This is a genomic window from Actibacterium sp. D185-2 (assembly GCF_054954595.1).
This window is the reverse complement of record NZ_JBPWNX010000005.1, coordinates 1-53,302: the sequence shown is the minus strand read 5'-3', so window position 1 is coordinate 53,302 and position 53,302 is coordinate 1. Positions and strand designations below refer to the sequence as shown.

At 62.7% G+C, this 53,302-nt stretch carries 59 protein-coding genes, 2 tRNA genes and 2 pseudogenes (1 of these 63 cut by a window edge); 15 read left to right on the top strand and 48 right to left on the bottom strand.

Annotated features, from left to right (window positions below; all coding sequences use genetic code 11):
* From ACSR1C_RS10655 to ACSR1C_RS10605, 11 genes are all read right to left on the bottom strand, one after another.
* On the bottom strand, positions 1 to 307 hold the 5' end (the start) of the coding sequence (locus ACSR1C_RS10655) for a cell division protein FtsQ/DivIB (RefSeq protein ID WP_460259489.1). The gene continues 581 nt to the left of window position 1, outside the view; the window shows 307 of its 888 coding nt (coding positions 1–307); it begins with the start codon at positions 305 to 307; its stop codon lies off the left edge, out of view.
* On the bottom strand, positions 295 to 1,209 hold the full coding sequence (locus tag ACSR1C_RS10650) for a D-alanine--D-alanine ligase (RefSeq protein WP_460259490.1): 915 nt from the start codon (positions 1,207 to 1,209) through the stop codon (positions 295 to 297). The genes ACSR1C_RS10655 and ACSR1C_RS10650 overlap by 13 nt, the downstream gene beginning before the upstream one ends.
* Positions 1,210 to 1,258: 49 nt before the next feature.
* A complete protein-coding gene (gene murB, locus ACSR1C_RS10645; RefSeq protein ID WP_460259491.1) occupies positions 1,259 to 2,188 on the bottom strand; it encodes a UDP-N-acetylmuramate dehydrogenase in 930 nt (309 codons plus the stop codon).
* The gene (locus ACSR1C_RS10640) at positions 2,185 to 2,475 is read right to left on the bottom strand and encodes a hypothetical protein (RefSeq protein WP_460259492.1); all 291 of its coding nucleotides are present in this window, start codon (positions 2,473 to 2,475) and stop codon (positions 2,185 to 2,187) included. The genes murB and ACSR1C_RS10640 overlap by 4 nt, the downstream gene beginning before the upstream one ends.
* A 17-nt stretch (positions 2,476 to 2,492) precedes the next feature.
* Positions 2,493 to 2,747 (bottom strand): DUF2484 family protein, encoded by a 255-nt coding sequence (locus ACSR1C_RS10635; RefSeq protein ID WP_460259493.1) that lies wholly within the window; start codon positions 2,745 to 2,747, stop codon positions 2,493 to 2,495.
* Positions 2,744 to 3,019: a DUF2484 family protein gene (locus tag ACSR1C_RS10630; protein WP_460259494.1), complete on the bottom strand. Its 276-nt coding sequence runs from the start codon at positions 3,017 to 3,019 to the stop codon at positions 2,744 to 2,746. The genes ACSR1C_RS10635 and ACSR1C_RS10630 overlap by 4 nt, the downstream gene beginning before the upstream one ends.
* Complete coding sequence (locus ACSR1C_RS10625; protein ID WP_460259495.1) at positions 3,016 to 4,203, bottom strand: APC family permease; 1,188 nt, start codon at positions 4,201 to 4,203, stop codon at positions 3,016 to 3,018. The genes ACSR1C_RS10630 and ACSR1C_RS10625 overlap by 4 nt, the downstream gene beginning before the upstream one ends.
* A 9-nt stretch (positions 4,204 to 4,212) precedes the next feature.
* Positions 4,213 to 5,616: a UDP-N-acetylmuramate--L-alanine ligase gene (gene murC / locus ACSR1C_RS10620; RefSeq protein WP_460259496.1), complete on the bottom strand. Its 1,404-nt coding sequence runs from the start codon at positions 5,614 to 5,616 to the stop codon at positions 4,213 to 4,215.
* Complete coding sequence (locus ACSR1C_RS10615; RefSeq protein ID WP_460259497.1) at positions 5,613 to 6,719, bottom strand: UDP-N-acetylglucosamine--N-acetylmuramyl-(pentapeptide) pyrophosphoryl-undecaprenol N-acetylglucosamine transferase; 1,107 nt, start codon at positions 6,717 to 6,719, stop codon at positions 5,613 to 5,615. The genes murC and ACSR1C_RS10615 overlap by 4 nt, the downstream gene beginning before the upstream one ends.
* Positions 6,716 to 7,885 (bottom strand): putative lipid II flippase FtsW, encoded by a 1,170-nt coding sequence (gene ftsW, locus ACSR1C_RS10610; RefSeq protein ID WP_460259498.1) that lies wholly within the window; start codon positions 7,883 to 7,885, stop codon positions 6,716 to 6,718. The genes ACSR1C_RS10615 and ftsW overlap by 4 nt, the downstream gene beginning before the upstream one ends.
* Before the next feature lie 215 nt (positions 7,886 to 8,100).
* A complete protein-coding gene (locus ACSR1C_RS10605; RefSeq protein WP_460259499.1) occupies positions 8,101 to 9,273 on the bottom strand; it encodes a type III PLP-dependent enzyme in 1,173 nt (390 codons plus the stop codon).
* 295 nt (positions 9,274 to 9,568) lie between these two features.
* On the opposite strand from ACSR1C_RS10605, the gene ACSR1C_RS10600 reads away from it, so the two are divergent.
* Positions 9,569 to 10,501 carry an L-lactate dehydrogenase gene (locus ACSR1C_RS10600; protein WP_460259500.1) on the top strand — a complete coding sequence of 311 codons (933 nt, stop codon included), beginning with the start codon at positions 9,569 to 9,571 and terminating at the stop codon, positions 10,499 to 10,501.
* Between the two features lie 141 nt (positions 10,502 to 10,642).
* Here ACSR1C_RS10600 and murD read toward each other — a convergent pair whose 3' ends face one another.
* The 9 genes from murD to ACSR1C_RS10555 form a co-directional block, all read right to left on the bottom strand.
* The gene (gene murD, locus ACSR1C_RS10595; RefSeq protein WP_460259501.1) at positions 10,643 to 12,046 is read right to left on the bottom strand and encodes a UDP-N-acetylmuramoyl-L-alanine--D-glutamate ligase; all 1,404 of its coding nucleotides are present in this window, start codon (positions 12,044 to 12,046) and stop codon (positions 10,643 to 10,645) included.
* A gap of 113 nt (positions 12,047 to 12,159) precedes the next feature.
* Positions 12,160 to 13,245, bottom strand: coding sequence for a phospho-N-acetylmuramoyl-pentapeptide-transferase (gene mraY, locus ACSR1C_RS10590; RefSeq protein WP_460259502.1), 1,086 nt, complete (start codon positions 13,243 to 13,245; stop codon positions 12,160 to 12,162).
* A 4-nt stretch (positions 13,246 to 13,249) separates the two neighbouring features.
* Positions 13,250 to 14,695 (bottom strand): UDP-N-acetylmuramoyl-tripeptide--D-alanyl-D-alanine ligase, encoded by a 1,446-nt coding sequence (locus ACSR1C_RS10585; RefSeq protein ID WP_460259503.1) that lies wholly within the window; start codon positions 14,693 to 14,695, stop codon positions 13,250 to 13,252.
* On the bottom strand, positions 14,692 to 16,182 hold the full coding sequence (locus ACSR1C_RS10580; RefSeq protein WP_460259504.1) for a UDP-N-acetylmuramoyl-L-alanyl-D-glutamate--2,6-diaminopimelate ligase: 1,491 nt from the start codon (positions 16,180 to 16,182) through the stop codon (positions 14,692 to 14,694). Before ACSR1C_RS10580 ends, ACSR1C_RS10585 begins: the two co-directional genes overlap by 4 nt.
* Positions 16,183 to 16,197: 15 nt before the next feature.
* Positions 16,198 to 17,979, bottom strand: a complete 1,782-nt coding sequence (locus ACSR1C_RS10575) for a peptidoglycan D,D-transpeptidase FtsI family protein (RefSeq protein WP_460259505.1) — start codon at positions 17,977 to 17,979, stop codon at positions 16,198 to 16,200.
* Positions 17,976 to 18,323, bottom strand: a complete 348-nt coding sequence (gene ftsL / locus ACSR1C_RS10570) for a cell division protein FtsL (RefSeq protein WP_460259506.1) — start codon at positions 18,321 to 18,323, stop codon at positions 17,976 to 17,978. Before ftsL ends, ACSR1C_RS10575 begins: the two co-directional genes overlap by 4 nt.
* Positions 18,323 to 19,327 (bottom strand): 16S rRNA (cytosine(1402)-N(4))-methyltransferase RsmH, encoded by a 1,005-nt coding sequence (gene rsmH / locus ACSR1C_RS10565; RefSeq protein ID WP_460259507.1) that lies wholly within the window; start codon positions 19,325 to 19,327, stop codon positions 18,323 to 18,325. The genes ftsL and rsmH overlap by 1 nt, the downstream gene beginning before the upstream one ends.
* A 3-nt stretch (positions 19,328 to 19,330) precedes the next feature.
* Positions 19,331 to 19,834 carry a division/cell wall cluster transcriptional repressor MraZ gene (gene mraZ / locus ACSR1C_RS10560; protein ID WP_460259508.1) on the bottom strand — a complete coding sequence of 168 codons (504 nt, stop codon included), beginning with the start codon at positions 19,832 to 19,834 and terminating at the stop codon, positions 19,331 to 19,333.
* Between the two features lie 571 nt (positions 19,835 to 20,405).
* A complete protein-coding gene (locus ACSR1C_RS10555; RefSeq protein WP_460259509.1) occupies positions 20,406 to 21,488 on the bottom strand; it encodes an Mrp/NBP35 family ATP-binding protein in 1,083 nt (360 codons plus the stop codon).
* 239 nt (positions 21,489 to 21,727) lie between these two features.
* On the opposite strand from ACSR1C_RS10555, the gene ACSR1C_RS10550 reads away from it, so the two are divergent.
* The gene (locus ACSR1C_RS10550) at positions 21,728 to 21,943 is read left to right on the top strand and encodes a DUF1127 domain-containing protein (protein WP_460259510.1); all 216 of its coding nucleotides are present in this window, start codon (positions 21,728 to 21,730) and stop codon (positions 21,941 to 21,943) included.
* Between the two features lie 490 nt (positions 21,944 to 22,433).
* On the opposite strand, the gene ACSR1C_RS10545 is transcribed toward ACSR1C_RS10550, so the two are convergent.
* Positions 22,434 to 24,791, bottom strand: coding sequence for an ATP-dependent helicase (locus ACSR1C_RS10545; protein WP_460259511.1), 2,358 nt, complete (start codon positions 24,789 to 24,791; stop codon positions 22,434 to 22,436).
* A 206-nt stretch (positions 24,792 to 24,997) separates the two neighbouring features.
* Between ACSR1C_RS10545 and ACSR1C_RS10540 the strand changes: the two genes are divergently transcribed.
* The 5 genes from ACSR1C_RS10540 to ACSR1C_RS10520 all read left to right on the top strand — a co-directional run bounded on the left by ACSR1C_RS10540 (position 24,998) and on the right by ACSR1C_RS10520 (position 30,318).
* The gene (locus ACSR1C_RS10540) at positions 24,998 to 28,441 is read left to right on the top strand and encodes a pyruvate carboxylase (RefSeq protein WP_460259512.1); all 3,444 of its coding nucleotides are present in this window, start codon (positions 24,998 to 25,000) and stop codon (positions 28,439 to 28,441) included.
* Between the two features lie 82 nt (positions 28,442 to 28,523).
* The gene (locus ACSR1C_RS10535; RefSeq protein WP_460259513.1) at positions 28,524 to 28,910 is read left to right on the top strand and encodes an MAPEG family protein; all 387 of its coding nucleotides are present in this window, start codon (positions 28,524 to 28,526) and stop codon (positions 28,908 to 28,910) included.
* Between the two features lie 10 nt (positions 28,911 to 28,920).
* Complete coding sequence (locus ACSR1C_RS10530) at positions 28,921 to 29,634, top strand: TerC family protein (RefSeq protein ID WP_460259514.1); 714 nt, start codon at positions 28,921 to 28,923, stop codon at positions 29,632 to 29,634.
* Positions 29,635 to 29,708: 74 nt separating this feature from the next.
* Positions 29,709 to 29,783 (top strand) — tRNA-Gly (locus tag ACSR1C_RS10525).
* 145 nt (positions 29,784 to 29,928) lie between these two features.
* Complete coding sequence (locus ACSR1C_RS10520) at positions 29,929 to 30,318, top strand: acyl-CoA thioesterase (protein WP_460259515.1); 390 nt, start codon at positions 29,929 to 29,931, stop codon at positions 30,316 to 30,318.
* A gap of 6 nt (positions 30,319 to 30,324) precedes the next feature.
* Here the strand turns inward: ACSR1C_RS10520 and ACSR1C_RS10515 are convergent, their stop codons facing one another.
* Entirely contained in the window at positions 30,325 to 30,564 is a 240-nt protein-coding gene (locus tag ACSR1C_RS10515) for an Lrp/AsnC ligand binding domain-containing protein (protein ID WP_460259516.1), read from the bottom strand.
* A 138-nt stretch (positions 30,565 to 30,702) separates the two neighbouring features.
* Between ACSR1C_RS10515 and hisB the strand changes: the two genes are divergently transcribed.
* Positions 30,703 to 31,290 (top strand): imidazoleglycerol-phosphate dehydratase HisB, encoded by a 588-nt coding sequence (gene hisB, locus ACSR1C_RS10510; RefSeq protein WP_460259517.1) that lies wholly within the window; start codon positions 30,703 to 30,705, stop codon positions 31,288 to 31,290.
* On the opposite strand, the gene ACSR1C_RS10505 is transcribed toward hisB, so the two are convergent.
* Positions 31,287 to 31,919: a DUF2306 domain-containing protein gene (locus tag ACSR1C_RS10505; RefSeq protein WP_460259518.1), complete on the bottom strand. Its 633-nt coding sequence runs from the start codon at positions 31,917 to 31,919 to the stop codon at positions 31,287 to 31,289. The two genes, hisB and ACSR1C_RS10505, sit on opposite strands and share 4 nt — an antisense overlap.
* A 90-nt stretch (positions 31,920 to 32,009) precedes the next feature.
* Between ACSR1C_RS10505 and ACSR1C_RS10500 the strand changes: the two genes are divergently transcribed.
* Together ACSR1C_RS10500 and hisH are read left to right on the top strand one after the other, a co-directional pair.
* Positions 32,010 to 32,621: a TetR/AcrR family transcriptional regulator gene (locus ACSR1C_RS10500; RefSeq protein WP_460259519.1), complete on the top strand. Its 612-nt coding sequence runs from the start codon at positions 32,010 to 32,012 to the stop codon at positions 32,619 to 32,621.
* A 100-nt stretch (positions 32,622 to 32,721) separates the two neighbouring features.
* A complete protein-coding gene (gene hisH, locus ACSR1C_RS10495) occupies positions 32,722 to 33,360 on the top strand; it encodes an imidazole glycerol phosphate synthase subunit HisH (RefSeq protein WP_460259559.1) in 639 nt (212 codons plus the stop codon).
* A 47-nt stretch (positions 33,361 to 33,407) separates the two neighbouring features.
* On the opposite strand, the gene ACSR1C_RS10490 is transcribed toward hisH, so the two are convergent.
* Positions 33,408 to 33,791 (bottom strand): DUF2147 domain-containing protein, encoded by a 384-nt coding sequence (locus ACSR1C_RS10490; protein ID WP_460259520.1) that lies wholly within the window; start codon positions 33,789 to 33,791, stop codon positions 33,408 to 33,410.
* A gap of 139 nt (positions 33,792 to 33,930) precedes the next feature.
* Here ACSR1C_RS10490 and hisA point away from each other — a divergent pair, with 139 nt between their 5' ends.
* Genes hisA through ACSR1C_RS10475 form a run of 3 tightly spaced genes read left to right on the top strand, consistent with a single transcriptional unit; the run spans position 33,931 to position 35,722 of the window.
* A complete protein-coding gene (gene hisA, locus ACSR1C_RS10485; protein ID WP_460259521.1) occupies positions 33,931 to 34,653 on the top strand; it encodes a 1-(5-phosphoribosyl)-5-[(5-phosphoribosylamino)methylideneamino]imidazole-4-carboxamide isomerase in 723 nt (240 codons plus the stop codon).
* 2 nt (positions 34,654 to 34,655) lie between these two features.
* Entirely contained in the window at positions 34,656 to 35,417 is a 762-nt protein-coding gene (gene hisF, locus ACSR1C_RS10480) for an imidazole glycerol phosphate synthase subunit HisF (protein WP_460259522.1), read from the top strand.
* Positions 35,414 to 35,722 carry a phosphoribosyl-ATP diphosphatase gene (locus ACSR1C_RS10475; RefSeq protein ID WP_460259523.1) on the top strand — a complete coding sequence of 103 codons (309 nt, stop codon included), beginning with the start codon at positions 35,414 to 35,416 and terminating at the stop codon, positions 35,720 to 35,722. Before hisF ends, ACSR1C_RS10475 begins: the two co-directional genes overlap by 4 nt.
* Before the next feature lie 100 nt (positions 35,723 to 35,822).
* Here ACSR1C_RS10475 and ACSR1C_RS10470 read toward each other — a convergent pair whose 3' ends face one another.
* On the bottom strand, positions 35,823 to 36,254 hold the full coding sequence (locus ACSR1C_RS10470; RefSeq protein ID WP_460259524.1) for a CoA-binding protein: 432 nt from the start codon (positions 36,252 to 36,254) through the stop codon (positions 35,823 to 35,825).
* Between the two features lie 170 nt (positions 36,255 to 36,424).
* Positions 36,425 to 37,216: a 23S rRNA (guanosine(2251)-2'-O)-methyltransferase RlmB gene (gene rlmB, locus ACSR1C_RS10465; protein ID WP_460259525.1), complete on the bottom strand. Its 792-nt coding sequence runs from the start codon at positions 37,214 to 37,216 to the stop codon at positions 36,425 to 36,427.
* Between the two features lie 132 nt (positions 37,217 to 37,348).
* Here rlmB and ACSR1C_RS10460 point away from each other — a divergent pair.
* Positions 37,349 to 37,432: transfer RNA gene (locus ACSR1C_RS10460), tRNA-Tyr, on the top strand.
* Positions 37,433 to 37,619: 187 nt separating this feature from the next.
* Here the strand turns inward: ACSR1C_RS10460 and ACSR1C_RS10455 are convergent.
* The 21 genes and pseudogenes from ACSR1C_RS10455 to ACSR1C_RS10355 form a co-directional block, all read right to left on the bottom strand.
* Entirely contained in the window at positions 37,620 to 37,838 is a 219-nt protein-coding gene (locus ACSR1C_RS10455) for a hypothetical protein (protein WP_460259526.1), read from the bottom strand.
* Positions 37,839 to 37,942: 104 nt separating this feature from the next.
* Positions 37,943 to 38,593 (bottom strand): hypothetical protein, encoded by a 651-nt coding sequence (locus ACSR1C_RS10450; protein WP_460259527.1) that lies wholly within the window; start codon positions 38,591 to 38,593, stop codon positions 37,943 to 37,945.
* Entirely contained in the window at positions 38,590 to 38,877 is a 288-nt protein-coding gene (locus ACSR1C_RS10445) for a hypothetical protein (protein WP_460259528.1), read from the bottom strand. Before ACSR1C_RS10445 ends, ACSR1C_RS10450 begins: the two co-directional genes overlap by 4 nt.
* Positions 38,877 to 39,293, bottom strand: a complete 417-nt coding sequence (locus tag ACSR1C_RS10440; protein ID WP_460259529.1) for a hypothetical protein — start codon at positions 39,291 to 39,293, stop codon at positions 38,877 to 38,879. Before ACSR1C_RS10440 ends, ACSR1C_RS10445 begins: the two co-directional genes overlap by 1 nt.
* Before the next feature lie 2 nt (positions 39,294 to 39,295).
* Positions 39,296 to 39,526, bottom strand: coding sequence for a hypothetical protein (locus ACSR1C_RS10435; protein WP_460259530.1), 231 nt, complete (start codon positions 39,524 to 39,526; stop codon positions 39,296 to 39,298).
* A 60-nt stretch (positions 39,527 to 39,586) separates the two neighbouring features.
* Positions 39,587 to 40,420 (bottom strand): hypothetical protein, encoded by an 834-nt coding sequence (locus ACSR1C_RS10430; protein WP_460259531.1) that lies wholly within the window; start codon positions 40,418 to 40,420, stop codon positions 39,587 to 39,589.
* 241 nt (positions 40,421 to 40,661) lie between these two features.
* Positions 40,662 to 41,300 (bottom strand): recombinase family protein, encoded by a 639-nt coding sequence (locus tag ACSR1C_RS10425; RefSeq protein WP_460259532.1) that lies wholly within the window; start codon positions 41,298 to 41,300, stop codon positions 40,662 to 40,664.
* A 461-nt stretch (positions 41,301 to 41,761) separates the two neighbouring features.
* Entirely contained in the window at positions 41,762 to 43,285 is a 1,524-nt protein-coding gene (locus tag ACSR1C_RS10420; protein WP_460259533.1) for a primase-helicase family protein, read from the bottom strand.
* Positions 43,286 to 43,392: 107 nt separating this feature from the next.
* Positions 43,393 to 43,596, bottom strand: coding sequence for a helix-turn-helix domain-containing protein (locus tag ACSR1C_RS10415; protein WP_460259534.1), 204 nt, complete (start codon positions 43,594 to 43,596; stop codon positions 43,393 to 43,395).
* 87 nt (positions 43,597 to 43,683) lie between these two features.
* Positions 43,684 to 44,124, bottom strand: coding sequence for a hypothetical protein (locus ACSR1C_RS10410; protein ID WP_460259535.1), 441 nt, complete (start codon positions 44,122 to 44,124; stop codon positions 43,684 to 43,686).
* Entirely contained in the window at positions 44,121 to 45,413 is a 1,293-nt protein-coding gene (locus tag ACSR1C_RS10405; protein ID WP_460259536.1) for a tyrosine-type recombinase/integrase, read from the bottom strand. Before ACSR1C_RS10405 ends, ACSR1C_RS10410 begins: the two co-directional genes overlap by 4 nt.
* A gap of 285 nt (positions 45,414 to 45,698) precedes the next feature.
* Complete coding sequence (locus tag ACSR1C_RS10400; protein WP_460259537.1) at positions 45,699 to 46,769, bottom strand: tyrosine-type recombinase/integrase; 1,071 nt, start codon at positions 46,767 to 46,769, stop codon at positions 45,699 to 45,701.
* A 3-nt stretch (positions 46,770 to 46,772) separates the two neighbouring features.
* Positions 46,773 to 47,036, bottom strand: coding sequence for a helix-turn-helix transcriptional regulator (locus ACSR1C_RS10395; RefSeq protein WP_460259538.1), 264 nt, complete (start codon positions 47,034 to 47,036; stop codon positions 46,773 to 46,775).
* A 2-nt stretch (positions 47,037 to 47,038) separates the two neighbouring features.
* Complete coding sequence (locus tag ACSR1C_RS10390) at positions 47,039 to 47,362, bottom strand: DUF2190 family protein (RefSeq protein WP_460259539.1); 324 nt, start codon at positions 47,360 to 47,362, stop codon at positions 47,039 to 47,041.
* Position 47,363: 1 nt separating this feature from the next.
* Positions 47,364 to 47,579 (bottom strand): phage head-tail joining protein, encoded by a 216-nt coding sequence (locus tag ACSR1C_RS10385; protein WP_460259540.1) that lies wholly within the window; start codon positions 47,577 to 47,579, stop codon positions 47,364 to 47,366.
* Positions 47,580 to 47,762: 183 nt separating this feature from the next.
* Complete coding sequence (locus tag ACSR1C_RS10380; RefSeq protein WP_460259541.1) at positions 47,763 to 47,957, bottom strand: hypothetical protein; 195 nt, start codon at positions 47,955 to 47,957, stop codon at positions 47,763 to 47,765.
* The gene (locus ACSR1C_RS10375; protein WP_460259560.1) at positions 47,950 to 48,288 is read right to left on the bottom strand and encodes a hypothetical protein; all 339 of its coding nucleotides are present in this window, start codon (positions 48,286 to 48,288) and stop codon (positions 47,950 to 47,952) included. Before ACSR1C_RS10375 ends, ACSR1C_RS10380 begins: the two co-directional genes overlap by 8 nt.
* 112 nt (positions 48,289 to 48,400) lie before the next feature.
* Positions 48,401 to 48,535 (bottom strand): annotated as a pseudogene (locus tag ACSR1C_RS10370) (hypothetical protein); the annotation flags it as partial.
* Positions 48,536 to 48,767: 232 nt separating this feature from the next.
* Positions 48,768 to 50,633 carry a type IV secretory system conjugative DNA transfer family protein gene (locus ACSR1C_RS10365; protein ID WP_460259542.1) on the bottom strand — a complete coding sequence of 622 codons (1,866 nt, stop codon included), beginning with the start codon at positions 50,631 to 50,633 and terminating at the stop codon, positions 48,768 to 48,770.
* Positions 50,633 to 51,178, bottom strand: a complete 546-nt coding sequence (locus ACSR1C_RS10360) for a hypothetical protein (RefSeq protein WP_460259543.1) — start codon at positions 51,176 to 51,178, stop codon at positions 50,633 to 50,635. Before ACSR1C_RS10360 ends, ACSR1C_RS10365 begins: the two co-directional genes overlap by 1 nt.
* A complete protein-coding gene (locus tag ACSR1C_RS10355; RefSeq protein ID WP_460259544.1) occupies positions 51,175 to 52,050 on the bottom strand; it encodes a hypothetical protein in 876 nt (291 codons plus the stop codon). Before ACSR1C_RS10355 ends, ACSR1C_RS10360 begins: the two co-directional genes overlap by 4 nt.
* 231 nt (positions 52,051 to 52,281) lie before the next feature.
* Between ACSR1C_RS10355 and ACSR1C_RS10350 the strand changes: the two genes are divergently transcribed.
* A complete protein-coding gene (locus ACSR1C_RS10350; protein WP_460259545.1) occupies positions 52,282 to 52,881 on the top strand; it encodes a hypothetical protein in 600 nt (199 codons plus the stop codon).
* Here the strand turns inward: ACSR1C_RS10350 and ACSR1C_RS10345 are convergent.
* Positions 52,800 to 53,180: pseudogene (locus ACSR1C_RS10345) on the bottom strand (transposase); the annotation flags it as partial. The gene ACSR1C_RS10350 and the pseudogene ACSR1C_RS10345 sit on opposite strands and share 82 nt — an antisense overlap.
* Positions 53,181 to 53,302 lie beyond the last annotated feature (122 nt).

Here is a 53,302-nt window from a genome sequence, read left to right as displayed (position 1 = left end):
GCGGCACGATTTCGCGGATGTCCTGGTCAACCTCGGCCGAGGCGCCCTCGACCGCCATCAGCTTGACCATGAATTCCGGCCGCTCCTCGATCGCGCGGCGCATTGCCGTGAACTGCAGCGCGATATCCTCGCGACGCGCGTCATCCGACAGGAACCAGCCCGCCGCGAACACCATGCAAAAAGACGGAATCCCCACCCGCATCAACGCACGGTAAAGCGGCGTCAGCCACAGCCGGTTCATCCGGTAGGACAGGCGCGTCGGAGCCGGGTCGCGCCGGGGCGATGGCGGGAGGCTCATCTGTTGCATGACGCATCTTCCACCATCCAGCGGCACAATTGCCCGAAGGAGATCCCGCAATGCGCCGCCTGTTCCGGCGTCAACGAGGTCGGCGTCATGCCCGGCTGGGTGTTGAGTTCCAGCAAGATCAGCCCGTCCAGCCCGCGACTTTCGTCCCAGCGGAAATCGGTGCGGCTGACACCCCGACAGCCCAGCGCGACATGGGCCCGCTGCGCATAGTCCAGACAGGCCGCGAATATCTCGGGCGGTACATCGGCGGGCAGCACATGGCGCGATCCGCCGACGGAATACTTGGCGTTATAGTCATACCAGCCATCGGTCAGGATGTCGGTCACCGTCAACGCCTTGCCGCCCATCACCGAGGCGGTCAGTTCGCGCCCCGGCGCGAACGTCTCGACCATCACCACATCGGGCATGTCATCCGACAGCTGCGGCGGCGCATTGGCCGCCTCGTGCACGATATAGACCCCGACCGACGAACCCTCGTTGTTCGGCTTGACCACATAGGGCGGCGGCAGAACGTGGCGCGCGCGCACCTCTTCGGTGCGGGCTAGGCAGCTTTCAACCACCGGCAACCCGGCGGCGGCAAAGGCCTGCTTGCTGCGCTGCTTGTCCAGCGCCAGGGCCGAGGCCAGAACCCCCGAATGGGTATAGGGCACGCCCATCCATTCCAGCAGCCCCTGCACACAGCCATCTTCGCCCCAGCGGCCATGCAGGGCGTTGAACGCGACATCGGGCTGAAGATCGACAAGGCGTGCGGGCAGGTCCGGACCTGCGTCCAGCTCTGTCACTTGGAATCCTTCTGCCCGAAGGGCGGCTGCACATTCATGCCCCGTCGATAGTGACACCTCGCGCTCAGCCGAGGGGCCACCCATCAATACCGCCACTTTCGGGGCTGCCCTGCTCGACATGCCCGCCTCGTGTGCCTTTGTCAGGACCTTTTCCGGCCCTTGATTTTGATTATTCCGAAGAGGCCGGTTCGCCGACCCTCATAATCTCCCACTCTAGCTGTATTCCGCTGTTTTGGAAAACCCTTTTTCGCACCTCTTCGCCAAGAGTTTCCAGATCGTCCGCGGTGGCCGCGCCGGTGTTGATCATGAAATTGGAATGTTTTTCAGACATCTGCGCCCCGCCCACCCGGGCGCCCCGCATCCCGGCGTCGTCGATCACCTTCCACGCCTTCAGATCGTGGCTGTCGCCCGCGCGCCCGGTCGAACTGAACCCCGCCGGGTTGCGAAAGGTCGACCCCGCGCTGCGATCCTTCGTGGGCTGGGTCGCGTCGCGCTTGGCCAACTGGTCCGCCATCCGCGCCTCAAGCATGGCCGGGTCGGCCGGCGCGCCCTCGAACGTGGCCTCGATCAGCACATGGCCTTCGGGCAGATCGGTCTGGCGATAGCGGAAATTCAGATCGCGCGCGCCCAGCGTCACCACCGCCCCCGCGCGCGTCACCGCGCGGGCGCTGACGAAATGATCCGCGACATAGCTGCCATAGCAGCCCGCATTCATCCGCACCGCGCCGCCGATCGCACCGGGAATGGTGCGCAGAAAGGTCAGATCGACCCCCGCCTGCGCCGCCTTGCGCGCCACATGGGCATCCAGCGCCGCCGCGCCCGCCGTCACACGGGACCCGTCCACCGTGATCGCGTTGAACCCGCGCCCCAGCCGGATCACCACCGCCCGCAAACCGCCATCGCGCACGATCAGGTTGCTGCCCACGCCAATGGGAAACACCGGCACCGACGGATCGAGGGCGCGCAAAAACGCCTGCAGATCGTCCAGATCGGCGGGTTGGAACAGCCAGTCCGCCGGGCCGCCCACCCGCAGCCAGGTCAGATCGGCCAGCGGGCGGTTTTCGGTCAGGGTGCCGCGTACCGGGGGCATCGGGATCATCGCGCCGACCCACCCGCCTTGCGGCCCAGCGCGAACAGCGCCGCCGACAGCACGCCGGTGCCAAGCCAGGGCAGCAGCACGCCGACCGGCGACACCGCACCGAACCCGGCCCGCGCCAGATCGGCCCGCACCGCCAGCGCGGTGACGATCACCGCCGCGCTATAGACCGCGAAAATCGCCAGAAACCCCCGCCCGGCCCGGTTCAGCCCGTGCATCAACGCCTGATAGGCCACGACCGGGGCCGCGCCCCAGCCGGCATAGACCAGCACTTCGGTAAAACTCGCCATCGGATCACCCCTTCGTGTCAGGGACGTTTAGCGCGAAGCACCCGCTTTGCCCAGCGGATGAAATAGATCAGCGGCCAGCGCAGCATCGACGCCCCCGCCGCCAGCACCAGCAGCCCCCAGACCGGGCCGTTTTCCCAGGTCACGAACCCCAGCAGTGGAATGCCCACCGCGATCAGGCCATAGGCCAGCGGCCAGTTGATGCGCGGCGGCAGATAGGCGGCGCCGGTGGCCACGACCACCCACAGGCAGGCCAGGATCAGCGACAGGGTCATCGCCCGCCCCCCTCGGCATCGCGCGGGCGGGTCGCGGGCAGGCCCCGCGCGCGGCGCAGATAATAGAACAGCGGCTTGCGGAACATCGACACGATCGCCGCCAGCGCCGCCAGCACGATCCACACATTGTGCTGAACCGCCAAAAGCACCAGCAGCGGCACCGCCAGCACCAACAGCACCAGCCCCAACACGTATTGAAAGCGCATCGGCAAAAACGCCACGCCACTCGCGGCAATCACCCAAAGCGCGGCCAGGATCAGCGACTGCATCATAGCGTCACCACCAGCGACGCGACGAAGGCGCCGATACAGGCCAACATCCCCATCCACGGCACGAAACGCGCGGTGCGGAACGGCGCCTCGGGCACCCGACGCTTGAGCGCGATCAGCGCGGCATTGACCACCGCGAAGACGATCAGCAGCGCCAGCGAGGTGATCTCGGCCAATGCCGCCACCGGCAATGTCATCGCCGCCCCGATCACCGCCGCCCCCACCAGCGCCGAGGCCAGCACCGGCGTGCCGAAGCGCGGATGCGCGTGGCGGAACACCGCCAGCAGCGGCGATCGCTTGCCCAGCCCGTACAGTACCCGCGCCGCCATCACGATCTGCGCCAGAACACCGTTCAGCGCCGCCGCCACCGCGATCACCGACAGGAAGGTGGCACTTTTCCCGGTGGCGGTTTCCCAGACCAGCGCCAGCGGCTGCTCGCTGACGCCCAGCAGATCGCGCGGGACGGCGCGTACGGCGGCCATCGACACCAGCGCATACAGCAGCGCGGTGATCGCCAGCGCAATCAGGATCGACCGGGGCATGTTGCGTTCAGGGGCCTTCGCCTCTTCGGCCATGTTGACCAGATCGTCGAACCCGATGAAGGCGAAGAAGGCGAAAAGCGACGCCGCCACAATCCCGGTCCATTCCGGCGGCGGCGGGTTCTGCCAGTCGGGCACCGGCACCGCGCCGAACCCGACCCAGATCACCAGCAGCAGGCCCACCACCTCGATCACGGTCAGGATGGCGGCGAAGAGCAGGCTTTCGACCACGCCGATGATCGCGACCAGGGTCATGGCCACGCCCAGGCCGATCACCGCCAGCGCGAACGGCACCGGCAGCACCGACGTCAGATAGCCCACACCACCGCGCAAAACCGCGGCCGAGGCCACCGTGCCCGCGATCACGTTGATCCAGCCCACGGCCATGGCCAGTCGGTGCCGCTGCAGCCCGACCTCGATATAAGAGGAATCCCCGGCGGCCTCGGGAATGCGGGCCGACAGTTCGGAAAAGGACAGCGCCGTGGGAACGGCAACCAGCGCGGCCAGCAGAAACGACAGCGGCGCCCAGACCCCGGCCGCCCCCGCCGCGGCCCCCACCAGCACATAGATGCCGGCGCCAACCATGATACCCACGCCGTAAGCGGTCAGCAGGCCAAGCCCGAGCGTCCGCTTCAGCGCCTCGGCCATCGCCGCCCCCTAGCCCTGAAGCCGCTTGGGCAGGGCGTTGGCCCAGGCCGAAATCGTGCCCGCGCCCAGGCAGACAACCATATCGCCCGGCCCGGCCTCGGCGCGCACCAGGGCCTCCAGATCGTCCTCGCTGGTTACGGCGCTGACATGGCGGTGGCCGTGGCGGATCAGCCCGGCCACCAGATCGTCGCGGCTGGCGCCTTCGATCGGGGCTTCGCCGGCGGCGAATACCTCGGCGATACCGACCACATCGGCGTCGTTGAAACAGGCGCAGAAATCGTCGAACAGTGAATGCAGGCGGCTATAGCGGTGCGGCTGATGCACCGCGACCACCCGACCCTCGGTCGCCTGCCGCGCGGCGCGCAGCACGGCGGCGATTTCAACCGGGTGATGGCCGTAATCGTCGATGATGGTCACGCCGCCCACCTCGCCCACCTTGGTGAACCGCCGGTTGACCCCGGCGAAATTGGCCAGCGCCGTGCGGATCTCGGCACGCTTCATGCCCAGATGACGCGCCACCGCGACCGCGGCCAGCGCGTTGGAAACGTTATGATCGCCCGGCATCGGCAGGGTGCAGCCCTCGATCAGCTTGCCCTCGGCCTGCAGCGCGATGTCGAAATGTGCGACCCCGGCCGCATAGCGCAGATTCACCGCGCGTACATCGGCCTGCGCGTTGAAGCCGAAGGTCACCACGCGCCGGTCGGTCAGTTTGCCCACCAGCGCCTGCACCTCGGCATGATCGGTGCAGCACACGGCCAGCCCATAGAACGGGATGTTCGACACAAAATCGTAAAAACCTTTGCGCAGCGCATCGAAATCGCCCCAATGCTCCATATGCTCGGGGTCGATATTGGTAACGATGGCGATGGTCGCGGGCAGCCGGTTGAAGGTGCCGTCGGACTCGTCGGCCTCGACCACCATCCATTCGCCCTGCCCCATCCGCGCGTTCGAGCCATAAGCGTGGATGATCCCGCCATTCACTACCGTGGGGTCGATCCCGCCCGCATCCAGCAAGGTGGCCACCATCGTCGTGGTGGTGGTCTTGCCATGGGTGCCGGCCACGGCCACGTTGGATTTCAGGCGCATCAGTTCGGCCAGCATCTCGGCCCGGCGCACCACCGGCAGGCCGCTCAGCCGCGCGGCATCCAGTTCCGGGTTGCCCGGCTTGATGGCAGAGGAAATCACCACCACCTCGGCGCCCTCCAGGTTTTCGGCACGCTGGCCGACAAAGATCGTGGCGCCCAGGCCCGCCAGCCGCTCGGTGATCTTGCTGGCCTTCAGGTCCGAGCCCTGAACGGTGTAGCCCAGATTCAGCAACACCTCGGCGATGCCCGACATGCCGATGCCGCCGATGCCCACGAAATGGATCGGCCCCACATCGGTGGGAAGTTTGGTTGCTGCTGCCGCGTTCATCCGGTTACGCCCTCATCTGCCAGTGCCTCGACCATGCCCGCCAACCGCTCGGTCGCATCCGGCAGGCCGAAGGCCAGTGCCGCATGGGCCATCTGCCGGGCCGCGACGGGGTTGGTCAGAACCGCGCCTATCTGCTCTGAAAGCGCGGCGGGCTCAAGCGCGGATTCGGGGATCAAGATCGCCGCCTGCGCATCGACCAGCCCGCGCGCATTGGCGGTCTGATGGTCGCCCGTGGCCGCGGCGAAGGGGATCAGGATACTGGGCCGCCCCACCACGGCGATATCGGCGACCGAAGACGCGCCCGAGCGCGAAATCACCAGCTGCGCCTCGGCCAGCCGCTCGGGGATATCGGTGAAAAAGCTTTTGACCTCGGCCCGGATGCCCGCATCGGCATAGGCCTGTGTCACGCGCTCCATATCCTCGGGGCGGGCCTGATGGGCCACGCGCAGATGCTGGCGGATCGGTTCGGGCAGGGCCGCGACCGCCGCCGGCACCACATCCGACAGGATGCGCGCACCCTGGCTGCCGCCGATCACCAGCAGGCTCATGGGGTAATCGCCCGGCGGAATATAGGGCGCACCCGCGCGCGCCAGAACGGCGGCGCGGACCGGGTTGCCGGTATGCATGCCCTCGACACCTTCGGGCAGATCGGTGGGCCAGGTGCCGCAGGCCACCGCAGTGACGCGCGTGGCGAAGGCGCGGTTGACCTTGCCCAGGATGCCGTTTTGTTCATGGATCATCCGCGGCAGCCCCAGAAGCGTGGCCGCGGTGATCGCCGGAAAGGACGGATAGCCGCCGAACCCGGCCACCACGGCGGGCTTGTCGCGGCGCATTTTCAACAAGGCGCCGCCCACCCCGCCCAGCAGCCGGACCGGCACCGCCAGCTTGGCCAACGCCCCGCCACGCGCGAAGGTGGCGCTGGCGATTTCCTCGATCTCGACCGCCTGCGGAAAACCGCCGGCATAGCGCGCACCGCGCGCGTCGGTCGACAGCTTCACCCGCCAGCCGCGCGCCAGCATCGCCTCGGCCAGGGCCTGGGCCGGAAACATGTGGCCGCCGGTGCCGCCCGCCGCGATCACCAGCAAGGGTGCGCCGCCGCTCATCCGCGCCCCCGCCGCATCAGAAGATCGCCGATTTCGCCCTGCGGCCGGCTGCGTGTAAAGGCCAGCAGCGCGCCCACCATCACCCCGCCCGCGATCAGCGAAGAGCCGCCATAGCTGACAAACGGCAGCGTCATGCCCTTGGCCGGCAGCAGCCGCACCGCCACCCCCATGTTGATCATCGCCTGCACGCCGAAAACACAGGCCAGCCCGGTCCCCGCCAGCCGCGTGAACGGATCACGCTCTTTCATCAGCCGAAACAGCGAGCGCACGACGATCACCGCATAAAGCCCGATAATGGCCCAGACCAGGATCAGCCCGTATTCCTCGGCCGCCACGGCGATGATGAAATCGGTATGCGCGTCGGGCAGCGATTGCTTGACCTGCCCCTCGCCGACACCGACGCCCCAGAACCCGCCTTCGCGGATCGCGTTGGCAGCATAGCCCAGCTGGGTGCGCGGGTCGATCTCGGGCGACAGGAAACCGTCGATGCGGCGGGCGAAATGCTCTGAATTGTTATAGGCGACGGTGCCGCCCAACACGGTCAGCGCCGCCATGCCCACCAGCAGCAGAAACGGCGCGCCGGCCACGAAATACATCACCCCCCAGGCAAACAGGATCAGCGCCGCCTGCCCGAAATCGGGCTGCATCGCCAGAAAGCCCACGATCACAATGGCAATGGCGAAAGAAAAACTCTTGCCCGGCGGGCCCGAAACCTCCTGACTGGCGGCCATCAGCCAGGCGGCCAGCACAATGAATCCGGGCTTCAGAAACTCGGACGGCTGAACGCTGGCAAAGCCAAGCGAATACCACCGCACCGCGCCCTTGCCGAAATCGGTGCCCAGCACCGGCAACAGCGCCAGCGCCACGAAGGCGCCGAAAAACCCCAGCACGCCCAAACGGCGCACCATTTCGGGCGACATCATCGAGGTCAGGAACATCGCGCCCAGCGCCAGCGCGCCGAAAAACGCCTGCCGCTCGACATAATGGAACGGGTCCAGCCCGTTACGCGCGGCCAAAGGCGGCGAGGCCGCCAGCCCCAGCAACAACCCCACCCCGAACAGCAACAGGATGCATGACATCGTCAACTTGTCGATCGTCCGCCACCACCGGGGAAGAATCGGCTCACCCGCCCGCATCGGCGCGGTGCCATACACCATTTCCGTCATGAAATTTCCGCCTCGACTGCCTCAAACCGCCCGTTTTCCGGGTCTGCGAAGCAGTGTAGCGCGGATACCGCCCTGACGCCAGCGCGAAGCCTGCCCCCTTCTTTTTCGCAAAAATATCCCCGCCGGAGGCCGCGCCCGGCAGGGCGCATGAAAAAGGCGTGGCCCGCAGGGCCGCATTCTGGAAATGCCCCGGCCAGAAGGCCGGGGCCGAAGGGTCAGATCACAACAACATCCAGCGGCGGGAAGCCGTTGAAACCTACCGAGCTATAGCTCGACGTATAGGCGCCGCAGTTGCGGATGATGAACCGGTCACCCGATTTCAGCCCCACCGGCAGTTGCACCGGCCGCTTTTCATACAGCACATCGGCGCTGTCGCAGGACGGACCGGCCAGGATGCAGGGGCCGGCTTCCTCATAGTCGCGGTCGGTGATGAACTGATAGCGGATCGCCTCATCCATGGTTTCGGCCAGACCCGAGAATTTGCCGATGTCCAGATAGACCCAGCGGAACGTGTCCGCCTCGGATTTCTTCGACACCAGCAGCACCTCGGCCGCGATCATGCCCGCCTCGGCCACCAGGCCGCGGCCGGGTTCCGCCATCACGCGCGGCACATCGCCGAACCGCTCGGTCACCAGCGCCATCACACGGGCCGCATAACGGGTCGGGTGGTCGATCGCCTCGCCATAAAACGCGGGAAAACCGCCACCAATGTTCAGCAGGGTCAGCGCGTGGCCCGCGGCACGGGCGCGGTGCCAGATCTCGGCGATCTGGTCCAGCGTGGCGGTCCACATCTCGGCCCGGCGGGTCTGCGACCCCACATGGAACGAAAAGCCCACGGGCTTCAACCCCAGGCGCGTGGCCAGTGCCAGCAGATCCAGCGCCTTGTCACGGGCGCACCCGAACTTGCGCGACAGCGGCCAGTCGGCCTCGGACGCATCGACGATCAGGCGGATATAGACCTGCGCGCCGGGCGCGTGCTCGGCGATCTTTTCCAGCTCTTCCTCAGCATCGGCCGCGAACAGGTCAATGCCCGCGTGATGCGCGAAGGCGATGTCAGAGGCGCGTTTGACCGTGTTGCCGAAGGAAATGTGCTCGGGCACCGCGCCCTGGCTCAGGCACAGCTCGATCTCGCCGCGCGAGGCCGCATCGAAATGCGAGCCGAGGTTGACCAGCGTCTCGATCACGTCGCGCGCCGGGTTCGCCTTGACGGCATAGTGGATATCCGCGCGGCCCAGCCCCGCCTTCAGGGCGTGATACTGGTTGGCGACGGCCTGGGTGTCGATCACCAGCGTCGGGCGGTCGAATTGCATCGACCGGATGAAGTTTTCAATGCGGGTGGCAGGCGCAGAAACTGCGCGACCGGCAAGGCCGGTAATCGTAGCGTTCATGGTCATCTCCAATAGACCCGGCCAAAGAATGACCGCTCACTTCCAAAAGGAGACGTTACCGTCGCTACATAAACGCGGGCGGCGGAACCGCCGGCCAGAGGCGCGTGCGTTGGCGTCTGTAAGGCGGCAGATAGGGCCGGACATGAGTCGGCGCAAGTGGGATTTTACAACTGCTGAAACTTTTTGTGCCGGCGTGCCGGGCGTTGCACCCATGCCGCAGATCGGCCCCCGATTTCCTGCCCCGCGCCGCGCCACTGCTGCTATAAGGGAAAGAGGCAGTCACGGGGGAACGATCATGAAGGTGGGAATTGTCGGCGCGGGCATGGTGGGCAGTGCGGCGGGCTATGCGCTGGCCCTGACCGGAACCGTCAGCCATGTGGTTCTAGTCGATCTCAACCGCGCGCTGGCGCTGGCCCAGGCGCAGGACATCGCCCATGCGGTGCCGTTCACCGCCTCCACCGTGGTCGAGGCCGGCGATTACGCGGCGCTGAAGGGGGCGGGCGTGGTGATTCTGTCGGCGGGGGTCGGCCAGAAACCGGGCGAGACCCGGCTGCAGTTGCTGTCGCGCAACGCGGCGGTATTTCGCGAGGTTACCGCGCGGGTGCTGGAACAGGCCCCCGATGCGATTCTGCTGGTGGCCTCCAACCCGGTGGATATCATGGCCCAGATCACCACCCGGCTGACCGGCCTGCCGGCGGGCCGGGTGATCGGCTCGGGCACGATTCTGGACACCGCGCGGTTTCGCAGCCTGCTGGGCAGCCATCTGGGGATCTCGCCCCGCTCGATCCATGCCTATGTGCTGGGCGAACATGGCGACAGCGAGGTGCTGGCCTGGTCGAACGCGCGCGCGGGGTCGGTGCCGCTGATGTCGTTCGCTGCGCAGCTGGGCGCGCCGATCACCGCCAATGTGCGCGAACGGATCGACGACGGCGTACGCAACGCGGCCTATACGATCATCAACGGCAAGGGCGCCACCTGGTACGGGATCGGCGCCGGGCTGGCCCGGATCGTGCGGGCGATCGCGCAGGATCAGCAGGCGATAATGTCGGTGTCGATCGTCACGCCCGAAGTGCTGGGCGTGGAAGATGTGGCGCTGTCGCTGCCCCGCGTGGTCGGCGCCGCGGGCGTCACCGCCGATCTGATGCCCGACCTGACCGATGAAGAGGCCGCAGCCCTGACCCGCAGCGCGCAGCTTTTGAAAGACACGGCCGAGGCGGTCAGCCTGTAGCGGGCGGTTTTCAGATAGCGCGCCTGCGGCGCACGCCTGCTCGCACTGCGTGCGAATTGGGGCAGCGCCCCAAACCCCGGGATATTTCCGCGAAAAAGAAACCGGGGCTTTCGCAGGCACCGATCACTCATATCGAAAGCATCAGCCCGCCAGCGCCGCGCCGACCTGCGCGATGAAATCCTCGCCGCGCTGTTCGAAATTGTCATACTGGTCGAAACTGGCCGCTGCCGGGGCCAACAGAACCACCTCGCCCGGCTGCGCCTCGGCTGCGGCACGGGCCACCGCACGCGCCATCGTCTCGCTCACCTCATGTGGTGTGCCGCCCAGATGCAGTGCGAAACCCGCCGCCTCGCGTCCGATCACATAGGCCTTGACCACGTGGTCCAGATAGGGCGCGAGCGCGCCCAGCCCGCCCTCTTTCTCCAGCCCGCCGCAAATCCAGCGGATGCCGGTGAAGGCTGCCAGCGCCTTGGCCGCGCTGTCCACATTGGTAGCCTTGCTGTCATTGATGAAGCGCACACCGCCCGCCTCGGCCACCAGTTGACTGCGATGCGGCAGGCCGGCGAAGGACTGGAACGCCTGCTCGATCAGCTTCGGCGCCAAGCCCAGCGTGCGCGCCGCCGCATAGGCCGCGCAGGCATTCTGATGGTTATGCGCCCCGGGCAGGCCCGCCACCCCGCGCAGATCGACCGAAGCCAGCTGCCGCCCCTTGCGCCACTCGGCCAGAAAGCCCTTGCGCGCAAAGACCAACCAGCCCGGTCCCGACAGTTTTTGCCCCGATGACACCTGGATCACCCGGTCATCCACCGCGCCCTCGCCCATCTGATTGGCCAGGAACCGGCCCTCGGGCTCATCCACGCCGATCACCGCACGGTCCGGCCCGCCCTCGGCAAAGAGCCTGCGCTTGGCCGCGAAATATCCGCCCAGCCCACCGTGCCGGTCAAGGTGATCAGGGGTAAGATTGGTGAATACCGCCACATCGGGGGTCAGGGCGCGGGCGAGTTCGGTCTGATAGCTGCTCAGTTCCAGAACCACCACGCCGCCATCGCCCGGTGGGTCGATATCCAGCACCCCGCGCCCGATATTGCCGGCAAGCTGCACCTCCTTTCCGGCTTCCTGCAGGATGTGATAGATCAGGGCCGAGGTGGTGGATTTGCCGTTCGATCCGGTCACCGCGATCACCCGCGGGGCTGTATCGAAACCGTCCCAGTCATCCGTGGCCAGCGAGCGGAAAAACAGCCCGATATCGTTGTCCACCGGCACCCCGGCCGCCCAGGCGGCGGCAATCACCCGGTTGGGCGCAGGATACAGATGTGGAATACCGGGCGAGGTGATCAGCGCGGCCACCCCGTCCAACGCCCCCGCGCGGGTCAGATCGTGAGGCGTGAAACCCTCGGCCCCGGCCCGGTCCCGCGCGGCCTCGTTGTCGTCCCAGACCAGCGGCTCGGCCCCGCCCGCCCGCAATGCACGCGCCGTGGCCAGCCCCGACCGGCCCAGCCCCAGCACCGCGACCTTCGCCCCGTCATATCCAAGAACCGGAATCATCGCTTCCCCCCGACCGAATGCGGACGCGGCCCCGCGCCCTTCTTTTTCGTTCAAATATCCCGGGGGGTGAGCACGCCGCAAGGCGTGCGAGGGGGGCAGCGCCCCCCTTTCCCTTACCGCAACTTCAGCGTGGCCAGACCAATCAGCGCCAGGATCAGCGAAATGATCCAGAACCGGATCACGATCTGCGGCTCGGCCCAGCCCTTTTTCTCGAAGTGATGGTGGATCGGCGCCATCAGGAACACCCGCTTGCCGGTGCGCTTGAAATACAGCACCTGGATGATCACCGACAGCGCCTCGACCACGAACAGCCCGCCGACAATGGCCAGCACGATCTCATGCTTGGTGGCCACCGCGATCGCGCCCAGCGCGCCGCCCAGTGCCAGCGACCCGGTATCGCCCATGAACACCGCCGCCGGTGGTGCATTGTACCACAGGAACCCCAGGCCCCCGCCGATCAGCCCGGCGCAGAAAATCAGGATTTCACCGGTGCCCGGCACATAGTGCACGTCCAGATAGTCGCTGAAATCGACCCGCCCCACCGTATAGGCGATCACCCCCAGCGTGGCCGCCGCGATCATCACCGGCATGATCGCCAGCCCGTCCAGCCCGTCGGTCAGGTTCACCGCATTGGCCGAGCCCACGATCACGATCATCGCGAAGGGCACGAAGAGATACCCCAGATTGAACAGCGTATCCTTGAACACCGGCAGCGCCAGCTGGTTGGCCAGCGCGTCGGGATGCACCATGGCCGAGGCCACCGCCGCCACCGCCGCAATCGCCAGCCCGATTCCGAACCGCACCCGTCCCGGCACGCCCTTGGTGTTGTTTTTCGACACTTTGGCATAATCGTCGGCAAAGCCGATCGCGCCGAACCCCACCGTCACGAACAGCACGATCCAGATATAGGGGTTGTCCAGCCGCGCCCACAGCAGCGTCGCCACGATCAGCGCGCCCAGGATCAGAACCCCGCCCATGGTCGGTGTGCCGGCCTTGGTTTCCAGATGGCTCTGCGGGCCGTCCTCGCGGATCGGCTGGCCACCTTTCTGTCGCTTTTTCAATAGGTTGATCAGCGGCCGCCCGAACACGAAACCGAAGATCAGCGCGGTGAAGAAGGCCGCCCCCGCCCGGAAGGTGATATAGCGAAACAGGTTGAAGAAGTCGCCACCGTCGGAAAATCCGGCCAGCCAGTAGAGCATGAAATCAGTCCCTCAGTCCCTTGGTCGGGACCGCTTGTCCCAATTTCCGGAGCGCGTCAACCACAACCGAAACCCGGCTGCCCTTGGACCCCTTCACCAACACCACGTCACCCGCATCGACCAGCACGTGGGCCCGCGCGGCCAGCGCATCGGCGGTGGCGTGCCATTCGCCGCGCTGCTTTGCGGGCAGCGTCTCGTAAAGCGCGCGCATCCTGGGCCCCACGCAATGCACCAGGCTGAGCCTGGCCATCGACGGATCCTGCGCCACCGCGCGGTGCAGCGCGGCCTCGTCCGAGCCCAGTTCCAGCATATCGCCCAGAATCGCGATCCGCCGCCCCTTGGACACACGGCCAAGCCCGTCTTCGGTATGGGCCGCGGCCAGCACCTCCAACGCCGCGGTCAGCGAGGCCGGGTTGGCGTTGAAGGCGTCGTCGATCAGTTCGACCGTCAACTGTTCGTCGATCGCATCCAGCTGCAGCACCTCGCGCGCGCCGCGGCCCGCCGGCGGCAGCCATTCGGCCAGATCGCAGGCCGCCAGCGCGCCATCGATCCCCAGCGCATGGGCCACCGCCAGAACGCCCAGCGCGTTCATCGCGAAATGCCGCCCCGCCGTGGTGATCTTGAACAGGACATCGCCGCCCGGCGCCGTGGCCTGCACGATTGTCGCATCCGCATGAAGGTTGGCCTGTTTCAGCCTGAAATCGCTGCCTTTCGCGGCCCCGAATGTGACGATCCGCGCGCCCACCTGCCGCGCCTTGGCGATCAGGATCGGGCTTTCGTCCAGGTCGTTGTTCAGCACCGCCACGCCGCCCGGCTCCAGCCCGTCCAGGATCGCGGCCTTTTCGCGGGCAATGCCGGCGACGCTGTCGAATGCTTCCAGATGTGCGGCGACGACGGTGGTGATCAGCGCCACATGCGGGCGGGTCATCATGGCCAGCGGGGCGATCTCGCCGGGGTGATTCATGCCGATCTCGATCACCGCGAAATCGCAGTCGGCCGGCATCCGCGCCAGGGTCAGCGGCACGCCCCAATGGTTGTTATAGCTGGCCTCGGCGGCATGGACCCGGCCCTGCCCGGCCAGCACCACACGCAGCATTTCCTTGGTCGAGGTCTTGCCGACCGAGCCGGTCACCGCCACCAGTTTCGCCGCCGTCCGCGCCCGTGCCGCCCGGCCCAATGCGTCCAGCGCACCCAGCACGTCATCCACGATCAGCAACGGTGCGTCGGGGGCCAGACCCGCAGGAATGCGCGACACCAGCGCCGCCGCCGCGCCCTTGTCCAGCGCCTGCGCCACGAAGTCGTGGCCGTCGCGCACATCCGTCAGCGCCACGAACAGATCGCCCGGCCGGATCGTGCGGGTATCGATCGACACGCCGCCCGCCTGCCAGGCCCGGGTGTTGCGCCCGCCGGTCGCGGCGGCGGCCGCGTCAGAGGTCCACAGAACGCTCATGTCACCCGCCCGTCCAGCGCCGCCACCGCCACGCTGGCCTGTTCTACATCGTCGAAAGGGTACACGTCGTCGCCCACGATCTGGCCGGTCTCATGCCCCTTGCCCGCGATCAGCAGCGCATCGCCCGGCCCCAGCGCATCGACCCCGCGCAGGATCGCCTCGGCGCGGTCGCCGACCTCGATCGCGTCGGGGCAGGCTTGCAGTATTGCTACACGAATACTGGCCGGATCCTCGCTTCGGGGGTTGTCGTCCGTCACAAATACAACATCGGCATGTTCGGCGGCGGCCCGCCCCATCAGCGGGCGCTTGCCCATGTCACGGTCGCCGCCCGCGCCAAAGACCGCGATCAGGCGGCCCATCACATGCGGGCGCAGCGCGCTGAGCGCGGTCTGCAGCGCGTCGGGCGTATGGGCGTAATCGACGAACACCGCCGCCCCGTTGCCACGGATCGCGGCCAGTTGCATCCGGCCGCGCACGGTGGTCAGCCCCGGCAGCGTGGCGAAGACATGCCCGGCCTCATCCCCGCAGGCGATCGCCAGCCCGGCGGCCAGAGCCACGTTTTCCGCCTGGAACCCGCCGATCAGGTTCAGCCGAACCTGATGCGTGTCGCCGTGCCAGGCAAAGCGCAAATCCTGCCCGGTCGCGTCGTAACGCTGGCCCAACAGCCGCAAATCGGCCCCCGCGGACCGCCCCACCGTCAGCAGGGTCTGGCCGCGCGCGGTGGCGATCTCGGCCATCGCGGCGCCTTTGGGATCTTCCAGATTGATCACCGCGGTGCCGTCTTCGGGCAGAACACGCGCGAACAACCCGGCCTTGGCCGCGAAATATTCATCGAAATCGGCGTGGTAATCCAGATGGTCCTGGGTGAAGTTGGTGAACCCCGCCGCGCGCAGCGTCACCCCGTCCAGCCGCCGTTGCGCCAGCCCGTGCGACGATGCCTCCATCGCCGCGTGGGTCACGCCCGCGTCGGCCATGTCGGCCAGCAGCCGGTGCAGGGTGATCGGTTCGGGCGTCGTGTGGTTCAGCGGCGCGGTAAACGCGCCCTCGACGCCGGTCGTGCCCAGATTGGCGGCCTCATGGCCCAGTAACGCCCAGATTTGACGGGTGAATGTCGCGACCGAGGTCTTGCCGTTGGTGCCGGTGACGGCGGCCAGCACTTCGGGCTGCGCGCCGAACCACAGCGCCGCCGTATAGGCCAGGGTCTGGCGCGGATCCTCGGCCACCACCAGCGCGGCCTCGGAATCGGCCAGCTCGGCCGCGGCGATCCGTGCGCCATCGGCATCGGTCAGCACCGCGCCCGCACCCATCCGCAAGGCGTATTTGATGAACGCCGCGCCGTGCACTCTGGTGCCCGGCAGGGCCGCGAACAAATGACCCTCCTTCACCAGCCGGCTGTCCACCGACAGGCCGGTGATGCGCGCCTCGCGCCCGGCCTTGGCGGTCAGACCAAGCTGTGCCAGTGATGTTGCCGCTGCCCGATCTGCCATAGTCGTCCCCGCACCTCAGTTGCTGGTGAGTGTTACCCCGAAGCCGGGGCGGGGTTCAATCGCTGGCCGCAACCCCAGCAGGGGCGCGGTACGGCGAATGATCTCGGCCGCGACGGGGACGGCGGTCCAGCCCGCGGTGCGGCGCGGCTCGACCCCCGAGGTTTCCTCGGGCTCGTCCAGCGTCACGACCAGCACATATTTCGGATCATCGGCGGGAAAGATGCTGGCGAACGTGGCGATCACCTTGTCGTCGTAATAGCCGCCGGTGGGCTTGGGCTTGTCGGCGGTGCCGGTCTTGCCGCCCACCGCATAGCCCGGCACCTCGCCAAAGCTGGCAGTGCCGCGCGCCACCACCTGGCGCAGCATGGATCGCGCCGCGGCCGAGGTTTCGGCCGACACCACCCGTTCGCCCGAACGCGGCCGCCCGCCCGCCAGAAGCGTGGGGTCCACCTTGTAGCCGCCATTCAGCACCGATGCATAGGCCGCCGCCAGATGCAGCGGGCTGGCCGACAGCCCGTGGCCATAGGAAATCGTCATGGTCGACAGTTCGGACCAGTTGGCCGGGATCAGCGGCTTGATCGCCGGGGCCTCGACCAGTTCGACCGGCGTGGGGTCCAGCATGCCGATCCGGCCCATGAAGGCGCGCTGCCGGTCGGCGCCGATCATCTGGGCGATATGGGCGGTCCCGATATTCGAGCTTTTGACGATCACGTCGGTGACCGACAGGTGCGGGCCGTAATTGTGGAAATCGTTGATGCGGAACTTGCCCCAGCGCAGCGGCCCGGCGGTGTCGATCTGGGTTTCGGGATCGATCAGCCCCTCTTCCATCGCCTGGGCGACGGTGAAAATCTTGAAGGTCGAGCCCAGCTCGTAACGGCCCTGCACCGCGCGGTTGAACAGCGGGCTGTCCGAGGCATCGCCCTGAGTCAGCGGGCGCGGGCGTTCATTCGGGTCGAAATCCGGCAGCGACACCAGCGACACGATCTCGCCCGTATGCGCATCCATCAGAACCGCCGCCGCGCCCTTGGCATTCATCAGCTTCATGCCGCCATACAGCACCTGCCGCGTCGCCGCCTGGACCGTCAGATCCAGCGACAGGCGCAGCGGCTGGCCGCCATTGGCCGGGTCGCGCAGATAGGTGTCGAACGCCTTTTCCACCCCGGCGGTGCCGATCACCTCGGCCGAATGCACGCCCTCGCGGCCGAAGCTGCTGCCGCCCAGAACATGCGCGGCCAGCTTGCCATTGGGGTAAAGCCGCATCTCGCGCGGGCCGAACAGCAGACCGGGATCGCCGATATCGTGCACCCGCTGCATCTGCTCGGGGCTGAGTTTCTTCTTGATCCACAGGAACTTGCGTTTGCCGGTGAACAGCGCCAGCAGTTTTTCCTCGTTCAGGTCGGGAAAGATCGCCACCAGTTCGCGTGCCGCGCGCGCCTTGTCGATCATGAACGGCGGCTGGGCATAAAGCGCGTGGGTCGCCAGGTTGGTGGCCAGCACATTGCCGTTGCGGTCGATGATATCGGCGCGCTGCGCAACGATGCCCGAGTCCGACAAGGCCACCCGCGGCTCCTGCGGCTCGGACGCGGCCAGCAGCCCCATCCGTGCGCCGATCGCACCATAGGCGCAAAAGAACAGCACCGCCAGGATGAACAGTCGCCCCTCGGCCCGGGCGCGGGCCTGATCGCGCATCTGTTCGTGGCGCAGGCGCAGGTTTTCGCGTTCGATCGCATCGGGGTTTTCGCCCTTGGCGCGGGCCTCCAGAATGCGGGCCAGCGGGCGCAGCGGGGTGCGGATCATTCCGTGTCCTCCAACGTACCCACGACCTCGACCGTGCCGATCAGTTCGGGCAGATCCTCCATCGGATAGGCCACCTGATCGATCAGGCCGAACTGTTCGGGGCGCAGCGACAGCAGGCCCAGCCGCTCAAAGTTCAGGTCGGCCAGTTCGCGCAGCCGTTCGGGGCGGTTCAGATAGGCCCATTCGGCCTTGAGCATGGTCAGCGACTCGCGCATCCGGCCAATTTCGCGCTGCAGGGATTCAGTGTCCTGGATGGCCTGCTGGGTTTCGTAATTCTCGCGGTAGGCCCAAAAGGCCAGCCCCATCACCGCCAAGGCCGACATCACATAAAACAGCCCACGCATTACCGTTTGTCCCCTGTCATCACCGCCGGAAGGCCCAACGCGCCCCGGTCCACCTGCCCCGCCGGGGCCCCCGTCCGTTCCGCCACCCGCAGCTTGGCCGAGCGCGCGCGCGGGTTTTCCGCCAGCTCCTGGTCGTCCGGCCCGATGGCGCGGCGCGACAGCAGCCGGAACTGCGGCGTTTCCGTTTCGATTTCGGGCGCATAGCGGTTGGCGCGCCCCGCCCCGCCGGATCGCGCCTGCAAGAACCGCTTCACGATCCGATCCTCGATGGAATGAAAGCTGACCACCGCCAGCTTGCCACCGGGTCCGAGCGCACGTTCGGCGGCACACAGCCCCTCGACCAACTCGCCCAACTCGTCATTCACCGCGATGCGGATCGCCTGAAAGCTGCGGGTGGCGGGATGGCTTTGGCCCGGCTTGGGGCGCGGCAGGCAGCGTTCGACCACCGCGACCAGCTGGCCGGTGGTTTCGAACGGCTGCACCTTGCGCGCCGCAACAATCGCGCGGGCGATCCGGCGCGAGGCGCGCTCTTCGCCATAATGGTACAAAATGTCGGCCAGCGCGGCCTCGTCGGCCTCGTTCACCAGATCGGCGGCCGAAGGGCCCGATTGGCTCATCCGCATATCCAGCGGGCCGTCCTTCATGAAGGAGAAACCGCGCTCGGCCTGATCAAGCTGCATGGACGACACGCCCAGATCCAGCACCACACCGTCCAGCGGCACATCGGAATAGGTATCGAGCCTGGAAAACGTGCCCTCGACCAGTTTCAGCCGTTCGCCATATGCGGCGGCCCAGTCGGCGGCCATGGCGAACACCGCCGGGTCGCGGTCCACGCCGATCACACAATCGGCGCCGGCCTCCAGCAGGCCACGGGTATAGCCGCCCGCGCCGAAGGTGCCATCCAGCCACAGACCCGACACCGGCGCGACAGCAGCAAGAAGCGGGCGCAGCAGGACGGGAACATGGGGCGGAGACGGGGGCGAGGGATGTGCCGTGGCAGACATCGCTCAGGCGCCTCCCGCGCTGTCCAGCAGGGAAAGAGGGTCAAAATCGTCGGGCAGATCGTCCAGCCAGGCCTCGGTCTTGGCCAGCTCTTCGGTCTCGTATGTTTCGGGCTTCCAGATCTGGAACGTGTCGCCCGACGCAATGAAGAAGGCCTGATCGTCCAGCCCGATCTTGTCGCGCAGCTTTTGCGGCAGCACCAGACGGCCGTCATTGTCGACCTCGGTCGGATGCGACTGGCCGTGGATCAGCCGTTCCAGCATCCGCCGCTCGATCGAGCCGCGCGGCATGGCGGCGATCTTTTCGTCCACCTCGTCAATGGCCTCGACCGTATAACATTCCAGGAATTTGCGGCGGTGGTCGCCGTAAACGATCACCAGTTGCGGGCGCAGACCGTCGGTCCAGTCGGGATCGCCGGCTTCGAGCACACGGCGAAACAGGGCCGGGATTGAAACCCTGCCCTTTGCATCCACCTTGTGCTGGCTTTCGCCTCTGAACCTGCGCGCCACTGTCCCGACGCTCCTATGTTGCCTCTTTGGCCCCGAGACGAAAACGGCGGACTGAGCTGCTGCCACTGCCCAATCCGCCGCCCTCGTCCCATCACTGGGTGTCCAACTGCGCATGCCACCTGGGGGGATGTCTGCTCGCTCGCGCGTCGGATCTTTTGGTTCGGAGAAAGCGGTTGCCTGTATGAAACCTGACTTTGGTGCCTTTGTTCGGGGTTCTTTAGATGCCCCTTAAGTCCGCCCTCTTCCGATGCACAAGGGATGCCATGGGAATTTATGGAAATCAACAGGTTTTCGCGGGAACGCAACGCAATATGCTGCGTTGAGAGGGCCTGAGAAACAAGATTTAGAGACTCAAAGTCAAAGTGAAGCGCTGAATATGGGATTTGAAGTTGAAAGCGGCACAATATGTAGCAAAAAAACTCAGCTAGGCCGCCCTTCCCGCATTTTCCCAATTTTTTTCCGACCGCCCCACAGAATCAGATGTTTTCAGCTCAATCGCCCGCCAAAAACGATTCGGGCCGCCCGGAAAACCCGCAGCGGCCCATCTTGATCCCATGATTTCCCGTAGGTGTCAGGCGATCCCGCCCGCGACCAGCCCGGCGGCCAGTTTGGCATATGCCTCGGCCAGCGGCCCGGCGCCCGCCGCGACCGGCACGCCGGCATCGCCCGCCTCGCGCACTTCCAGCGCCAGCGGCAGCTCGCCCAGGAACGGCACGCCCAGCTTTTCGGCCTCGGCCCGCACCCCGCCATGGCCGAAGATATGCGCCTCATGCCCGCATTTGGGGCAGATATACATCGACATATTCTCGATCAGGCCCAGAACCGGCGTCTTCAGCTTGCCGAACATGTCGATCGCCCGACGCGCGTCCAGCAGCGCCACATCCTGCGGCGTGGACACCACCAGCGCCCCGGTCAGCGCCGTGCGCTGGCACAGGGTCAGCTGCACATCGCCCGTGCCCGGCGGCAGATCGACGATCAGAACGTCCAACTCGCCCCATTCCACCTGCCCCAGCATCTGTTGCAGCGCGCCCATCAGCATCGGCCCGCGCCAGACCACCGCCTGATCGGGATCGACCATCAGCCCGATCGACATCACCGTGACCCCATGCGCCTGCAGCGGGATGATCGTCTTGCCGTCGGGCGAGGCCGGGCGCTTGGTAATACCCATCATGCGCGGCTGCGACGGCCCGTATATGTCGGCGTCCAGCAGCCCCACACGCCGCCCCTGCCGCGCCAGCGCCACCGCCAGGTTGGACGAGACCGTGGATTTGCCGACCCCGCCCTTGCCCGACGCCACCGCCAGAATGCGGTCGACCCCGGCCACCTGCTGCACGCCGCCCGGCGTGGGGTGGCGGCCGATCTTCAGGCTGGGCGCGTCACCCTGCGATGCGGCGGGTTTCGCCGCCGGTCCATGCGCCGTCATCACCGCGGCGACACTGTCCACCCCGGCCAGCGCGCGAACCGCGGCCTCGGCCGCCTGCAAGACCGGCTGCAAACGCGCGGCGGCGGCGGAATCATCCACCTCGATGACGAATCTGACCGCTCCGCCCTCGACCGTCAGCGCGCGAACCATGTCGCGGGACACCAAATCGCCCCCGTCCGGCAGGGCGACGCCCTTCAAAGTGTCAAGTATGACGTTACGGGATATTTGCATCCGGAATCTCCTGTGTGGCAGCCCCAACATGATCATCCGCGCGCCAAGGGCAAGACCCCCTGAATCGCTGCGCAGATTGCAGGCAAAGCGCCTAATATTTATGTCAGTACCACTTATGCATTTGCTGCATAGCGGCATTTCACAAACGGCCATTGTGCATCTGCAGCATAGACGTATCTTTAACCCAACAGCGGCACCGATAGCGGTAACGCCTAAGGGAAACACGGGAAACGACGACGATGGCTGATGTACAACATATTGCGGTTTCGGACTATGGCTTTGCCCAGTGGCTGCGCCGCATCGTCGATGTCACCCGTGACGAGCTGGCCCGGCGGCGTGTCTATCGCCGCACTGTGAGCGAGCTTAGCGCCCTGAATGCACGTGACCTGGCCGATCTCGGGATCAGCCGGTCGATGATCCGCAGGCTGGCACTGGAGGCTGCCTACGGCATCTAAAGAATACGGATCAGAAAGTCCTACCTCCTCCCTGGGCTTTCTGTTTTTTGCGGCGGCATCTTCCTCCTCCCTGATGTCGCCGCCCTTTTACACCGGGGCACATGCCCCACCAGAATACGGAAGACTCTCTCCTCCTCCCTGAGGTTTTCCGTAGATCAGAACGGCGGCGCCCTCCTCCTCCCTGGCGCCGCCGCTCGCCAAATCCCGGGGCCCGGTCGCATAGCGACCCAGCCCTGACCCGAGATGCGCAGGCTTCCTCCTCCTCCCTGAGGCCTTCGCAGAACAAGACGGCGGCGCCCTCCTCCTCCCTGGCGTCGCCGTCGCAAAATTCCGGGGCCCGGTCGCACAGCGACCCAGTCCCGACCCGAGATGCGCAGGCTTCCTCCTCCTCCCTGAGGCCTTCGCAGAAAAGAACGGCGGCGCCTTCCTCCTCCCTGGCGTCGCCGTTTTTTTATGCCCCGGCCCGGGTCTTTTCAGATTTTCGGAATTTTCAGAACGGGACGTCGTCGGCCTGGGTTGCCGCCACGACGAAACGCGCCACAACCTTCTTGGCGCCGGCCTTGTCGAACTCGATATCCAGCTTGTCGCCTTCGATGCCCAGCACGGTGCCGTACCCGAATTTCTGGTGAAACACCCGGTCACCGGCGGTAAAGCTGGACACGGCCTGACTGTCGATCACCACGGGGCGGCCCTTCGGCTGACTGGTGGCCCGCGCCTGGCTGCGCTCTTGCAGCCGTTTCCAGCCCGGCGAGTTATAGACGTTGGCCTGCGCCGCGCGATCCTCGATCCCGCCGCTCATGCCTGCGGCACCGTAACCGCCGCCATACAGGCCCGGCGGGGTCAGAACATCCACATGCGCCTCGGGCAATTCGTCGATAAACCGCGACGGCAGGGCCGATTGCCACTGACCATAGACCCGGCGGTTGGCGGCAAAAGAGATCGTGCACAGCTTTTCGGCCCGCGTGATGCCGACATAGGCCAGGCGGCGCTCTTCCTCGAGCCCCTTCAGGCCGCTTTCGTCCATCGAACGCTGGCTGGGGAACAGGCCATCTTCCCAGCCCGGCAAAAAGACGGCGGGAAATTCCAGCCCCTTGGCGCCATGCAGCGTCATGATCGACACCTTGGCGCCGCTCTCTTCGGTTTCATTGTCCATGATCAGCGCGACGTGTTCGAGGAACCCTTGCAGATTCTCGAACTGCTCCAGCGCCTTGACCAGTTCCTTGAGGTTTTCCAGACGGCCGGGTGCCTCTGGCGTCTTGTCGTTCTGCCAGTGCTCGGTATAGCCCGATTCGTCTAAAATCACCTCGGCCAGTTCGATATGGCTGACGGTGCCGTCCAGAACGGCCCCGTGCCAGCGGCCGATTCCCGCCAGCAGTTTCCCCAGTTCGGCCGCGCCCTTACCGGTCAGCCCCTTGGCCGCCAGCAACAGCCGCGCGCCTTCGACCAGCCCCACGCCATTGGCGCGCGCCATCTGCTGGATTTTCTGCTGCGCCTTGTCGCCAAGGCCGCGTTTGGGGGTGTTCACGATTCGCTCGAAGGCCAGATCGTCATCGGGCGACACTGAGACGCGGAAATAGGCCATCGCGTCCCGGATCTCCATCCGTTCATAGAATCGCGGGCCGCCGATCACGCGGTACGGCAGGCCGATGGTCAGGAATCGATCCTCAAACGCGCGCATCTGGTGGCTGGCGCGCACCAGAATCGCCATGTCATCCAGCGAAAACGGCTCCAGCCCCCGCGAGCCCGCCTGCATCGCCTCGATCTCTTCGCCGATCCAGCGCGCCTCTTCCTCGCCGTCCCAATGGCCGATCAGGCGAACCTTTTCGCCATCTTCCCGGTCGGTCCACAGGGTCTTGCCCAGCCGGCCCTTGTTGCCCGCGATCACCGCGCTGGCAGCGGCCAGGATATGCGGGGTCGAGCGATAGTTCTGCTCCAGCCGGATCACCGCCGCGCCGGGAAAATCCTTTTCGAACCGCAGGATGTTGCCCACCTCGGCGCCGCGCCAGCCATAGATCGACTGATCGTCGTCACCCACGCAACAGATATTGCGGTGCCCCCCCGCCAGCAACCGCAGCCACAGATACTGCGCCACGTTGGTATCCTGATATTCGTCCACCAGAATATAGCGGAACCAGCGCTGATACTGCGCCAGAAGGTCCTCATGGGTCTGAAAGATCGTCACCACATGCAGCAGCAGATCACCGAAATCCACCGCGTTCAGCGTCTTCAGCCGGTCCTGATACGCAGCATAAAGCGCCACGCCGCGCCCGTTGAAGGCCGACGCATCGGCCGCAGGCACCTTGTCGGGGGTCCAGGCGCGGTTCTTCCAATTGTCGATTACCCCGGCCAACGCGCGGGCCGGCCAGCGCTTTTCATCGATCCCATCGGCCACGATCACCTGCTTGAGCAGCCGAATCTGATCGTCGGTGTCCAGAATGGTGAAATTCGACTTCAGCCCGACCAGTTCGGCGTGGCGGCGCAGCAGCTTGGCGCAGATCGAATGGAACGTGCCCAGCCAGGGCATGCCCTCGATCGGCTGCCCCAACAGCCCGGCCACGCGCTCCTTCATCTCGCGCGCGGCCTTGTTGGTGAAGGTCACCGCCAGAATTTCATTGGGGCGCGCGGTGCCGGTGTTCAGCAGATGCACGATTCGGGTGGTCAGCGCCCTGGTCTTGCCGGTGCCCGCGCCCGCCAGCATCAGAACCGGGCCATCCAACGCCTCGACCGCGGCGCGCTGCGCCGGGTTCAGCCCGTCCAGATAGGGCATGGGGCGCGCAGCCATCGCCCGCGCCGACAGGGAAAGGGCTGCACCCGCCTCGAAGGCGTCATCTTCGTCAAACCTGTTCATGTCTGATAATCTAGCCCGGTTCGGTGTCGAGTTAAAGCTGTGTTCATAAATTGTTCCAAGCCATTTCAGGCAAGTTGGTTGACCTATTTTCACAAAGCTGTCACGCAGGACTGGCGCTCGCGCTGCGATGCAGAATAAAATATAATGATGGACGCACGGGTGCGGGCCACCGCCGATCGCACCCACGTTGACGGAGGGGATGGACGATGGCTGAGTTTCAGAAAATCCTGATTGCGAACCGGGGCGAGATCGCGATCCGCATCATGCGGGCCGCGAACGAGCTGGGCAAGAAGACGGTCGCGGTCTACGCTGAGGAAGACAAGCTCAGCCTGCACCGGTTCAAGGCGGATGAGGCATACCGCATCGGCGAAGGCCTGGGGCCGGTCGCGGCCTATCTGTCGATCGAAGAAATCATCCGCGTGGCCAAGGCGTGCGGCGCCGACGCGGTACATCCGGGCTATGGCCTTTTGTCCGAAAACCCCAATTTCGTCGAAGCCTGCGAAGCCGCCGGCCTGACCTTCATCGGCCCCAAGGCCGCAACCATGCGCAAACTGGGCGACAAGGCCAGCGCCCGGCGCGTGGCGATCGAGGCCGGGGTGCCGGTGATCCCCGCGACCGAGGTTCTGGGCGACGACATGGACGCGATCCGCAAGGAGGCGGCCGAGGTCGGCTATCCCCTGATGCTGAAGGCCAGCTGGGGCGGCGGCGGGCGCGGAATGCGGCCGATCATGAGCGAGAGCGAGCTGGAGGAAAAGGTGCGCGAGGGCCGTCGCGAGGCCGAGGCCGCCTTTGGCAACGGCGAGGGGTATCTGGAAAAGATGATCATTCGCGCCCGCCATGTCGAGGTGCAGATCCTGGGCGACAGCCACGGCAATATCTATCACCTGTGGGAACGCGACTGTTCGGTGCAGCGCCGCAACCAGAAGGTCGTGGAACGCGCCCCCGCCCCCTATCTGAGCGAGGCCCAGCGCGAAAAGCTGTGCAATCTGGGCAAAAAGATCTGCGAGCATGTGAATTACGAATGCGCGGGCACCGTCGAATTCCTGATGGATATGGACAGCGGCGAATTCTACTTCATCGAGGTGAACCCGCGCGTGCAGGTCGAACATACCGTCACCGAGGAAGTGACCGGCATCGACATCGTGCGCGCCCAGATCCTGATCGCCGAGGGTAAATCGCTGGTCGAGGCCACCGGCACCGCCAGCCAGTATGATGTGGAACTGTCGGGCCATGCCCTGCAATGCCGGATCACCACCGAGGATCCGCTGAACAATTTCATCCCCGATTACGGTCGCATCACTGCCTATCGCGGTGCCACCGGCATGGGGATCCGGCTGGACGGCGGCACCGCCTATTCCGGCGCGGTGATCACCCGCTATTACGACAGCCTTCTGGAAAAGGTCACCGCCTGGGCGCCCACGCCCGAGGCCGCGATCGCCCGGATGGACCGCGCCCTGCGCGAATTCCGCATCCGCGGCGTCAGCACCAACATTGCCTTCGTCGAGAACCTGCTCAAGCACCCGACCTTCCTGAACAACGAATACCACACCAAGTTCATCGACCAGACGCCCGAGCTGTTCGAGTTCAAGGCGCGGCGCGACCGGGCGACCAAGATCCTGACCTACATCGCCGACATCACCGTCAACGGCCACCCCGAGACCGAGGGCCGCGCCAAGCCCCCGGCCGAGGCCCGCGCGCCCAGGCCCCCCGCGCTGCGCGCCGATATGCCCCGCCCCGGCACCCGCACCATCCTGGACGAATTCGGCCCCGAAGCCGTGGCCGACTGGATGGCCGAGCAGCCGCAGCTGCTGCTGACCGACACCACGATGCGCGACGGGCACCAGTCACTGCTGGCGACGCGGATGCGATCGCTGGACATGATCCGCGTGGCCCCCGCCTATGCCGCCAACCTGCCCGGCCTGTTCAGCGTCGAATGCTGGGGCGGCGCCACGTTCGACGTGGCCTATCGCTTCTTGCAGGAATGCCCGTGGCAGCGGCTGCGCGATCTGCGTGTCGCGCTGCCCAATGTGATGACCCAGATGCTGCTGCGCGCCTCGAACGGGGTGGGCTATACCAATTACCCCGACAACGTGGTGCGCGAATTCGTACGTCAGGCGGCGGAAACCGGGGTCGATGTGTTCCGCGTCTTCGACAGCCTGAACTGGGTCGAAAACATGCGCGTCGCGATGGACGCGGTGATCGCCAGCGGCAAGGTCTGCGAAGGCACGATCTGTTACACCGGCGACATTCTGGACCCGACCCGCGCCAAGTACGACCTGAAATACTATGTCGGCATGGGCAAGGATCTGAAAGCCGCCGGCGCGCATATCCTGGGGCTCAAGGACATGGCGGGCCTGCTGAAACCGGCCGCGGCCAGCGTTCTGGTCCGCGCGCTGAAGGACGAGGTCGGGCTGCCGATCCATTTCCACACCCATGACACCAGCGGCATCGCCGGCGCCACCATCCTGGCCGCCGCCGAGGCGGGCGTCGATGCGGCCGACGCGGCGATGGATGCGTTTTCCGGCGGCACCTCGCAGCCCTGCCTGGGCTCGGTGGTCGAAGCGCTGCGCAACACCCCGCGCGACACCGGGCTGGACATCGGTGCGATCCGCGAAATCAGCGATTACTGGGAAGGGGTGCGCACCCAGTACCGGGCGTTCGAATCCGGGATTCAGGCCCCCGCGTCCGAGGTCTATCTGCACGAAATGCCCGGCGGGCAGTTCACCAACCTCAAGGCGCAGGCGCGCTCCCTGGGGTTGGAGGATCGCTGGCACGAGGTCGCCCAGACCTATGCCGATGTGAACGCGATGTTCGGCGATATCGTCAAGGTTACGCCGTCGTCGAAAGTGGTGGGCGACATGGCGCTGATGATGGTCAGTCAGGGCCTGACCCGGGCCCAGGTCGAAGACCCCGAGATCGACGTGGCCTTCCCCGATTCCGTGATCGACATGATGCGCGGCAATCTGGGCCAACCCCCGGGCGGCTGGCCCGAAGGCATCCTGAAAAAGGTGCTGAAGGACGAGCAACCCAATCTCGAACGCCCCGGCAAGCATCTGAAACCCGTCAACCTGGACGCCGCCCGCAAAGAGCTGTCGGCCAAGCTGGACGGGATCGAGATCGACAACGAGGATCTGAACGGCTACCTGATGTATCCCAAGGTCTTTACCGATTACGCCACCCGGCACGAACAATATGGCCCGGTCCGCACCCTGCCCACGCGCACCTTCTTTTACGGCATGGAATCGGGCGAAGAGATCAGCGCCGAGATCGACCCCGGCAAGACGCTGGAAATCCGGATGCAGGCGGTGGGCGAAACCAATGACGACGGCGACGCCAAGGTGTTCTTTGAGCTGAACGGCCAGCCCCGCGTGATCCGCGTGCCCAACCGCAAGGCCAAGGCCATCGTCACCAAACGCCCCAAGGCCGAGCTGGGCAACCCGTCCCATATCGGCGCGCCGATGCCGGGCGTGGTGGCCACGGTCGCGGTGGTGGCGGGGGCCAGCGTGAAAGAGGGCGACCTGCTGCTGACGATCGAGGCGATGAAGATGGAAACCGGCATCCACGCCGAACGCGATGCGGTGGTGAAAGCGGTGCATATCACCCCCGGTGCGCAGATCGACGCCAAGGATCTGCTGGTCGAGCTGAAATAGAACGAGCGTGGCGCGCGGCCCTCTGGCGCAGCCGCGCGAATCCCGTATGGTCGCGGCAACGCCATGACCCGGGGAACAACCCATGCTGACCATTACCTCTCTCTATGCCGGGCTGACCGCCCTGTTTTACGTCTTTCTCAGCGTGCGCGTGATCAACCGCCGCGTCACCGCGAAGGTTTCGACCGGCGACGGCGAGGACAAGGAATTGTTCACGCGGATCCGGGTTCAGGGCAACTGCGCCGAATACGCGCCGATGGGTCTGTTGCTGATGGCGCTGGCCGACGCACAGGGCGCCCCTGGCTGGCTGATGCATCTGCTGGGGCTGATGCTGCTGGCCGGGCGGCTGCTGCACGCCTGGGGGCTGGGTGCCACGCCGCAACGGTCATCCGCGCGGATCGCGGGCATGGCGCTGACCTTTGCCATGCTGATCGCCGGGGCGCTGGTCAACCTGCGCATCGCATTGTTCTGAAGGATAAATCATGCTGCACCTGCTGAGCGACCCGGCCGTCTGGGCCTCTTTCCTGACGCTGACCGTGCTGGAAATCGTGCTGGGTGTCGATAACGTCATCTTCATCTCGATCGCCGCCCAGCGCCTGCCGCGCGAACAGCGCGGGCGGGCGCGGTTTCTGGGCCTGATCGGCGCGCTGTTCCTGCGGGTGGGTCTGCTGTTCTCGATCGCCTGGATCGTCTCGCTGTCGGCTCCCTTCGTCACCGTCGCCGGCTTCGATCTGTCCTGGCGCGACCTGATCCTGCTGGCCGGCGGGTTGTTCCTGATCTGGAAAGCCTCGACCGAGATTTTCGACGAGGTCGAGGGCGAGGAAAACCATGCAACGGCGCGCGGCGCGGCCAGCTTTACCGGGGTGATCGCGCAGATCATGGTGCTTGATCTGGTGTTTTCGCTCGATAGCGTGATCACCGCCGTGGGTATTGCCGATCACCTGCCGGTAATGGTCGCCGCCGTGGTGGTCGCGGTTCTGGTCATGATGATCGCGGCAGAACCTATCGCCCAATTCGTCGAGGATCACCCCTCGACCAAGATGCTGGCGCTGGCCTTTCTGGTGATGGTCGGCATGGCGCTGGTGGCCGACGGCGCCCATTATCATATCGAGCGCGGCTTCATCTATGGGGCGATGGCGTTCTCTGGCGCGGTCGAGGTGCTGAACCTGCTGCGCGCCAAGCGACGGCGCGGATAGAAAATTCACGCCGGGGCCGATTTTCCTCTTGCAGCCCCCGGCGTGACTGAGTAAATCCCCCCTCACCCAAGGACGCGGGCGTAGCTCAGGGGTAGAGCATAACCTTGCCAAGGTTAGGGTCGTGAGTTCGAATCTCATCGCCCGCTCCAATTTTCCCCCACCGGGGATGAAACAGGGCGCAGCTTCGGCTGCGCCTTTTTCGTTTCGGCACATTCCCCTTCATCGGATACGGGCGCGGCTTGCCCACGGCCCCGCCCGCGGCGTAGGCTGCGGCAGCGCGCCAAAGGAGCCCCCATGCCCAATCTGCCCCCCGAAGGGATCGAGCCGACGATCCGCACCATCGCCATGCCCGCCGACACCAACCCGGTGGGCGATATTTTCGGCGGCTGGCTGATGTCGCAGATGGATCTGGCGGCGGGCTCTGTCGCGGCGCGGGTCGCGATCGGGCGCGCGGCGACCATCGCGGTGGACGGGATGCAGTTTCTGAAACCCGTGAAGGTCGGCGACGAGGTCACGCTTTACGCGCATCTGATCGGGGTCGGGCGCAGTTCGATGAAGATCGAGGTCCGGGCCTGGCGCCGGGCCCGCTATAGCGAGGACAGCGAGCAGGTCACCGCCGGCATCTTCACCTTCGTGGCGCTGGATGACGCGGGCGCACCGCGCCCGGTGCCGCCACAGGGCTGATCCGCCTCAGAACGCCTTGAAGGTCAGCGTCGTCAGCGACCGGGCGATGCCCGGAATATCCAGCAGATGATCGTTGATATATTTGCCCACATCCGCACCCTCGGGGATGTAAAGCTTCATCAGCAGGTCATAATCGCCGCTGGTCGAATACAGCTCTGAATGGATCTCGCGCAGCACGATCTCTTCGGCCACGGCATAGGTCTGGCCCGGAACGCAGCGCAGTTGAACGAATACGCAGGTGGTCATCGCAGATCCTTTCGGCTTGGTGCCCTGACCCTATGCCATGGGGCACAGCGGCCACAAGTTGCAAAAACCGCCCCGCCCCCTTGGACGAACCCCGCGCGCGGCGTATAAGCCGCCGGGAAACAAGGCGGAGGCCCGCAGATGCGGACGGCACAGATCACGCGCAACACGGCAGAGACCGCGATTTCCGTCGAGATCAATCTCGACGGCAGCGGCCAGTACGACAACCAGACCGGCGTGGGGTTCTTCGACCACATGCTGGATCAGTTGTCGCGCCATTCGCTGATCGACATGACCATCCGCGCCAAGGGCGATACCCACATCGACGATCACCACACGGTCGAGGATACCGGCATCGCGCTGGGTCAGGCGCTGACCCGGGCCCTGGGCGACAAGACGGGCATTCGCCGCTACGGGTCCTGCCTGTTGCCGATGGATGACGCGCTGGTGCGCTGCGCGCTGGACCTGTCGGCGCGGCCTTTCCTGATCTGGAATGTGGATCTGCCCACCGCCAAGATCGGCAGTTTCGATACCGAACTGGTGCGCGAGTTCTTTCAGGCGCTGTCCACCCATGGCGGGATCACCCTTCATGTGGATGCGCTGCACGGGTTCAACAGCCACCACATCGCCGAGGCGGCGTTCAAATCCGTGGCCCGCGCCCTGCGTGAGGCGGTCGAGACCGACCCGCGCAAGGCGGATGCGATCCCCTCGACCAAAGGCGCGCTCTAAGCCCCTTCCCGCTCAGGCAGCCTGTGTCTGCGCCGGTATCCGGCGGCGCGCATCCCTTCGGCCACCAACAGGTTCGGTACCCAGCACAGCCAGGCAACGATGCTGTATGCGGCGGGAAAGGCCAGCCCCCCGGCGATGAGGATCGGCAGGTAAAGGCGCAGAGTGACAGCCGCGAAGGTCAGCGCCGCAGACCGGATCATCCAGCGGCGGTGCTGTGCGGCCTTCCCGGCGCGCGCCATCGCTATGCCAAGGCCGGTGCAGCCCAGCCACAGCACCGCCAGCAACCCGAACCCGGCGGCGGCCACCGGCCCCGCGCGGGTGCCGAACGCCAGGAACAGCCCGCCAACACCTGAAATGAGGACCGCCAGCCCATAGGCGCGCCCGATCCATCTGTGCACTGCCGGGCGGGTGGCCCGCAGCGTGACCCGGAACTGAAACGGCAGCAGGGCCAAAGCGACCGGGGCGAAAATGATATGCCCGAAGAAGGCCAGTTTGCGCTCGATCGCGTGATAGGCGACGAAATCCATCGACGCCGGCACGCCCAAAACGATGAACCGCCACGACGCGATCGCCACGCCAAGCGACAGAAACCAGAACAGAAATCTACGCACCGTCGAAACATGGGCCATCGGGGGCTCCTCAAAAGGGATTCGGCAAACTTGACAGTGTCAAACCACGCTGACTTGACGCTGTCAAGTTTGGCGGTATTCTTCCCGCAGATGACCGAGAAGAACAAGAAACCCCCGCATCACCATGGCAATTTACAGGCCGCGCTGATCCAGGCGGGCATGGAATTGCTGGCCGAAGGCGGCAATGACGCGCTGACGCTGCGCCGGTGCGCGGCCCGGGCGGGCGTGTCCCATGCCGCGCCCGCGCACCACTTTGACGGGCTGCTCGGGCTGAAGGCCGCCATCGCAACCGAAGGGTTTCGGACGTTTCGGACCTATATGCTGGATGCGGCCCGCAGCGGCGCGCAATCGCCGCGCGGGCGGCTGAAAAGCATCTGCCGTGGCTATCTGCAATTCGCCATGGACAACCCGGCCCTCTTTGACCTGATCTTCGGGTTCAAGGCAGAGGTCATGACGCAATGCGGCATGGATCGGGACAACGCGATTGCCTATGACGTCTTGCGCCAGACCTGCGCGCCCTTCGTGCCCGATGGTCAGAACCCCGCGATTGTCGAAACCCAGGTCTGGTCGCTGATCCACGGCTATACGACGCTGTTCATGTCCGGGCGGCTGTGGCCCGAAGGGGGGGGCGAGGCCGGGCAAGGCCCATTCGATCAGGTAATGGCGCTGCTGGACCGCATCGGAACGGACCCGGCGGACTAAGGCCCGCGCCCCGGCAAAGCGGGCTTGGATTTCCCGCCAAACTCGCCTAACCAGCACGGGGCCGATCGTGGACAATACCAGCGCAAGGACGGATGAACCGATGCTGACGGCAATCGTGGATTATGAGTCGGGCAACCTTCACTCGGCCCAGAAGGCGTTCGAGCGCGTCGCGCGCGAAACCGGCGCGGGCGACGTGATCGTGACCTCTGACCCCGACACGGTGCGCGGCGCCGACCGGATCGTGCTGCCCGGCGACGGCGCCTTTCCGGCCTGCCGCAAGGAACTGTTCGACCATCGCGGGCTGTTCGAAGCGATGGAAGAGGCCGTGGTGCGCGGTGGTCGTCCGTTTCTGGGGATCTGCATCGGGATGCAGATGATGGCCACGCGCGGGCTGGAATACCGTGAAACCCCGGGCTTTGACTGGATCGCGGGCGAAGTGGTGAAAATCGCCCCTTCGGATACGTCGCTGAAGGTGCCGCATATGGGCTGGAACGATCTGGTGATCGACCACCCCCACCCGGTTCTGGACGGGTTGGCCACCGGCGACCACGCCTATTTCGTGCATTCCTATCATTTCCGCGTCGCCGATCCGGCGCATCGGCTGGCCCATTGCGACTATGGCGGCGACATCACCGCCATCGTCGGTCGGGGCACCATGGTGGGCACCCAGTTTCACCCGGAAAAAAGCCAGGCCACCGGGCTGCGCCTGATCGCCAATTTCCTGGCCTGGGCGCCCTGAACGAACGCTCGGCGGTCCGCGGGACCGCGAGCGCCCGCCGCCAGGGGTTACTTCACGCGACGCCAGTTCTGCTTTTTGCAGATCGGCCCGACGCAGCCCGAAACCTTCAGCAGATCGCCCTGCAGGGTCATCTTCGACTTGAAGACCTTGCCCATCTTGGGGTTCAGGATCTTGCCGCCGCCATAGGCACCGCCCCCCTTCACCTGCATATCCCAGATGATCTGTTTGCCATTGTCCGGGGAATTGACTTCGCCCGCTTCGGTGAACGAGCGTACCAGGGTGCCGCAGATTTGTTCGCCACAGGGCACGATCTTTACATGACCATAGCCACCGTCGTCGACTTCGGTCTGCCAGGTGCCTTCGACCGGGTCTGCGATTGCGGTGCCGGCCAGGCAAATGCCCAGCGCGGCAAGGATGCCGAGTTTCTTCATATACTATATTCCTCCCTATAGTGGCGGCAGTTTTGCACAGCCCTCCCGCGTCAGGCAAGCGCAAGATGCAAGCGCTGGCGCGTTGCATTCCCGTGCCGAAGGTGCATAAGAGCCCGCAATGAATGACAGGAGAGCCGCCATGATCCTTTACCCCGCCATCGACCTGAAGGATGGGCAATGCGTGCGCCTTTACAAAGGCGAGATGGATCAGGCCACCGTGTTCAGCGACAACCCCGCCGCACAGGCGCGCGCGTTTCAGGATGCGGGCTGCGACTGGCTGCATCTGGTGGATCTGAACGGCGCTTTCGCGGGGGAGCCTGTCAATGCGGCGGCGGTCGAGGCCATTCTGGCCGAAACTTCCGTGCCCGCCCAGTTGGGCGGCGGCATCCGCGACATGGCCACGATCGAGGCCTGGCTGTCCAAGGGGCTGGCGCGGGTTATCCTGGGCACGGTTGCGGTGGAAAACCCCGATCTGGTGCGTCAGGCGGCACGCGCCTTTCCCGGTCAGGTCGCCGTGGGCATCGACGCGCGCGACGGTCGCGTGGCGACCAAGGGCTGGGCGGAAGAGACCGATGTGATGGTCACCGATCTGGCGCACAGCTTCGAGGATGCGGGCGTCGCCGCGATCATCTATACCGACATCAACCGCGACGGCGCGATGCAGGGCCCCAATGTGGCGGCCACGGCGGCGCTGGCGCGCGCGGTGTCGATCCCGGTGATCGCCTCGGGCGGGGTGTCGTCACTGGCCGATCTGATCGCGCTGCGCGATTGCGGCGCGGCGCTGAACGGTGCAATCTCGGGGCGCGCGCTGTATGACGGGGCGATTGATCTGGCCGAGGCGCTGAAGGTTCTGAAGGGCTGACCATGCTGAAAACCCGCATCATCCCCTGCCTCGACGTGGCCGATGGCCGCGTGGTCAAGGGCGTCAACTTCGTCAATCTGATTGACGCCGGCGACCCGGTCGAGGCGGCCAAGGCCTATGACGCCGCCGGCGCGGATGAGTTGTGTTTTCTCGACATCCACGCCACCCATGAAAACCGCGGCACGATGTACGATCTGGTGACCCGCACCGCCGAGCAATGCTTCATGCCGCTGACCGTGGGCGGTGGTGTGCGCACCATCGAAGACGTACGTGCCCTGCTGCTGGCGGGGGCCGACAAGGTCAGTTTCAACTCGGCCGCCGTGGCCAACCCCGATGTGGTGCGCGAAGCGGCCGAGAAATTCGGCAGCCAGTGCATCGTGGTCGCGATCGACGCCAAGACCGTGGCGCCGGGCAAGTGGGAAATCTTTACCCATGGCGGGCGCAAGCCCACCGGCATCGACGCGGTGGAGTTTGCCGAAACGGTCGTGGCCAAGGGCGCGGGCGAGATATTGCTGACCAGCATGGACCGCGACGGCACCCGCGCCGGATTCAACCTGGACCTGACCCGCGCGATTTCGGATGCGGTGGATGTGCCGGTGATCGCAAGCGGCGGCGTCGGCACGCTGGACCATCTGGTCGAGGGCGTGACCAAGGGCGGCGCCAGCGCGGTGCTGGCCGCGTCGATCTTTCATTTCGGGGATTTCACGATCCGGCAGGCCAAGGACCACATGGCCGCCGCGGGTATCCCGGTGCGGCTGTCATGAACGCGCTGGAGCGGCTGGCCGCCACCATAGAGGCGCGCAAGAGCGCCGATCCCGACAGCAGCTGGACCGCCAAGCTGCTGGCGCGCGGCCCCGAGAAAGCGGCCGAGAAATTCGGCGAGGAAGCCATCGAGGCGATCATCGAAGCGGTGAAGGGCGATACCGCGCGCCTGACCTCGGAAGCGGCGGATGTGCTGTATCATCTTCTGGTGATGCTGGCGGCGCGCGATGTGGCGCTGGCGGACGTTCTGGCCGAGCTGGAGCGGCGCGAGGGCAGGTCGGGTATCGCCGAGAAGGCCGCGCGCTGATCCGATTGGGGCCCGTTCCGGGCCATTTCCTTTGCCTCGCGTCCTGCGGACGCTCAGGTTTGCCTCCGGCGGGGATATTTTCGCGAAAAAGAAGCCGCCGTCAGGTGCCGAACAGGCGCGCGTAGTCGATCTTGGGGCAGCGGTTCATGATCACGGTGATGCCGGTGGCTTCGGCCCGTGCGGCGGCCTGCGCGTCTTCCACGCCCAGTTGCATCCAGATCGTGCGCAGCGCCGACAGATGGGCCAGCGCCTGTTCGACGATATCGGGGACGTATTCCGAGCGGCGAAAGATATCGACCATGTCGACCGGGATATCGGCCGGGATCGCGGCCAGATCGGAATACACCTGTTCGCCGAACAGCATCTTGCCGGCGAGGCCCGGATTGACCGGGATCACCCGCATCCCCTTGTGCTGCAGAAACCGGGCCACGGTATGGCTGGGTCGGCCGGGATTTTGCGACGCGCCCACCACCGCCACCACGCGGGTGCCGGTCAGCACATCTTTCAGAAGATCGTCGGAGGGGATGCTCATGCGCGTCAGCCTGATTGGAAAAAAGCGCCCGGGCCAAAAGGCCGGGCGCCAGTCACGGAACGAGGGACAGTGAAGCGAAGCACGATAGTTCCGTCATCGCGCTTGCTAATATTCAGATAGGTATCGCCACCGGCATTTCCAGAGCATGTAATATAACTGTGAAGAGCCGGTTAAGACCCCGCAGGGTCGGGCGTGCGCGCGGCATAGAGGGCGACCGCCGCCGCGTTGGACACGTTGAGCGACCCGAACGCGCCGGCAAACGGGATTTTCACCAGATGGTCGCAGGTGTCGCGGGTGCGTTCGCGCAGGCCTGGCCCTTCGGCCCCCAGCACCAGCCCCACGGGCAGGTCGCGCAGCGGGGCCAGCGCCGCGTCCAGCGTCACCTCGGCCGCGCCATCGAGCCCGAGCAGCGTGTAGCCCATCTTGCGCAACTCTTCCATCGTGTCGGCCAGGTTACGGACCCGCAGATAGGGCTGACGTTCCAGCGCGCCCGAGGCGGTTTTCGCCAGCGCCCCGGTTTCCGGCGCCGAATGGCGGTGCGGCGCGATCACCGCGCGGGCGCCGAACACCTCGGCCGAGCGCAGGATCGCCCCCACGTTATGCGGATCGGTCACCCGGTCCAGCAACACCACGCGCGGCGAGGCCAGGCCCGGCTCGCACAACTCGGGCAGTGGGCCCCAATCCAGCGGCTTGACCTCAAGCGCGGCCCCCTGATGCACCGACCCCGGATCGAGCGGCGCCGCGAATCTGCGCGGGTCGGAAATCTCGGCCTCGATCCCCGCTTGCGCGATCGCGTCGGCCAGCCGGTCGGCGGCGTTGCGGGTCACCACCAGGCGCAACCGTTCGCGGCGCGGGTTCAGCAGGGCGTCGCGCACCGCATGCAACCCGAACAGCCACACGGTTTCCGCCGCCGCGGCCCGTTTCGCGCGTTCCTTGTCGATCACCCAGGTTGGTTTTTTCATCCGCCCACACCCCTTTTTGCAGGAGCGCGGACCATGCAGCCATCGCCCGTGCTTCGCAAGGTATTTTCCTGTTGACGGGTCCGGGCGGCGCTTGTATCCACCCGTCACTCGAACGGCAATGCCGTCAGAGATGGGCGACAGGCCGCAAGGTGTGGCAGGGGACTGTAACTCCCTCGCGGAGACGCACGCCTGGTTCGATTCCAGGGTCGCCCACCACCTTAAAAATCAACAGGTTAACGGATAAACTCACATTTCAGGCTGTTGATTTCGCCATACTGAAAAATCAGTTTGTAGGCATTCTGTAGGCATCTTGTTTAGAAATCATGCGGCGTTGCGCGTTTCGATCTGTGCTGGTTGTCACCCCGCATGGTGCCTTTAGTGGTCACTTACGGCATTGTGCCGCTTATGGTCGGTGCATCGGATGGTAAAAATACCGGTGCTGCCCATCCTGATCGACCGGCCCGATTGCGATGCTGTAAAATTCTGAACCATCGGCCCTCACGCAAACATCTATCGAAAGCACCTGTTCCGGCCTGAACAGGGTTTCATCAGTCATGTCCGGGTTTCGGAAGGCGGTGAGCCACCCACCAACATCCGCTTGATTTCTGATCGTGAAGGTCATCGTGATGCTTTCCAACAGTGGCCGGTTGGCGTTGTGCTGATGAGACACCCCAACCGGCCCGGACGTGTCGCAACCGCAACGAACCAAACGCCGGTATCATTTGTTCATTGATCGCCCATCGTGCGGGCAACCATCGCGCGGGCCAGCCTTCCGGTTTGCCGACTGTGTTCAACCATTTCCAAGAGCGAATATTTTCCGTTCATCGGCAAGGGTTCGGGTTCAGGCAAGCGTTCGCCCCTATCCATAACCTTCAACCGCTGCCAGGTTCTGCCGTTTTTGTCACGCTCATGCCTTGCGCGGTGCCGGTGTGGATCATCCGGCAAAGTGGGGACTGCTTCAGGGTCGATAATCAACGGTAGCGTCTGATCAACAAATTTAGCGGCTTCATGCGCGTGATGGTCAGCAAAGAAGGTATCTACATCGAACCGGTTGAAAGATGTTTTACGGTTTTGCAGAGCATTGACGGTTAAAAGTTGTAGCAAACCTTTGCCGGTGATTGCTACCGTCTGGCTTCCAAATGCGTCAACTTCAGATCGGAATGCACATGGACTTGTCGTTTCAGAGAAACCCAACACTGTTTGCCGATCAAACGGTAGCATCTGGGATTTGGCGTTACCGTGGCGCTTGCGATAGTCTTTTTCCCACACTAGGCTAAGAACATCCGTCCAGTTGTGCAGGATGATGAACGCTTTAGGTTCAATAATGTGTAGAGCGGTTTCCATTTTGTTTTCCAATTTTCCAAGATTATCAGTCATTTTGCAACGTCCCTAAAATCACTATACACCTGCGATGCAAACTCCTCGCTCAAATCTTGCGTGACCATCGGAGTTTGCAACCAATCGAACGGGGTCCAGTGCGTCATATTCAATAACGCAGCATAAGCATCATCACCGGTTTCAGAATGAAGTTTTTCACACCATTTTTTCAAATACTGGCGCTGATCGACGGATAAGCAGGCAAGCGGGTCAACTGGCCTATTCGCTACGGCTTCACGCTTTAAGCGGATAACTTTTATCAGCAATGATGAAGCCGACAGCATTATTCTTCACCACGCAACAATCGGGTTAGATTATCGACTTCCGCCCGCAATTCTTCCAAATCGGAAACATTTTTAAGATGACTGATCGAATGGGCGATGGTTTTCGCTTCCGTAGGTGAAATATCCCCCGCAACTAGCGCGTTAATAATATCTTCCACACCAGCCCCGTCCAATTCAACAACACGTTGAGCCGGTAGAACGCGCTCTAACAGCCAAGTAGCTGTTTTTACGTCACCTTTATCAATCGCGGTGCGCACAACATCAATCGCGTCCGGTGTCATTTGTCGCAATTCAGAAAGCGCGCCTTTGATTATTTTGCTTTTAGCACCTACCGGACGGCCAGGATTACCCTTCGCGAATTTCCCATCTGAACCACGATCCGATAAAGATCGGTTAGTATCGGTTTCAAAACTCATTTTCAGACCCAACTTATTTTAACACCATTGGCGCGCAACCAATTTGCAATTTCCGCAGTGTCATAATGCGCTTTTCCCGAACGCCGCCCGAACACACTTGGAAAACCGGCATGAACCCGAAGATAATGAACAGATTGGCGTGAACGATCTAAGGCATCATAAAGAACGGTCGCATCAATGGTGTTGCCCGCCGGTAAGTTGACAATAGGTTTTAAAGCGATAGATCGCGCCATCTAAAATTACCTCACATTTTGTCAGGACGGGCGAACAAAGCCCGTCCTAATCAACCGCGATTATTCGTATAGAGCGGACCAAATAGCATCGGGCGCTTTGTCGCAAGCAACCGCAAGAACCGCGCAAATGTTCTTCAATGAAGCGGCGACATCATCAATGCGGTTTTCTTGCTGATCGAAAAATTTCATTCTGGCTTCTGCCCATTCAGCAACCACGTTTTCATCAACACCAATGGCGGCAGGATCATCAAGCGATGGCTGTTTCGCTGCAATTCCAACACCGTCCGAACGTGCACCGGAAAGGTTTGCTTGAATGACGTAACGAATTTGGACGGGTCGCCACATATCATCAGGTAGTTTAATTAAACCGCGCATCGACAACAAAACTGCTAGTTGGTCAGCGCCCATTGTTGCGATTGTCTGAAGGATTGCCGGTTGATCCATTGCAACAAAACGGGCGCTGATCGCAGAGGCAATCGACGGGTTCACGATATGCAAATCAACGAACTCTTGCCGCCCCGTGACTGCATGGCGCTTCATGGCTTGCAATGCCGTGATGGTGTCTTTGAAGGATCGTCGGCAATTGGTTGTGATGACCTGCAACGCCGTTTCTGGCATACGTTGAGGATGCACGTCCTTCGCTTTGGCGGCAATCGCAACAGCCGATAAACCGATGGTATTTTTCAACGTATCCAAGTGGGTTTTAAGCGCATCGCTGTCGCGGTTTTCAGGGAACGGCAGAAAGCTGAAGGCCGGATTATCCTCACCGGTCCGTTGGGCACTGATAACAATGCCGCGCTCATTGTCGCGCACCACCGGCACCAGGTATTCTCCAACGGCGGGCGGGTTATTGAATGCGCGGGGCGGCGCGAATTGATTGGGCAGAATAATCATTGCGTTTCCTTTACGGGTCATGTTGTCCCGTCATTGGTATAGGATTGGAAATGATCGTGCAAGTCATTGTTTTTATTGGATTTTCATCGCTATGACCAATCCAATGATTACCGCAATAACCAACGCAATATCCATCGCACGGCATCGGTTCACTGTGCGGCCCGCCAGGACGCTTACCGACCGGTCACGGGTGGTTGTGACCAGATCGGGCAATGTCGCGCTGTGGCGGTTGTTTTGGCGGCTACATACCCCAACGATCAAGCGCCGTTTCTGCACCGTCCCGATGATCGCGAATACGCAAGACGGCTTGGCGAGATAGATTTGCGGCCTTGCTGATCGCTGACGGGTTTTCGCCATTGTTCAGCAGCGCAACCACCAGATTAAACTGGTCGCGATCATAGGACGGTTTCCGGCCCCGGTATTGGTGCGGCTTGTGTTCGCGCGCATGGGCTATCCCGGCCCGCTGTGCTTCCTTGGTCGCTTCGGCTTGGGCTTGGGCGGTTGCTGCCATGAAAGCAATCAGCGCGTCCCGTACCGCTTGTTGTATCGGGTCTCTGGTCGCCCCATCAAACACCATGCCATTAATGACCGTGTTGATGATCACGCCGCGCCGCATGAATTGTCGGATGGTATCGGTTACATCCTGATAATCGCGGCCAAGTCGATCTACCCAACGAACAACCAACACGTCACCGGCCCGCAAGCGATCAAAAAGCCGCGCGCCGCCTGGACGATTTGCTAGGCGGGTGCCGATACCTGAAACCCCTTCATCTGAAATCACTTCATCTATTTTGAAACCAGCACTGATCGCTTGGACGCGCTGGTGTTCAAGCGTCTGGTCGGTGGTGCTGACCCGCGCATACAGGATTGTTTGGCTCATTGGTTAATCCGTCCATAAGGGTTCTGTCCGTTGGTTATGATGACCGTAGACCGATAGCAACCCTAACGGACGCTTTAATCCGTAGATTTTATTTGTCCATTAGAGTATACCCATACGGACAAAGTGAGCGATTTAGGACGTTATTCCTGTTCTGGCTTTCTGGCTTTTTTCCGGCCTGCGTAAGTTGTTGTTTTCATTAGATATAGCCAGAAAGCCAGAAAGACAGGAATATATAGAGTATACAGTAAGGTTAATACATAACATTAATACATAACCATTTCATATCCGTAAGTGAGTTTCGGCCTTTTTCTGGCCGATGCATCCAAGTTACTGATTATACACACAAAAGCCCCGCCAGAACCGGTTTGGCTCTTTCTGTCCTGACAGCAATTTCAGCAAAAATTCCATAAAAAATGCCCGCATAATTTATAAGCGGGCAAATTTCCAAAATTTATAACCTTCTAAACCGTATGATAACCCTGCGCCGGTCCATAGTTTGAGCATGTTTGATTTTTATCTAAATGGAAAAGTTCAGGTTTAGATTGATCCTCTGAAAATATCGGCACTGTCGCCCGTCCGATGTAATGATAACCAAGTTCCAAGATCGCCTTGGTTATCGCCTGTGTTGAATGATCACGGTTGAACAAGCCCTTCGCTTTCGTCCTGCTGATCCAGCCGTTTCTAAAGCCCGTTTGCTCCTGCCCCACCGCTTCAGAAATGGCTTGCGCAATCGGTCCGTAGCTTTGGGTTACAGCTTCATCCATGCTGGTCGTCCAAGGCGCACGTCCGCCTAGTGAGCCGCGCTTGATCGGGTAGGTCAGCAGGAAATTGGCGATGATTTTTAAACCCGTCTTGTGGGTCTTGCGACCAAGCCAAACATCATACAGCCAATCAAAATAAGCATCGTCCATGCCCGCTCGCAAAAGATCATCTTTCGTTTGCAACGCACTGTAGTTGATGCTGAACCGCCGCGTATTTTTGTCAATGGGAATTGCATCTTTCCAGTTGGTAAAGAAAAGCCAATTTGCTGGTTGGTCTGCTAACTTCTGATCGACACCTTTGCCTTGAACTTCGCCTTGATCCTCTGAAATTAGGTCTTTCAAAACCTCGACAAGTTCACGCTTTTCGGTGTCTCTAACTTCATCCACGATTATAAATAACTTTCGTTCCGTCCATGCGTTAAAATTCGCGCCACTGTCTTTTAGGTTCTTTGCCTTCGGTGTATAGTAATACTGTGAGCCGATGACGTGCATCATCGCGTACTTCAATATGTTCTTACCAACACCTTCAGCAGATTGAATTACCGGCGACCACGGTATCTTGTCACCGGGGAATTGCGCATTGTGAGCCATGTAGTTAATCAGGTTCTTTTGATCGTTAGGGTCCGGTAACATCAATGCTATATGTCGCAAGAATGGCCCTACATCGCCCAGTTCACTTTCAATGTTTGCTGGTCTGTAAGTATTGACGGACGTTTGCCCCATATCGTTTGTTACAATTTCAAATGGTTTTCGGTTTGGTTGAAAACACTCGCTATCCACTTTCGGAATTGTCCAAAGTGTCGAATTTGTTGCCGCTTGCCATGCTTCAGTTATGATCTTTGCGTGTTCATCAACCAAAAATTTCTTTCCACCATACGCGGCGTTAAAAGTGGTCTTGTTCATATAGTGACCGTCTGGTGTCAAAATTCTACCTGTGGACTTGATAAAATAGCACCCTTTGAAATATTCCTTTTGCTCAATTTCGGTCAGCATTTCGCCTTTACCGTCCAGCTTTGGCGGCGGCGGAAAAGACTTGGGCGCTGGCGCGGGCTGCTGTAGCGGCGCGGCTGCTGGCTGGATAGGCGGTTGCGGCCTCATGGGCGGCATGGATGCCATAGGCGCGGGCTGTTGTGCCTGCGCGGGCGGCATGGATGCCATAGGCGGCACGGTGTTAGCGAACGCCATTGCAGGCTTGACCATATGGTCAGTTTGTGGGAACGTCATTTCAGCAAAATCCTTTTATGCCCGGTACGCTCTCGACAAGCGTCCGGGCTTTTTCTTTGGTTAATATATTGAGATTGCAGTGTGCGAATTTCGCGATGCAATAATCATCATGCGTTCACATTCATTTCAATAAATGCGTTCACATCGGCGGCGCGATACCGGACACCACGTCCAATTTTGACATAAGGCAATTTCTTTTCCGCCCAACGGTCCCGCTCAAGCCATTTTGGAGACACCCCAAGAATGCGGGCGGCTTCGTCTTGGTTCATCAACGCGGGAACGGTGTGGGTTGTCACTACTTGGGTTTGCATTTTGATACCTCATTGATTTGCATAAGGTATCAATAGCGGTTGGAAAATGGACCTGTCGTCAGCAAGAAAATAGAAAATATTGGCTATTTATTTGAGGGTTTCATTATACCATTCTCGAAATCTCTCAATATCGGTAAAACGACGCTTGGGCGCGCTGTAGGCGTTGCCGCGCCGTAAAGCGTTGCGCAAGGTTTCAAATTCCAAATTATGTTGTTTTGCAACTTCACCTAAAACTTCTTCACTATTACCGCTAAAGTTTTTGCCTTTTCTCATGTCTTGATATTCACAAATTGCAAGGTAGACTGGATCATTCAAATAGTTAAACGGCCCGCCGGTCGTCTTTTTCGGCGCTCCCCTGCCTTTGCCCTGCGGTCCGGTCAACCGACCTTCAAGCAACAACGCCAAATCGCGCCGGTGCCAATCGGTCAACGGTTCATCGCTGCGCAAGAGTGCGGCAAGATCGGACGGGTCGCCCATCGCAGCTTTCCAGACCTCAATTGGTTCTTTGATTTTCGACAGGTCCGTCATGTTTGGACCTCTAAAATATCAACCTGTTCCCGGCGTTCTGGTGACATGATATAATCGGAAATTCGCTGCATAGCGTCCCGCAAATCGTCGGTTGTAATCTGAATATATCCCGCTGTTGAACCGCCGTCCCGTTCGCCCCGCTCATCACTGCTTATGTGATTGATCAATCTTTTCAGCTTGTATGTACTAATGTCCAACCGGCTTGCGATGGTGCTGAATGTGCGCCGTAGATCATGCGCCGTAACTCTGACACCGCTTGCAGCTTCGATCTTTTCATAAGCTGTTCTAAGATCGGACGGGACGTTATTGCTCCTGTCGCTGAAAACACAGGTTTTACCGCTTATGGCTTTGCGTTCTTCCAACAGGGTAAGAATTTGCGTTGATAGGGGCAGTTCATGCTCCATCCGGTTCTTAGTGTTTCGGAACAAAACTGTTTTTTTCTTGAAATCTACATCGCGCCATTCAAGCGCCGGATAACCAACCTTTGCGTTTCCAAGCACTTCGGAGAACCGCGCCCCGGTCAACAACATGAATACCAGTGCATCGCGCTTTTGATTATCAAGACTTATGCCGCCAAGATTGTTATGAACGGCATCCAACCACGCAGATATTTGATTGTCGGGTATGTGTCCCGTAGCCCGCTTTTCTTCGGCCCATAGCTTTCGATTTCGGCGGCTTAGACGGTCTACCGGGTTGCGCTTGATTATCGGATCATCTTCATCGTCATGGTTCGCCATGACTTCGTTAATCGCCGCGCGAAGATAGCGGAACGCCAGATTTGCTTGTGCCGGTGATTTTGCGGTCATGTCAGCATGGCGATCTATGACCATCTTGCCCGTTAGTTCAGTCACCGGGACTTCATGCCAATCCCCAAAGCGTCTCATGGCCTTTTCAATGTCTCGGATCGTCAGGGGTTTCTTTGGCGTCCGAACGCCAACACCTTTCGACTTTGGCGCTTTGATGTAAATCTCAAACGCATTCTTGATGGTGATCAACCGCGCATCGTTGCGCGCTTTTTGGGCTACTGGATCAACACCACTGGCAAGCTGCCCGATTTTTTCATCGGCATCCCGGCGCGCGTTTGCAACGGTAATATCATCCGTTCGTCCAATGGTGATACGCCGGGTTTTTCGACCAACGCGCCTTTCCACAATGTAAGATTTTGCGCCGCCCGCTGATACCCTGACACCGAACCCGCGCGTCTCTGTATCCCAATAGAACGCCTGACCCGTTGCGGGCTTCGGTAGCCTCTCGACACTCGTTTTCGTCAGCTTGATCTTGTTCGTCATATCCCGCCCGCTTTCGGTTTGTAGGCATTTTGTAGGCATCTTGCTTAGAAGCTGCGAACCACCACTAACGGACATAGACCCTAAAAACCTCAATAAATCAAGGAGTTTGTCGCGTACTTAGAAAATATGAGAACGAGCGAAAAGCCAATAAAAAGGGACTGTAACTCCCTCGCGGAGACGCACGCCTGGTTCGATTCCAGGGTCGCCCACCACTTCCATTTTCAGCCCAAATAAATCAATTGCTTACAGAGCAAATTGTCAAACTTATGTGCCGGGTTTGACAGTTTATGTTCTCCCTTTGATCTTGCCCAGTGATGCCATAGCGCCTTCTGCCAAACCCTTGCGGCCCGCCGCGACCGTGTACCGCGTGACTTCGGACAGAGTCTTGTGACCGCTGATAGCCATGATTTGATGCGGTGTGCAGCCCGCTTCAGCCAACATCCGGCACGTCGCCTTGCGCAATCCGTGCGGGGACAGTCCATCTGGCAGAGCTGGTTTGGGCTTGCCGTCCACTTCATGAGCCACTTCCTTTGCCATGCGGCGGAACCAGTTCGTGAAGCTCTCGGGCTTCATTGGCCCGCCGCGCTCAGACACCAGAAAGGTCAGATTGTCATTGGGCAGAGAATCTAGGGTCGCTTTCAGGTCTTGGTGCAGCGGGATCGAAACTTGCTGCCCGGTCTTTTGTTGCGTGATCGTCAACACATTGTTTCTCACGTGCTGGCGTCCCATGCGGACCACATCGCCCCGCCGCTGCCCGGTGTAGAGCAAAAGCATCATAGCAAGGTGCGCCCGAGTCCCCGGCTTGTGGTGCGCCAGATAGAGGTCAATCTCGTGGTCTTCCCATGTGGTGAAGCCGCCGCTTTTCTCTTTCATCTTCCGCACGCCCACGGTCGGGTCATCGCGCCGCCAGCTCATTTCGACAGCGTGACGCATAAGGATATGGATCATCCGCAAGAGGCGGTTGGCGGCGGCGGGGGTCGCGGCCCTATCGTTCACCAGCTTTTGAATGTGCTGGCGCTGAAGCATGGCCACCCTCTTATCCGCGTGCTCAGCCCGGAAACGCTCTAAGATGTTGCGATAAGTGCGTTTTGTCACGTCGGACAGGTTCGTGAAGTCGGACGTGCGGTAGTAGCTGGCCACCAGCGCCCCAACAGTTCCGGGCTTGCTCTTGGTCTTGCCGATTTCGGCTTTCTCGCCTTGTGCCGCCAGCTCATATGCAGCCATGAAGTCGGGACTCCACGGCAGTCCGGGCAGAGCTGCGCGGGGATAGCCCGGGCGGCGGTAGTACCAGCGCACCTTGCCGTGTCTGTCTTCAAAGCCCTGACAGTATTTGGGCGGTCTTCGGAGTTGTTTCATAGGTCAGTCCCATTCGTTTACGTCGGAACCGCCAGCATCGGACGAGTCGCCATCGCCCGGCAAGGTATCAATCGCAGCGTCCAGAGCACGCACGTCCCAAAGCACGCGACCATACACGCGCTTGGGGCCGGGCATGAAGCCGTCGCCCATCATCCGGTCAAAGGTGTTCGGGCTGACACCTGCATAAGCCGCCGCCTCAGCACGCGACAGCAGCCTTGCGCACGGCGGCGGCAAGACTCTGTGACGTGTTGAGGCGACGGCGTTCATGCTCAGCCGTCCAGACGGACGTTGACAGAGCCGCTGGGGTTGGCAGCGGCGGTGACGGCCAAGCCGACACGGGTGTTGCCTGAGGCGGTGCTGGTGACAACCTTGGCGGTGTCATCCCAATAGACCAGAGCACCCACGTCAAAGGTGTTCGCGGATACCTTGGGCATGTCGAAGACGCCTTCGGTGCTCAGGACCAGCTTTTCGCCAATGGCAGCATCCCCGGACGCGATGCCGAAGAGGTTGCCGACTTTGACACCATCGCCAGAGCTGGCGGCGGCGGCTGCGGTCACGGTGATGGAGACACCGGGTTGAACATAGTTGCGCATTTCAGGTTCCTTTCGAGGCTTGGAAGTGCAGGACGCGGGGGGCTGCCCCGCTCAGCCGGGCAATCTCAGCGTCCAGCGCCGCCATTGCCTTGGCCATTTCGTTGTCGGATTTGAACTCCACCCGTTCGCCGTTTTGATCTTGAAACGCCCGGGTGCCGTTCATGCGGGCGGCGAACAGCGCCCCCCGCATTTTGGTGAGTTCGGCAATGGTGGCCATTACGCGCCCTCGTTGAGATAGGCGGCGCGGCTTTCCAGCCACCCGGCCCCGAAGTCCAGCCACGCCCTGAAGCGCATCCCCAGCGTGGACCATGCCTCAGAGCGTTGGATTTGCACCCCCTGCGCTGAGCTCAGGTAGCCGTACTGGAACGCTGCCATGCGCGACGGGTCCCGGGTGTGTTGATCATCTAGGGGCAAGACGGCGCTCCAATCGTTTGAAGGTGTCAGAATCCCGGCCAACCTTTTCACCAGTGGACGGGCAGCGGACCACGCTGGCCCGGTCGATGCGGGCCGTCAGACGCGGGCCAGTGATTTCGTCACTGGCGTCGGATGCGAGCTGGCGCAGGTACTTGTCGTGGAATTTGCCGCGCTCAGTCATCGGTCGACTCCTTCGCACCGAAGGACAGGCCCAGCTCAGCTTCACGGGCGCGGTCGGCGGCAATCTCTTGATCCAGCTCAGCGACATTCCAGCCAAGGGCAGCCACAGCCTGCTTGCGGCTTGTCAGGCCCATTGCGAGGGCTTCACGGGCCGCTGCCATGTCCTTGGCAGGGTCAACCTGCATCGGACGCGGGGGCAGCCATTCCGCCTTCAGAGCGGGGGCCAGTTCGGGCACGTCCAGACGGTTCGCCAGATAGGCGTCGGTGACGAAACGGCGGTACACCGGATTGAGGAATTGCGGGACAATGGTGTGGTAGACGTATTGCTCCACCTTGACCCTGAAGGGCAGCAGAGCGGCCCTGAGTGAAGAGTAGTTCGCCTGAGACAGGTCTGGCCCGCAAGGCCCGGGGGGATCGTGCCGCGATGACGGACAGGTTGCCCCCGGCGAAGTGGCGGTGCAGCATCGTGTCCCGCCCGCCCTTGTCGGTGGTGAGTGCCGCCCGCAGGTCCGGGGACTCTTGGAACGTCGGTTCAATGACGCTGGTGACAAGGTGGCGGGCGTCACTGTCCACAGCCATAGGTGAGGATCACAAGCGCCAAGCCGCCAAAGACAATCAGCGGCGTGGCGGGGGTCATACCGGAGAGCGCCGACAGAAGTGGGCCCATAAGCGGACGACGGGCGCGCGTTGCAGCTCGCTCAGCAACGCATCCATCTGCCGTGCCGAATCAAGGAAAGTCAGCTCCCGCGCGCCGATACTCACATCCCGGTCATAAATGACCTGGTCGAGCTGTAGGCTGAGACTGGAGATTTCACCAATGCGTTCGGCGTTTGCAGCAATTGTCTCTTCTAGAGCGCGCACAATCTCGCTCTTGCCCGAGCAAAAGCCCAGAAGCGTGCCTGTAACGATGCCCCGTCCGCTGGCTCCGGTGATCGCACCGGTTTGCAACTCTTGCTCGTAGCGTGCACAGGCGGCTGATCATTCGCGTTCCGGCCCGCGTGGCCGCGGCACGCCCGCGCCGGATGCGCATCTTGACCTTGCCCAGATAGCGCGCGCCGCCATGCAGCGGGTTGTTCGCCACCTCCATGCGCCAAGGCGAAACCTCATGATATCCAGCCTTGAGCGCCTTCGCAGGGGATAAGTTCTTGATAAACAGGATTTGCTCGTCATCCGGCAGGCGGCGGATTTGATCGGGGGTGAGCAGTGGCTTTTTGGCCCTGCCGATGGACAGGCTTGGCATGTCGCCGGGTGCGCCGCCCATGCCGAAACTCTCCGAAGTGATTTCTTCCTCGCCCAGCATCCGGCTCACAAGGCTTGCCGTGTCGTAAGAAGAGACGCCGAAGAATTGCTTGACGTCCGTCTGGCTCAGGATCGTGGCCAGGGCTTCGCGGCCATAAACCCGCGCAATCTCTTCCAACTCCTGGACCACCATCCAGCAGCGCACGCCGTAGCCGCCAAGCGCGGTCAGAGCGTTGGGCAGGCCGGAGAGGCGATAGTTGGTGAACTCGTCCAGAATGAACTGGACGCCGCACGCATCATCGCTGCGCACCAGCTCTTTCAGCGCCGCCCAGATCAGCAGCCCCAGCCAGGGTGCAAAGACATCCATGCGGGAGTAATCGCAGACCAGAAACAGCGTAGTTTTTTCCCGTTTCAGATCGGAGAAGCGGAAATCGCAATGCGCCATCGATGGGGCCAATCGTCCGCTGGGGCCGAAAGCCACGAGCGCCTGCACCGCGCCTTCGCGGAAGGATTCGAAATGCTTGGGATTATCCTCCCAATTTGACGCGATATTCGTTGCCAGATTGGCCAGTTCACCGCCAAGCGCATCGCTAGTGCGGGCCTCGCCTAGCAGGCGCTCAAATTCCCCGTTATCGCCAAGGACAGCGAAAGCGCGGGGAAGATTGGCCTCAATTTCGTCCCGCAGCAGGCAGAGCGCCACGACGACGAAAACGATCAGCTTGCGCGTGCCGTTCGGCCAGAAAGGATCACGATCTCCGCCGGGCGGCGTGGCCACTAGCTGGAACGCAAGCGACCACGCATCGGCAATGGCATCTTCGGGCGTAAATTCCAGATCATCCAGAATGATCTGGAGCGGGTTGTAGGCGGCATTGCCCATGCTGAATTTATGAGCCAGGTTGAGGATGATGACATTCTGGCCGTGCCGCTCTTCAATGAGGTGGGCCGTTTGCGCGGCGAGCTCACCTTTCATATCCGCAACGATCCGGCTGGTGCCAATGTCTTGGCATAGCGCCGCCATCACAAAGCCGGTTGTCTTGCCCTTGCGCGCCGGAGAACAGAGCAAGCCGTGCACGCACGTTCCGATGAAGAGCGGTTGGCCTTCCAGGATTCCAAGGAAAAGCCCCTTTGTTTTTGCCAGCCCAGCCTTGCGGGCTTGGCGTCTGGTCAGCCAACTGGCCGATGCCTCACTGCGCTTAGGACGTAGCGCGCGGAACGTCCGGCCCAGCTTGACAAGCAGCGCGATCAGATCGGCGGCGACCGCTGTAATCCCGAACGCAAAGATCAGCGCCCCGCCGCCCCAGGCATAGGCCCACCAGTCCGGCCCAAAGCTGCCAGGCTGGACGAGTGGCCAGCTTTGATGGAGGCCATAGCCAAGTGCGGTTGTGACCAGCAGCTTGCCGATCAGGCCCGAACCCGGTTTTTGGGGAGAGCCATTCATCAGGGCACTCCCGGAAACGGGCAGGCCAAGCGTGCGGCATCCACTTCGCTGGCGCTTACCTCAAGCAGCGCCAGATCACCAGCGCGGACGGCGACATCTTCGATCCGGCCATCGCTATGCAGAACAGCCAAACCAACGCGCGGATCGAGCCCACCGTTGTCGATAATCACCCAGCAGAAGGACCGGATCAGGCCGGTTTGGCGGGCGGCATTCGCATAGAGCGTGCCGACCACGAGATTAACGCCGTCTTTGAGCTGATCGCCTTGGCTGAAAACGAAGTCTTGCGCGGCGATGACATCGCCTAGCCGCTCACGCTCTTCTTCGAGCGCGCGGCGTTCATCCTCCAGCGCGGCCAGTTCCTGCGCTACGCACTCACTACCCGCCTTGGGATACCCGGCGATGCAACGCAGCTCCGAGCCAATGGCCTTGATGCCGGGCATTTGCTCGGAGGCTAGGGATAGGACCAGGGCGATAATCCCGGCGGTGAACAGGCTCACCATGGCAAAGCCGATGGCGGTGCCGATCATGCGTTTGATCGCGCTCATTGGAATTCTCCTGCTTGAAGTGTGACTTTGCGCGCCCGCGCCTTGATCGCAGCGGCCCAGAACAGCAGCGTGGAAAGCGGCGCAAACAGATCGATGGCCAGCGCAATGGCGAGCTGCGGCAAATGCAGCCGCCAATGCTCCAGAACCAGCACTTGAGCGGGTTTCAGCGTCGCGCGTCCCGCGTCCGGCAAAGGCAGCGCCTCGATTTCTGCGATCATCGCCGCAATAGCCGCGCCGGACGCGCGTTCTTCCTGGACGATGGCAGCAATGGCGCGCGCTTGCGCTTGTGCCAATCCGTTCCCAGCGGTTTCCAATTCCGCGACCGATCCGGCCATAGTGCTTGAGGCCGCGCGCAGACCTCTCGTCCGGTCGGCATTCTCGGCTTGCGGCGCGATGACAAAAAGCGCGTCTTCCATGGCCGCAGCGCGCGGCGCGAGCGTCCGGGCTTGCGCGGCGTATTCATCAGCCTGGCGTTGCAGCTCCAGCCCCCGCGCAGAATCCTGCGAGATACCGATGAAGCTGGTATAGGTGCTGGAAAGCGCCAGCATCACCATCAGCACGGCGACGACAACAACGCCAATGCCCCGCGCCTGATAGGTGGCATAGCGCGGAATCAGGCGCATCGCGTAGTGCCAGAGCGCATATTGCGCACCCATGGCCGAGGCCGTCACCAGCAGCGCAATCTGCCGTGTGGTTTCGCTAGCCCCGCTGATCCAGTCCGCCATGGCCAGCACGCCCGCATTGCTGGTCCACCAGGAGCAGACCAGAAAACCAAGCAGCAGAAGCGGCTGATAGTAAAACTGGTAGATAGCGCTGAACCGCTGCGCTTCGTGCGTCGGCGGTGCCTGTAAGGGGGTCGTTTGATGTTCCATAGCGTTAGACAAGCCTTTCCTGGGCACCGGGAACGCAGGTTTCCGGCGGCGGATGATGGTTTCGAATTCTTGGGGGCCGCGATGTTTTCGGCTCTGGGCGTTAGATACGCCTAGCGGCGCTGTCTGCCAAATCGCAGAGCGCGGAATTCACAAGATAAAGGCCGCTTGAAAGCGGCCAACATATTGCTCTTATTGGATGATGTATGTCGCAGTTCGAGGCACCGCACGACCATGCCCAAACCGATCTTCAGCTCGCGCTCCCGCATCCCGGCGGCGAAAGCGGACAAACTCCTGCGGTGCTATGCTGAGCGTTTAGAGCCTGCCGTGACTGCCAAGCGTACCGGGCTCTCGCTCAATACCGTCTACGATCAATACAGCCGCATCCGCTGGCGGCTGATCGAAGTCGGATACTACCGTGACGCGGCGCTCTCTAAAGAAGAGGACGGACTGTCAGAAGAAGCCAAAGCCATGCTCAGGCAACGGCGCGGCCTTGAAGACGGCGACATCTACGCCCACGCCGCCGAGATCATCGAATGGCTGGAAGAATGGCCCTCCGGCACCGTCCTGCGCCAACTGCGCAAGATCATTGAACTCACCGGGCCGCTGGACAAGCCGATTAGCCTTTCAGCGCGGCAAGCAGACGTTGTCGCTGCCTACGTCCGTTATGCGCGAGCAAAACTCATCCATGATCGAATTAAAGTGACGACGGACGATGCACTTACTGACTTTTATCGTCGTTCTAAACTAGGTCATGTTGACAAAAGGCGCAGCCAGAGGCGGATGGAGGTGATGTCTATGAAGCCAAGAAAGCTTTCGGCGGTTTTGTCATAACGGGTTGCGACCCGGCGAGCGTTCTTCAACTTGTTGACGCACCGCTCGACCAGGTTGCGCAAGGAATACAGCGAATGATCGACGCCGACGCGCATCTTGCGTGATTTGCGCATGGGAATTTGGGTGAGCACGTCCCGCGCCTCCATCTTTTTCCGAATGCTGTCAGCATCATAGCCTCTGTCTGCCAACAGGACGCTCGGCTCTGGCAAATTGTCGGCCATGACCAGATCGAACCCGAGGTAATCGGACGTCTGGCCGGGCGTGATCTCGGTTCTCATGGGCAGGCCGACTGCATTGACACTGACCTGCCCCCCGATGGTCCCTCATTCATAACGAGAGTCTGCGGGTCTGGTTTTCATATTCCTCGGTTTCGGTTTGGGCAAGCGCGTCGGGCGCGGAGCCCTCAAATTGCTCAAGCGTC

What these genes read in the sequence shown, in the direction of transcription:
- ACSR1C_RS10650 (WP_460259490.1), bottom strand. Translation starts at nt 1,209, where the DNA reads ATGTCGAGCAGGGCAGCCCCGAAAGTGGCGGTATTGATGGGTGGCCCC.
- murB (WP_460259491.1), bottom strand. Translation starts at nt 2,188, where the DNA reads ATGATCCCGATGCCCCCGGTACGCGGCACCCTGACCGAAAACCGCCCG.
- ACSR1C_RS10640 (WP_460259492.1), bottom strand. Translation starts at nt 2,475, where the DNA reads ATGGCGAGTTTTACCGAAGTGCTGGTCTATGCCGGCTGGGGCGCGGCC.
- ACSR1C_RS10635 (WP_460259493.1), bottom strand. Translation starts at nt 2,747, where the DNA reads ATGACCCTGTCGCTGATCCTGGCCTGCCTGTGGGTGGTCGTGGCCACC.
- ACSR1C_RS10630 (WP_460259494.1), bottom strand. Translation starts at nt 3,019, where the DNA reads ATGATGCAGTCGCTGATCCTGGCCGCGCTTTGGGTGATTGCCGCGAGT.
- ACSR1C_RS10625 (WP_460259495.1), bottom strand. Translation starts at nt 4,203, where the DNA reads ATGGCCGAGGCGCTGAAGCGGACGCTCGGGCTTGGCCTGCTGACCGCT.
- murC (WP_460259496.1), bottom strand. Translation starts at nt 5,616, where the DNA reads ATGAACGCGGCAGCAGCAACCAAACTTCCCACCGATGTGGGGCCGATC.
- ACSR1C_RS10615 (WP_460259497.1), bottom strand. Translation starts at nt 6,719, where the DNA reads ATGAGCGGCGGCGCACCCTTGCTGGTGATCGCGGCGGGCGGCACCGGC.
- ftsW (WP_460259498.1), bottom strand. Translation starts at nt 7,885, where the DNA reads ATGACGGAAATGGTGTATGGCACCGCGCCGATGCGGGCGGGTGAGCCG.
- ACSR1C_RS10605 (WP_460259499.1), bottom strand. Translation starts at nt 9,273, where the DNA reads ATGAACGCTACGATTACCGGCCTTGCCGGTCGCGCAGTTTCTGCGCCT.
- ACSR1C_RS10600 (WP_460259500.1), top strand. Translation starts at nt 9,569, where the DNA reads ATGAAGGTGGGAATTGTCGGCGCGGGCATGGTGGGCAGTGCGGCGGGC.
- murD (WP_460259501.1), bottom strand. Translation starts at nt 12,046, where the DNA reads ATGATTCCGGTTCTTGGATATGACGGGGCGAAGGTCGCGGTGCTGGGG.
- mraY (WP_460259502.1), bottom strand. Translation starts at nt 13,245, where the DNA reads ATGCTCTACTGGCTGGCCGGATTTTCCGACGGTGGCGACTTCTTCAAC.
- ACSR1C_RS10585 (WP_460259503.1), bottom strand. Translation starts at nt 14,695, where the DNA reads ATGAGCGTTCTGTGGACCTCTGACGCGGCCGCCGCCGCGACCGGCGGG.
- ACSR1C_RS10580 (WP_460259504.1), bottom strand. Translation starts at nt 16,182, where the DNA reads ATGGCAGATCGGGCAGCGGCAACATCACTGGCACAGCTTGGTCTGACC.
- ACSR1C_RS10575 (WP_460259505.1), bottom strand. Translation starts at nt 17,979, where the DNA reads ATGATCCGCACCCCGCTGCGCCCGCTGGCCCGCATTCTGGAGGCCCGC.
- ftsL (WP_460259506.1), bottom strand. Translation starts at nt 18,323, where the DNA reads ATGCGTGGGCTGTTTTATGTGATGTCGGCCTTGGCGGTGATGGGGCTG.
- rsmH (WP_460259507.1), bottom strand. Translation starts at nt 19,327, where the DNA reads ATGTCTGCCACGGCACATCCCTCGCCCCCGTCTCCGCCCCATGTTCCC.
- ACSR1C_RS10555 (WP_460259509.1), bottom strand. Translation starts at nt 21,488, where the DNA reads ATGCAAATATCCCGTAACGTCATACTTGACACTTTGAAGGGCGTCGCC.
- ACSR1C_RS10550 (WP_460259510.1), top strand. Translation starts at nt 21,728, where the DNA reads ATGGCTGATGTACAACATATTGCGGTTTCGGACTATGGCTTTGCCCAG.
- ACSR1C_RS10545 (WP_460259511.1), bottom strand. Translation starts at nt 24,791, where the DNA reads ATGAACAGGTTTGACGAAGATGACGCCTTCGAGGCGGGTGCAGCCCTT.
- ACSR1C_RS10540 (WP_460259512.1), top strand. Translation starts at nt 24,998, where the DNA reads ATGGCTGAGTTTCAGAAAATCCTGATTGCGAACCGGGGCGAGATCGCG.
- ACSR1C_RS10535 (WP_460259513.1), top strand. Translation starts at nt 28,524, where the DNA reads ATGCTGACCATTACCTCTCTCTATGCCGGGCTGACCGCCCTGTTTTAC.
- ACSR1C_RS10530 (WP_460259514.1), top strand. Translation starts at nt 28,921, where the DNA reads ATGCTGCACCTGCTGAGCGACCCGGCCGTCTGGGCCTCTTTCCTGACG.
- ACSR1C_RS10520 (WP_460259515.1), top strand. Translation starts at nt 29,929, where the DNA reads ATGCCCAATCTGCCCCCCGAAGGGATCGAGCCGACGATCCGCACCATC.
- ACSR1C_RS10515 (WP_460259516.1), bottom strand. Translation starts at nt 30,564, where the DNA reads ATGACCACCTGCGTATTCGTTCAACTGCGCTGCGTTCCGGGCCAGACC.
- hisB (WP_460259517.1), top strand. Translation starts at nt 30,703, where the DNA reads ATGCGGACGGCACAGATCACGCGCAACACGGCAGAGACCGCGATTTCC.
- ACSR1C_RS10505 (WP_460259518.1), bottom strand. Translation starts at nt 31,919, where the DNA reads ATGGCCCATGTTTCGACGGTGCGTAGATTTCTGTTCTGGTTTCTGTCG.
- ACSR1C_RS10500 (WP_460259519.1), top strand. Translation starts at nt 32,010, where the DNA reads ATGACCGAGAAGAACAAGAAACCCCCGCATCACCATGGCAATTTACAG.
- hisH (WP_460259559.1), top strand. Translation starts at nt 32,722, where the DNA reads ATGCTGACGGCAATCGTGGATTATGAGTCGGGCAACCTTCACTCGGCC.
- ACSR1C_RS10490 (WP_460259520.1), bottom strand. Translation starts at nt 33,791, where the DNA reads ATGAAGAAACTCGGCATCCTTGCCGCGCTGGGCATTTGCCTGGCCGGC.
- hisA (WP_460259521.1), top strand. Translation starts at nt 33,931, where the DNA reads ATGATCCTTTACCCCGCCATCGACCTGAAGGATGGGCAATGCGTGCGC.
- hisF (WP_460259522.1), top strand. Translation starts at nt 34,656, where the DNA reads ATGCTGAAAACCCGCATCATCCCCTGCCTCGACGTGGCCGATGGCCGC.
- ACSR1C_RS10475 (WP_460259523.1), top strand. Translation starts at nt 35,414, where the DNA reads ATGAACGCGCTGGAGCGGCTGGCCGCCACCATAGAGGCGCGCAAGAGC.
- ACSR1C_RS10470 (WP_460259524.1), bottom strand. Translation starts at nt 36,254, where the DNA reads ATGAGCATCCCCTCCGACGATCTTCTGAAAGATGTGCTGACCGGCACC.
- rlmB (WP_460259525.1), bottom strand. Translation starts at nt 37,216, where the DNA reads ATGAAAAAACCAACCTGGGTGATCGACAAGGAACGCGCGAAACGGGCC.
- ACSR1C_RS10455 (WP_460259526.1), bottom strand. Translation starts at nt 37,838, where the DNA reads ATGACCTTCACGATCAGAAATCAAGCGGATGTTGGTGGGTGGCTCACC.
- ACSR1C_RS10450 (WP_460259527.1), bottom strand. Translation starts at nt 38,593, where the DNA reads ATGACTGATAATCTTGGAAAATTGGAAAACAAAATGGAAACCGCTCTA.
- ACSR1C_RS10445 (WP_460259528.1), bottom strand. Translation starts at nt 38,877, where the DNA reads ATGCTGTCGGCTTCATCATTGCTGATAAAAGTTATCCGCTTAAAGCGT.
- ACSR1C_RS10440 (WP_460259529.1), bottom strand. Translation starts at nt 39,293, where the DNA reads ATGAGTTTTGAAACCGATACTAACCGATCTTTATCGGATCGTGGTTCA.
- ACSR1C_RS10435 (WP_460259530.1), bottom strand. Translation starts at nt 39,526, where the DNA reads ATGGCGCGATCTATCGCTTTAAAACCTATTGTCAACTTACCGGCGGGC.
- ACSR1C_RS10430 (WP_460259531.1), bottom strand. Translation starts at nt 40,420, where the DNA reads ATGATTATTCTGCCCAATCAATTCGCGCCGCCCCGCGCATTCAATAAC.
- ACSR1C_RS10425 (WP_460259532.1), bottom strand. Translation starts at nt 41,300, where the DNA reads ATGAGCCAAACAATCCTGTATGCGCGGGTCAGCACCACCGACCAGACG.
- ACSR1C_RS10420 (WP_460259533.1), bottom strand. Translation starts at nt 43,285, where the DNA reads ATGACGTTCCCACAAACTGACCATATGGTCAAGCCTGCAATGGCGTTC.
- ACSR1C_RS10415 (WP_460259534.1), bottom strand. Translation starts at nt 43,596, where the DNA reads ATGCAAACCCAAGTAGTGACAACCCACACCGTTCCCGCGTTGATGAAC.
- ACSR1C_RS10410 (WP_460259535.1), bottom strand. Translation starts at nt 44,124, where the DNA reads ATGACGGACCTGTCGAAAATCAAAGAACCAATTGAGGTCTGGAAAGCT.
- ACSR1C_RS10405 (WP_460259536.1), bottom strand. Translation starts at nt 45,413, where the DNA reads ATGACGAACAAGATCAAGCTGACGAAAACGAGTGTCGAGAGGCTACCG.
- ACSR1C_RS10400 (WP_460259537.1), bottom strand. Translation starts at nt 46,769, where the DNA reads ATGAAACAACTCCGAAGACCGCCCAAATACTGTCAGGGCTTTGAAGAC.
- ACSR1C_RS10395 (WP_460259538.1), bottom strand. Translation starts at nt 47,036, where the DNA reads ATGAACGCCGTCGCCTCAACACGTCACAGAGTCTTGCCGCCGCCGTGC.
- ACSR1C_RS10390 (WP_460259539.1), bottom strand. Translation starts at nt 47,362, where the DNA reads ATGCGCAACTATGTTCAACCCGGTGTCTCCATCACCGTGACCGCAGCC.
- ACSR1C_RS10385 (WP_460259540.1), bottom strand. Translation starts at nt 47,579, where the DNA reads ATGGCCACCATTGCCGAACTCACCAAAATGCGGGGGGCGCTGTTCGCC.
- ACSR1C_RS10380 (WP_460259541.1), bottom strand. Translation starts at nt 47,957, where the DNA reads ATGACTGAGCGCGGCAAATTCCACGACAAGTACCTGCGCCAGCTCGCA.
- ACSR1C_RS10365 (WP_460259542.1), bottom strand. Translation starts at nt 50,633, where the DNA reads ATGAATGGCTCTCCCCAAAAACCGGGTTCGGGCCTGATCGGCAAGCTG.
- ACSR1C_RS10360 (WP_460259543.1), bottom strand. Translation starts at nt 51,178, where the DNA reads ATGAGCGCGATCAAACGCATGATCGGCACCGCCATCGGCTTTGCCATG.
- ACSR1C_RS10355 (WP_460259544.1), bottom strand. Translation starts at nt 52,050, where the DNA reads ATGGAACATCAAACGACCCCCTTACAGGCACCGCCGACGCACGAAGCG.
- ACSR1C_RS10350 (WP_460259545.1), top strand. Translation starts at nt 52,282, where the DNA reads ATGCCCAAACCGATCTTCAGCTCGCGCTCCCGCATCCCGGCGGCGAAA.